At 41.2% G+C, this 52,278-nt stretch carries 46 protein-coding genes and 8 tRNA genes; 36 read left to right on the top strand and 18 right to left on the bottom strand.

Going from position 1 to position 52,278, the window contains the following annotated elements:
- Nucleotides 1-124: 124 nt before the first annotated feature.
- Nucleotides 125-2,071: a S9 family peptidase gene (locus tag H5183_RS16795; RefSeq protein ID WP_182732243.1), complete on the bottom strand. Its 1,947-nt coding sequence runs from the start codon at nt 2,069-2,071 to the stop codon at nt 125-127.
- Between the two features lie 191 nt (nt 2,072-2,262).
- Between H5183_RS16795 and H5183_RS16790 the strand changes: the two genes are divergently transcribed.
- Entirely contained in the window at nt 2,263-2,853 is a 591-nt protein-coding gene (locus tag H5183_RS16790; protein WP_182732242.1) for an ATP-binding cassette domain-containing protein, read from the top strand.
- Nucleotides 2,850-3,965, top strand: coding sequence for a DUF6136 family protein (locus H5183_RS16785; protein WP_182732241.1), 1,116 nt, complete (start codon nt 2,850-2,852; stop codon nt 3,963-3,965). Before H5183_RS16790 ends, H5183_RS16785 begins: the two co-directional genes overlap by 4 nt.
- A 4-nt stretch (nt 3,966-3,969) precedes the next feature.
- Here the strand turns inward: H5183_RS16785 and fadE are convergent, their stop codons facing one another.
- Complete coding sequence (gene fadE / locus H5183_RS16780) at nt 3,970-6,426, bottom strand: acyl-CoA dehydrogenase FadE (RefSeq protein WP_149982939.1); 2,457 nt, start codon at nt 6,424-6,426, stop codon at nt 3,970-3,972.
- Between the two features lie 299 nt (nt 6,427-6,725).
- On the opposite strand from fadE, the gene H5183_RS16775 reads away from it, so the two are divergent.
- A complete protein-coding gene (locus tag H5183_RS16775) occupies nt 6,726-7,490 on the top strand; it encodes a class II glutamine amidotransferase (RefSeq protein ID WP_149982940.1) in 765 nt (254 codons plus the stop codon).
- Between the two features lie 103 nt (nt 7,491-7,593).
- Here the strand turns inward: H5183_RS16775 and H5183_RS16770 are convergent, their stop codons facing one another.
- The 5 genes from H5183_RS16770 to cmoA all read right to left on the bottom strand — a co-directional run bounded on the left by H5183_RS16770 (nt 7,594) and on the right by cmoA (nt 11,959).
- Nucleotides 7,594-8,391, bottom strand: coding sequence for a DUF3108 domain-containing protein (locus tag H5183_RS16770; protein WP_404936108.1), 798 nt, complete (start codon nt 8,389-8,391; stop codon nt 7,594-7,596).
- Nucleotides 8,345-8,992, bottom strand: a complete 648-nt coding sequence (purN, locus tag H5183_RS16765; protein WP_145242362.1) for a phosphoribosylglycinamide formyltransferase — start codon at nt 8,990-8,992, stop codon at nt 8,345-8,347. The genes H5183_RS16770 and purN overlap by 47 nt, the downstream gene beginning before the upstream one ends.
- Complete coding sequence (gene purM / locus H5183_RS16760; RefSeq protein ID WP_145242360.1) at nt 8,992-10,044, bottom strand: phosphoribosylformylglycinamidine cyclo-ligase; 1,053 nt, start codon at nt 10,042-10,044, stop codon at nt 8,992-8,994. The genes purN and purM overlap by 1 nt, the downstream gene beginning before the upstream one ends.
- Nucleotides 10,045-10,244: 200 nt before the next feature.
- Nucleotides 10,245-11,213 carry a tRNA 5-methoxyuridine(34)/uridine 5-oxyacetic acid(34) synthase CmoB gene (cmoB, locus tag H5183_RS16755; protein WP_182717957.1) on the bottom strand — a complete coding sequence of 323 codons (969 nt, stop codon included), beginning with the start codon at nt 11,211-11,213 and terminating at the stop codon, nt 10,245-10,247.
- Nucleotides 11,214-11,233: 20 nt separating this feature from the next.
- Nucleotides 11,234-11,959, bottom strand: coding sequence for a carboxy-S-adenosyl-L-methionine synthase CmoA (gene cmoA / locus H5183_RS16750; RefSeq protein WP_182732240.1), 726 nt, complete (start codon nt 11,957-11,959; stop codon nt 11,234-11,236).
- Between the two features lie 115 nt (nt 11,960-12,074).
- On the opposite strand from cmoA, the gene H5183_RS16745 reads away from it, so the two are divergent.
- Nucleotides 12,075-12,764, top strand: coding sequence for a DUF3334 family protein (locus H5183_RS16745; protein WP_145242354.1), 690 nt, complete (start codon nt 12,075-12,077; stop codon nt 12,762-12,764).
- Nucleotides 12,765-12,897: 133 nt separating this feature from the next.
- Here H5183_RS16745 and H5183_RS16740 read toward each other — a convergent pair whose 3' ends face one another.
- Nucleotides 12,898-14,154 (bottom strand): adenylosuccinate synthase, encoded by a 1,257-nt coding sequence (locus tag H5183_RS16740; RefSeq protein WP_145242352.1) that lies wholly within the window; start codon nt 14,152-14,154, stop codon nt 12,898-12,900.
- Nucleotides 14,155-14,276: 122 nt separating this feature from the next.
- Here H5183_RS16740 and H5183_RS16735 point away from each other — a divergent pair, with 122 nt between their 5' ends.
- Entirely contained in the window at nt 14,277-15,170 is an 894-nt protein-coding gene (locus tag H5183_RS16735) for a LysR family transcriptional regulator (RefSeq protein ID WP_145242350.1), read from the top strand.
- 48 nt (nt 15,171-15,218) lie between these two features.
- Here H5183_RS16735 and H5183_RS16730 read toward each other — a convergent pair whose 3' ends face one another.
- On the bottom strand, nt 15,219-15,716 hold the full coding sequence (locus tag H5183_RS16730; protein WP_149982946.1) for a M48 family metallopeptidase: 498 nt from the start codon (nt 15,714-15,716) through the stop codon (nt 15,219-15,221).
- 38 nt (nt 15,717-15,754) lie between these two features.
- Nucleotides 15,755-16,603, bottom strand: a complete 849-nt coding sequence (locus H5183_RS16725; RefSeq protein WP_182732239.1) for a DUF72 domain-containing protein — start codon at nt 16,601-16,603, stop codon at nt 15,755-15,757.
- Nucleotides 16,604-16,806: 203 nt separating this feature from the next.
- Here H5183_RS16725 and aspS point away from each other — a divergent pair, with 203 nt between their 5' ends.
- Together aspS and H5183_RS16715 are read left to right on the top strand one after the other, a co-directional pair.
- The gene (aspS, locus tag H5183_RS16720) at nt 16,807-18,585 is read left to right on the top strand and encodes an aspartate--tRNA ligase (protein WP_145242380.1); all 1,779 of its coding nucleotides are present in this window, start codon (nt 16,807-16,809) and stop codon (nt 18,583-18,585) included.
- A gap of 151 nt (nt 18,586-18,736) precedes the next feature.
- Nucleotides 18,737-19,282, top strand: coding sequence for a pentapeptide repeat-containing protein (locus tag H5183_RS16715; protein ID WP_257326367.1), 546 nt, complete (start codon nt 18,737-18,739; stop codon nt 19,280-19,282).
- 30 nt (nt 19,283-19,312) lie between these two features.
- On the opposite strand, the gene H5183_RS16710 is transcribed toward H5183_RS16715, so the two are convergent.
- Nucleotides 19,313-19,636, bottom strand: a complete 324-nt coding sequence (locus H5183_RS16710; RefSeq protein ID WP_182732238.1) for a hypothetical protein — start codon at nt 19,634-19,636, stop codon at nt 19,313-19,315.
- 176 nt (nt 19,637-19,812) lie between these two features.
- On the opposite strand from H5183_RS16710, the gene H5183_RS16705 reads away from it, so the two are divergent.
- Nucleotides 19,813-20,550: an alpha/beta hydrolase gene (locus H5183_RS16705; RefSeq protein WP_182732237.1), complete on the top strand. Its 738-nt coding sequence runs from the start codon at nt 19,813-19,815 to the stop codon at nt 20,548-20,550.
- Nucleotides 20,551-20,606: 56 nt separating this feature from the next.
- Here H5183_RS16705 and H5183_RS16700 read toward each other — a convergent pair whose 3' ends face one another.
- Nucleotides 20,607-21,809, bottom strand: a complete 1,203-nt coding sequence (locus H5183_RS16700) for a bifunctional alpha/beta hydrolase/OsmC family protein (RefSeq protein ID WP_182732236.1) — start codon at nt 21,807-21,809, stop codon at nt 20,607-20,609.
- Nucleotides 21,810-22,063: 254 nt separating this feature from the next.
- Here H5183_RS16700 and H5183_RS16695 point away from each other — a divergent pair, with 254 nt between their 5' ends.
- Together H5183_RS16695 and H5183_RS16690 are read left to right on the top strand one after the other, a co-directional pair.
- Entirely contained in the window at nt 22,064-22,903 is an 840-nt protein-coding gene (locus H5183_RS16695; RefSeq protein ID WP_145242335.1) for an isopenicillin N synthase family oxygenase, read from the top strand.
- 209 nt (nt 22,904-23,112) lie between these two features.
- Nucleotides 23,113-24,516, top strand: a complete 1,404-nt coding sequence (locus H5183_RS16690) for a DEAD/DEAH box helicase (RefSeq protein WP_182732235.1) — start codon at nt 23,113-23,115, stop codon at nt 24,514-24,516.
- A 56-nt stretch (nt 24,517-24,572) separates the two neighbouring features.
- Here H5183_RS16690 and H5183_RS16685 read toward each other — a convergent pair whose 3' ends face one another.
- Together H5183_RS16685 and H5183_RS16680 are read right to left on the bottom strand one after the other, a co-directional pair.
- Nucleotides 24,573-25,319 (bottom strand): DUF3307 domain-containing protein, encoded by a 747-nt coding sequence (locus H5183_RS16685; RefSeq protein WP_182732234.1) that lies wholly within the window; start codon nt 25,317-25,319, stop codon nt 24,573-24,575.
- On the bottom strand, nt 25,316-25,945 hold the full coding sequence (locus H5183_RS16680; RefSeq protein ID WP_145242329.1) for a hypothetical protein: 630 nt from the start codon (nt 25,943-25,945) through the stop codon (nt 25,316-25,318). The genes H5183_RS16685 and H5183_RS16680 overlap by 4 nt, the downstream gene beginning before the upstream one ends.
- A 154-nt stretch (nt 25,946-26,099) precedes the next feature.
- On the opposite strand from H5183_RS16680, the gene H5183_RS16675 reads away from it, so the two are divergent.
- The 13 genes from H5183_RS16675 to H5183_RS16615 all read left to right on the top strand — a co-directional run bounded on the left by H5183_RS16675 (nt 26,100) and on the right by H5183_RS16615 (nt 37,514).
- Nucleotides 26,100-26,606: an NYN domain-containing protein gene (locus tag H5183_RS16675; RefSeq protein ID WP_179959226.1), complete on the top strand. Its 507-nt coding sequence runs from the start codon at nt 26,100-26,102 to the stop codon at nt 26,604-26,606.
- A 119-nt stretch (nt 26,607-26,725) separates the two neighbouring features.
- Nucleotides 26,726-27,154, top strand: a complete 429-nt coding sequence (locus H5183_RS16670; RefSeq protein WP_182732233.1) for a hypothetical protein — start codon at nt 26,726-26,728, stop codon at nt 27,152-27,154.
- 1 nt (nt 27,155) lies between these two features.
- Nucleotides 27,156-27,368, top strand: coding sequence for a helix-turn-helix transcriptional regulator (locus H5183_RS16665; protein ID WP_149982957.1), 213 nt, complete (start codon nt 27,156-27,158; stop codon nt 27,366-27,368).
- A gap of 377 nt (nt 27,369-27,745) precedes the next feature.
- Nucleotides 27,746-28,660, top strand: coding sequence for an N-acetylglucosamine kinase (gene nagK, locus H5183_RS16660; RefSeq protein ID WP_182732232.1), 915 nt, complete (start codon nt 27,746-27,748; stop codon nt 28,658-28,660).
- The gene (nagA, locus tag H5183_RS16655) at nt 28,660-29,778 is read left to right on the top strand and encodes an N-acetylglucosamine-6-phosphate deacetylase (protein ID WP_182732231.1); all 1,119 of its coding nucleotides are present in this window, start codon (nt 28,660-28,662) and stop codon (nt 29,776-29,778) included. The genes nagK and nagA overlap by 1 nt, the downstream gene beginning before the upstream one ends.
- A 60-nt stretch (nt 29,779-29,838) precedes the next feature.
- Nucleotides 29,839-30,981: a transmembrane glucosamine N-acetyltransferase NagX gene (gene nagX, locus H5183_RS16650; RefSeq protein WP_182732230.1), complete on the top strand. Its 1,143-nt coding sequence runs from the start codon at nt 29,839-29,841 to the stop codon at nt 30,979-30,981.
- Between the two features lie 216 nt (nt 30,982-31,197).
- On the top strand, nt 31,198-31,992 hold the full coding sequence (gene nagB / locus H5183_RS16645) for a glucosamine-6-phosphate deaminase (RefSeq protein WP_145242317.1): 795 nt from the start codon (nt 31,198-31,200) through the stop codon (nt 31,990-31,992).
- Nucleotides 31,993-32,125: 133 nt separating this feature from the next.
- Nucleotides 32,126-33,049: an NAD(+) diphosphatase gene (gene nudC, locus H5183_RS16640; protein ID WP_145242315.1), complete on the top strand. Its 924-nt coding sequence runs from the start codon at nt 32,126-32,128 to the stop codon at nt 33,047-33,049.
- 45 nt (nt 33,050-33,094) lie between these two features.
- On the top strand, nt 33,095-34,276 hold the full coding sequence (locus H5183_RS16635; RefSeq protein ID WP_145242376.1) for a cystathionine beta-lyase: 1,182 nt from the start codon (nt 33,095-33,097) through the stop codon (nt 34,274-34,276).
- Between the two features lie 123 nt (nt 34,277-34,399).
- Nucleotides 34,400-35,218: an ABC transporter permease subunit gene (locus H5183_RS16630; RefSeq protein ID WP_145242314.1), complete on the top strand. Its 819-nt coding sequence runs from the start codon at nt 34,400-34,402 to the stop codon at nt 35,216-35,218.
- Nucleotides 35,215-36,129, top strand: a complete 915-nt coding sequence (locus H5183_RS16625) for an ABC transporter ATP-binding protein (protein ID WP_145242312.1) — start codon at nt 35,215-35,217, stop codon at nt 36,127-36,129. The genes H5183_RS16630 and H5183_RS16625 overlap by 4 nt, the downstream gene beginning before the upstream one ends.
- A complete protein-coding gene (locus tag H5183_RS16620) occupies nt 36,129-36,503 on the top strand; it encodes a PH domain-containing protein (RefSeq protein ID WP_145242310.1) in 375 nt (124 codons plus the stop codon). Before H5183_RS16625 ends, H5183_RS16620 begins: the two co-directional genes overlap by 1 nt.
- A 216-nt stretch (nt 36,504-36,719) precedes the next feature.
- A complete protein-coding gene (locus H5183_RS16615) occupies nt 36,720-37,514 on the top strand; it encodes a putative porin (protein ID WP_145242308.1) in 795 nt (264 codons plus the stop codon).
- 86 nt (nt 37,515-37,600) lie between these two features.
- Here H5183_RS16615 and H5183_RS16610 read toward each other — a convergent pair whose 3' ends face one another.
- Nucleotides 37,601-39,445: a M2 family metallopeptidase gene (locus tag H5183_RS16610; RefSeq protein ID WP_182732229.1), complete on the bottom strand. Its 1,845-nt coding sequence runs from the start codon at nt 39,443-39,445 to the stop codon at nt 37,601-37,603.
- 180 nt (nt 39,446-39,625) lie between these two features.
- Here H5183_RS16610 and H5183_RS16605 point away from each other — a divergent pair, with 180 nt between their 5' ends.
- The gene (locus H5183_RS16605) at nt 39,626-41,902 is read left to right on the top strand and encodes an acyl-CoA dehydrogenase (RefSeq protein ID WP_182732228.1); all 2,277 of its coding nucleotides are present in this window, start codon (nt 39,626-39,628) and stop codon (nt 41,900-41,902) included.
- A gap of 68 nt (nt 41,903-41,970) precedes the next feature.
- On the opposite strand, the gene H5183_RS16600 is transcribed toward H5183_RS16605, so the two are convergent.
- Together H5183_RS16600 and cysK are read right to left on the bottom strand one after the other, a co-directional pair.
- Nucleotides 41,971-42,366 carry a hypothetical protein gene (locus H5183_RS16600; protein WP_404936107.1) on the bottom strand — a complete coding sequence of 132 codons (396 nt, stop codon included), beginning with the start codon at nt 42,364-42,366 and terminating at the stop codon, nt 41,971-41,973.
- A gap of 187 nt (nt 42,367-42,553) precedes the next feature.
- Nucleotides 42,554-43,522 carry a cysteine synthase A gene (gene cysK, locus H5183_RS16595; protein WP_145242300.1) on the bottom strand — a complete coding sequence of 323 codons (969 nt, stop codon included), beginning with the start codon at nt 43,520-43,522 and terminating at the stop codon, nt 42,554-42,556.
- Nucleotides 43,523-43,945: 423 nt separating this feature from the next.
- Between cysK and H5183_RS16590 the strand changes: the two genes are divergently transcribed.
- The 12 genes from H5183_RS16590 (at nt 43,946) to H5183_RS16535 (ending at nt 49,502) form a co-directional block, all read left to right on the top strand.
- Nucleotides 43,946-45,097: a dicarboxylate/amino acid:cation symporter gene (locus H5183_RS16590; RefSeq protein ID WP_182732226.1), complete on the top strand. Its 1,152-nt coding sequence runs from the start codon at nt 43,946-43,948 to the stop codon at nt 45,095-45,097.
- Nucleotides 45,098-45,205: 108 nt separating this feature from the next.
- Nucleotides 45,206-45,856: a UvrY/SirA/GacA family response regulator transcription factor gene (gene uvrY, locus H5183_RS16585; protein WP_016707677.1), complete on the top strand. Its 651-nt coding sequence runs from the start codon at nt 45,206-45,208 to the stop codon at nt 45,854-45,856.
- A gap of 9 nt (nt 45,857-45,865) precedes the next feature.
- The gene (uvrC, locus tag H5183_RS16580; protein WP_182732225.1) at nt 45,866-47,689 is read left to right on the top strand and encodes an excinuclease ABC subunit UvrC; all 1,824 of its coding nucleotides are present in this window, start codon (nt 45,866-45,868) and stop codon (nt 47,687-47,689) included.
- 42 nt (nt 47,690-47,731) lie between these two features.
- Nucleotides 47,732-48,277: a CDP-diacylglycerol--glycerol-3-phosphate 3-phosphatidyltransferase gene (pgsA, locus tag H5183_RS16575; protein WP_145242294.1), complete on the top strand. Its 546-nt coding sequence runs from the start codon at nt 47,732-47,734 to the stop codon at nt 48,275-48,277.
- Nucleotides 48,278-48,493: 216 nt separating this feature from the next.
- Nucleotides 48,494-48,569 (top strand) — tRNA-Gly (locus tag H5183_RS16570).
- 26 nt (nt 48,570-48,595) lie between these two features.
- Nucleotides 48,596-48,669, top strand: a tRNA-Cys gene (locus H5183_RS16565).
- A 36-nt stretch (nt 48,670-48,705) separates the two neighbouring features.
- A tRNA-Leu gene (locus tag H5183_RS16560) sits at nt 48,706-48,792 on the top strand.
- Nucleotides 48,793-48,858: 66 nt separating this feature from the next.
- Nucleotides 48,859-48,934: transfer RNA gene (locus tag H5183_RS16555), tRNA-Gly, on the top strand.
- A gap of 39 nt (nt 48,935-48,973) precedes the next feature.
- A tRNA-Leu gene (locus tag H5183_RS16550) sits at nt 48,974-49,060 on the top strand.
- Nucleotides 49,061-49,210: 150 nt separating this feature from the next.
- Nucleotides 49,211-49,286 (top strand) — tRNA-Gly (locus H5183_RS16545).
- An 18-nt stretch (nt 49,287-49,304) separates the two neighbouring features.
- A tRNA-Cys gene (locus H5183_RS16540) sits at nt 49,305-49,378 on the top strand.
- A 37-nt stretch (nt 49,379-49,415) separates the two neighbouring features.
- Nucleotides 49,416-49,502 (top strand) — tRNA-Leu (locus tag H5183_RS16535).
- Nucleotides 49,503-50,433: 931 nt separating this feature from the next.
- Here H5183_RS16535 and H5183_RS16530 read toward each other — a convergent pair.
- On the bottom strand, nt 50,434-51,855 hold the full coding sequence (locus H5183_RS16530; protein WP_149983426.1) for a sodium:alanine symporter family protein: 1,422 nt from the start codon (nt 51,853-51,855) through the stop codon (nt 50,434-50,436).
- Nucleotides 51,856-52,278 lie beyond the last annotated feature (423 nt).

The raw sequence follows: 52,278 nt of genomic DNA, 5'->3' as shown, positions 1-52,278 counted from the left end.
GCTATCAGCTATCAGCTATCAGCTATCAGCTATCTTATCTGAACTTGACAAAGAACATAATAAAACCTGCAATCTTGATCAGAATTACAGGCTTATAATTAAACTTCTAGTCAGCTTTAATATATTAGCCTTGTGGGCCAAAGCGTTCTTTTAAGTAGGTATCTAAAAAGTTTAGATACGCGTTGGAGGCACTGATACGGTTTTCTTTTTTGCTAAAACCATGACCTTCATCGTCAAATAATACATATTCGACCGGTACGCCATTGGCTTTCACTGCGGCAACTAACTCATCACTTTCTATCTGTAATACGCGCGGATCGTTGGCGCCTTGAATAACCATTAATGGTTTGGTGATATTCTTAGCATGGAATAGCGGTGAGATTGCACGATGACGCTCGCCGTCCGTTGCAGGGTCGCCCATTTCATCGTACAACGCTTTTTTAAAGCTTTCCCACCACGGTGGAATTGAGTTGAGCGTTCTTACCCAGTTGGTGACACCAAAAATATTAATGCCCACTTTGAATTCTTCAGGCTCAAAAGCAAGCGCTGCTGCGGTCATGAAGCCACCGTAGCTGCCACCTATGATACCGATTTTTTCTGCATCGACCCAATCTAAACTTTGTAAGTGTTTTTTACCGTAAACAATGTCTTGTAAGTCGTCGGTGCCGTGTTTTTTATCATCTAAATGAAAAAAGGTTTTACCATAGCCTGAACTGCCACGGTTATTAACCGCAAAAATAGCATAGCCATGATTGACTAAATGTTGTTGCATTGCACTGTAACCAGTGCGGCTTTGGCCACCTGGGCCACCGTGCACCCAAATTAGCGCTGGCACTTTATTATTGCTACTGGCTTGCTTGGGTTTATAAAGTACGCCGGGTATCTCTAAACCGTCAAAGCTTTTAAAGCGCACTATGGTACTTTCAACTAAATCATTTTGATCTATCTCTTTGCTTAAAGTATTACTTAATTGCTGTGCCTTATCACTACCCACTTGCCAGACAAACAGGTTACTTGGCGAGGTATCTGAATTTAAGTAAAACGCCATGCTTTTTTCATCTGCAGAAAAGTTAACACCACGTAAGTTACCTGCGGGTAACTGAGGCATCGCAATCTCTTTGTCTGACTGGGTATCAATCACCGTGACTTTAGTGCTGGCATCGGCATTGACACCGCTGACTTGATAACGCCCTGATTTAGAAAAATAAATGAAGCTGACATCCCAATTATCTTTTAATACAGGGCTATGCTCCTCTGAGGCCAACTCATAACGCCACACTTGTGAAAACTCGCCTTTAGCATCCGTTGAGTAGTATAAGTATTTACTATCAACAGAGAAGGTTTCAGGCGTGTATTGAGCTGGTGTATTGTGTTTTGAAATTAGCTGTGGTTTGAGGGTCTTTTTATAGGTATCGAGAATAAATGTGTCGCTGTCTTTATTGGTGTTATTTTTAGATAGTGCGATATAGCGGCCATCGGGGCTGATTGCTCCGACATCTAAACCAAGCGTATTTTGATAAACAGGGGTGATTTTATAGGTTTTACTATCAACGCGGTATAAGTCCATAAATTTAGCATCGCGCTGGTTACTAGTAATAAAAAACTCGCTGCTATCTTCTGTAAATCCTGCAAAGCTTGCGCGGGTTTCATCGCCGGGGGTTAAATCTGTTATTGACCCGTCAAGTTCACGGACGTAGACGTGAAAGCGCTCATTGCCGCCAGAATCTTTGCTAAAGAGGACCCTTTCATCATTTGGGAAGTAACGGACAGGGTAGGTGCTATCCTGAAAATTGGTTAAGCGGGTTTTGTTGCCTGTTTTTGCATCTACTTCATACAAGCTGTAAATACCACTTTCATCAGAGCTTACCAGTACTTTATCGCCATTGGGTGAAAAGCTACTTCCCATAATTGCGGTCGTATCAAAGAAGGTTTTAGCATTATAGGTGCTAACTTGCTGAGTTTGCTGCGACTGTACTGTGGTGACGGCTGTTGTTGAGGTTGATTGGCTACAACCGCTCAAGGCAATACTGATTGCACAGGCGAGTGCGGCAAATTGCAATTTTTTGTTCATAGTACATTCCTTGGTTTATTGTTATCTAATCATATTTTTACCGGTTTTAGTGTTGCCCTAACCCTATTTTAACGCAAGTTTTTAGCTGATTTTAACTGCAACAAAGTGTTACAAAGCCTGTATCGTTAAAAATACAGCCTACGTTATAATACTCACTCATATAAAAGGCTCTCTCATATAAAAGGAAAGTGATGATTGAAGTTAGTGGTTTACACAAGCAATTTGCCCAAAACATCCTATATAAAGATTATCGCATCAGCTTTACAGCACCGAGAGTATGTATTGAAGCACCGAACGGTCAAGGTAAAACCACGCTGCTAATGATGCTTGCTGGACTTGAGCAACCACAAAGTGGACAGATATTATTTGCAGGCAAGGTGTTGTCTGAGCCTTATAAACAGGTAGCAATTGCCAGTGATCGCATCGCGCTGCCTGAGTTTTTAACCGCGAAACAAATTATCAATTTAACGGTTAGCAGTTTAGGCTGCGATTGGCCGACAGCGCTTATCAGCGGCTTTAATTTTTCAGATTTTTTAGCGACTCGTTTTGATGCGTTGTCATCGGGTAATCAAAAAAAGTGCCAATTAATTTTAGCGTTAATGCGCGGTGCGCCGTATTTGTTACTAGATGAGCCCAGTGCGGCACTTGATCAAGCCAGCATTATATATTTACTTGGTTTACTAGATAATTATTTAGCAGATAAAGCGCATGGGCAAATCATTATCACTTGCCATGAGCCGGCGCCGTTTATCGAGCATGGCTTTGAGTGTGTCCCCTTATGAGCAAGCTAGGTATTAAGCTTGAGATTGCACAATATCGCTCATTTATGCAGTATCGTTATCAGGCCTATAAAATTGAGCTGGCACAACTACTACAGCAACTTAAAAACTTCGGCTTATTATTTTTAGTGGTACTTGGCTCAGCCATGCTTGGAATGATTTTGCTGTTATTTTTAGGTCTGGGCAAAATCATCGACAGCATAGATGCGCCGCAATATGGCGCTCAAATGGCGTGGCTGTATCTATTACTGCAAAGCGTGATGCTCAGTGCAATGAAATCAGCCATTCAAAATAGTCAGCAGCGGCTCTTTCAACGCACTATTGTAAGGTCAAACTGGCTTAAGTTAATGGATATAAAACTATTGCTTTTAAGCAATGGCTGGTTGCTAGCAAGTGCTGTAATTGCGCTGGATTTAAACTATTCACAGTGGCTACGAGCACCCCATTTTGTGCTGTTTATGTTACTGCAGTTTAGCCTCGGTGTACTGTGTTTGTACAAGCCAAGAGCATTAATATATGGCTTAGTATTTACTGCTATTTTAGTCTTGCTACCGATTAATATAGCGCCGTTAGCCTATCACTGTGGCTTTATTATATTATTTGCGCTGAGCATGTTGTTGCCAGCATTTTCGCTGAGCGACCAGTTACCGATCAATGCATTATCTACTTTTTGGCTGAGCTTTTTTATGCAACATAGCAGGGTACTAGTATGGCGAGTGGCTTTATTGTTGTGTGTATTTATGGCAATCACTACTTTGCTCAATGAGCGTGCTGATTTAGAGGCTATATTTAACGTGATAGCGGCCGCTTTTATGGTGTTGTTTACCAGCTCACTGCAATTTGATTGTGGTAAGTTACATGATAAGTATCAGTTGTTTTTTCAAGCAAATTATCAACAGCGGGTGTTTTTTATCAGCCAATTTATGCCAAGTTGCTTGTTCTTTTTGATAACACTGAGCAGCTATCTGCTGTTTGTTGAACAAATAGAATGGTTATTACTGAGCCTGAGTGTTGGCTGGTGTATATTACAATTATATATAGCACAAAAAAAACCAGCGCATTTTGCGCTGGTTTGGATGATTACAACAGGCGGGCTGTTGGCTGTGTTAACTTAATATGTTAAGCAGCATTCGCCTTTTTTGCCGTGTTATTACGTGCGGCTTTGCCTGCTAATAAATCTGCAGGGTCAAAGTCGTCAACGTTAATAACATCTAAACGTGCTTTTTCAACGCTTGCCAGCTGATCAGCCTCTGCTTGCGTTAAAATACCCGCTTCAAGTCCCATCTGAGCAACTTTATCAAGCTGGAAGAAAGGCAGTTTAACGCCTTTTTCACGACATACCTTATCAAATAAAGGTTCAACAGCTAGCACGTCTTTAAGCGTTTGCTCTTGACGACCAACTAAGTTAAGTGGTTCATTTGTTAAGTATACGTAGCTTGCTAAACGGTTACGTGTTTCGCTAGGTACTTGTAAAATTTGTGCTAATTTATGCTCAAGTTTATCAGTCGGTTTACGAACTGGACGACCGAACGGGAACAACATCAACTTAAGTGCTGCACGAAGCGGAGCTGATGGCATATTGTTAATTAAATCAGCAAGTGCACGTTGACAGTGGTAAAGGTGATCTTGACAGCTCCATTGTACAAGCGGTAAATCTTCTTTTTTACGGCCTTCATCGTTATAACGTTTCAGCGTTGCAGACACTAAATAAAGGTAACTAAGCAAATCACCTAAACGAGCGGAAATACGCTCTTTACGTTTTAGTGAGCCACCAAATACAGCCATGCTAATGTCAGACATCAATGCAAGTGACGCGCTAAAGCGTGACGCAGTACGGTAAAACTCAGCTGTTTCGTCTTTAAATGGTGTAGTTGCAAAACGGGCTCCGGTAAAGCTCATCCACTTAGTACGTACAAGGTTAGACATAGTAAAGCCGATGTGGCCCATTAACGCTTTATCAAATACCGCTAGCGCTTCTTCACGATCTTCGATTGCGCAGGCACCCAATTCAGTCAGTACAAATGGATGGCAGCGAATGGCACCTTGACCGTAAATAATCATATTACGGGTCAAGATATTTGCACCTTCAACAGTGATGGCAATTGGTGCACCTTGATAGCCACGACCTAAATAGTTATTTGGCCCAAGCATAATACCTTTACCGCCGTGAACATCCATTGCATGGTTGGTTGAATCACGCATTTGCTCGGTTAAATGGTATTTAATGATTGCCGAAACAACCGATGGCTTTTCGCCTAAATCAACCGCACCAGTTGACATGCTAACAGCCGCATCTGAGCTGTAAGCATAACCTGCTAGTTTTGCTAGTGACTCTTCAACACCTTCCATTTGGCCAATAGGTAAACGGAATTGACGACGAATACGGCTGTATGCACCACTTGCAAGTGCAATTGTTTTAATACCACCCGTTGAGTTTGACGGCAATGTAATAGCACGACCAACCGATAAACATTCAACCAGCATGCGCCAGCCTTGGCCGGCCATTTCTGGTCCACCAATAATGTAATCAAGCGGTACGAAAATGTCTTTACCACGAGTAGGACCATTCTGAAATGGTACATTTAGCGGGAAATGACGACGACCAATTTCAACACCTGGCATGTCTGTAGGAATAAGTGCACAAGTAATACCTGGCTCTTTAACATCGCTTAGTAGACCATCTGGGTCTTGTAGTTTAAATGCCAGACCTAATACTGTTGCAACAGGCGCTAGCGTAATATAACGTTTGTTCCATGTTAGGCTAAGACCAATGACTTCTTCGCCTTCCCACATACCTTTACATACCACACCATAATCTGGAATGGCGCTGGCATCAGAGCCTGCTTCTGGTGAAGTTAAGGCAAAGCATGGGATCTCTTGACCACTAGCAAGGCGAGGTAAGTAATGATCTTTTTGTTCTTTAGTACCATAGTGCTGTAACAATTCGCCCGGACCTAATGAATTAGGAACGCCTACAATTGATGAAAGCAGGGTAGATTTACTGGTTAACTTTTGCAGTACACACGATTGTGCAAAGGCAGAAAATTGCAGGCCGCCATATTCTTTTTTAATGATCATGGCAAAGAATTTATTATCTTTTAGGTATTGCCAAACATCTTGTGGTAAATCGGTTAACTCATGAGTTGCTTCCCAGTCGTCCAACATACTACATACCACCTCAACTGGACCATCGATAAAGGCTTGCTCTTCGATTGTCAATTTAGGCATTGGGTATTGGTGTAATTTGTTCCAATCAGGACGGCCGCAAAAAAGATCGGCTTCCCACCATGTTGTACCCGCATCAATGGCTGATTTTTCAGTTTCAGACATAGTTGGAGTAACTTTTTTAAACATGGCAAAAATAGGTTTAATAATATATTGCTGACGAATGCCAGTAACAGACAATGGCACTGCAATGATCAAGAAGATCAACCAGCTAATTGCGCCAAATGCACCTGCAAAGGTACCAATGACAAGTGTTGCGATGGAAACGCCAAGGGCAGTATTCCAGCTCGCTCTGTGGTAACTCGCGATGCTGAGCAGCACGATTAAACCAAGTGTAAATATGAGTGTCATGTATTCAATCCTTAATAGAGGTCAGACCACCTTTAGTTAGAGTAGCGCTAGAGTGAATAATTATCAAGTAGCTTAGTAAAAATATCAGTGACTGTTATTTTGTAATCTGTGCACATCAGCATACGGATAAATGTGTGATTCGTCAGTATGATTTATTTGAGAAAAAATTAAGCTGTTTTCTTGCTTGCCTTGCCCTTGCTTATGTTTAACAATGCCGCTAAGGCCTAAGTTACGGGTTTACGCTTTTTAAAAAGCAGTATTTTAAAAGTATAAAAATTTTTGAAAGGTTAATTTATTTTATGTGTGAGTTGCTTGGCATGTCGGCGAATGTGCCTACAGATATTTGTTTTAGTTTTTCAGGGCTGTTAGAGCGCGGTGGTAACACAGGTCCGCATAAAGATGGCTGGGGCATTACTTTTTATGAAGGGAAGGGGTGTCGTACTTTTAAAGATCCTGAGCCTAGCTGTCAGTCTGAAATTGCCAAGTTAGTAAAGGCCTATCCCATTAAAAGTGTCTCGGTGATTAGCCATATTCGCCAAGGTAATCGTGGCCGTGTCTGTCTTGAAAATACGCATCCTTTTACCCGTGAGTTGTGGGGCAGGGAGCTGACCTACGCGCATAATGGTCAGCTTTCGAATTATCATGATTTAAAACCTGAATATTATCGGCCAGTGGGTAATACCGACAGTGAACTGGCGTTTTGTTGGTTACTCGATCAAATTCGTGAAAAATACCCTAAACGTCCAGCTAATATGGCGTCAGTGTTTCGTTATGCGGCAAAGCTTGCACACACTTTACGTGAAAAAGGTGTGTTTAATATGTTGCTGACTGATGGTGTGTATGTGTTAGCGTATTGTACTAATAATTTGCATTGGATCACCCGCCGTGCGCCGTTCGGTAAGGCTACGTTAATTGATGCAGATATGGTGGTAGATTTTCAACAAGAAACTACGCCAAATGATGTCGTAACGGTGATCGCTACTCGGCCACTGACCAACGATGAGCGTTGGCAAAAAATGGAACCTGGTGAATTTGCGTTATTTAAAATGGGTGAGTTAATTTAGCCGTCAGTTTTAACGTTTGAACTTAATTAATGTGGTTATAAGCTGAAAAGCCCAAGTTATGATCGTCACACTTGAGCCTTTCGTCTTGCATCTTGAAAGCAATTTATTCTGGTGTTATTTCGTTTTTAACTTCTTCAGGTAATGCAACTGGGCTGGTTACCGTGAACGAGTTAAGTTGCACTTCAAATTGTTCTACGCCTTTTTCGCCTTTCCACATCCTGACTAGCATGTAATCCATTTCTGGGGCGAACCATGCAAGCGCTTGGCGTTTATCATTATCATATAAGCGTTTTACTTTGATCGCTTCGATATTACCGATTGGTAGGGAAATAGTCTCTTTACCAACGACCTCAAAGTTATACTCACGGCAGTTGCCTTTTTTATCAACTAACGGATACGAAAAGCTGGTTTTACCCATTTTTAATTCTTCGCGCACTTGTACTTGGTATGAAATTGAGTCTTGAAATTGCTCAGACCACTCACACTCAATAGGGTATTTACTTTCACTGCTGTTTACGAGTTTTTTAGTGTGGTCAAATTGCAGTGTATATTCTTTATCCGGGCCTGTGCCTGTGCGGATCATGCTATAACTTTCAGGCGTGATTTTTTTGTCGCTGAAAGTAAAATTTGATGTTTCTTTGCGTGAATCTGAGAATATCATCCACTCAATGTCACTGTGGTAGCTAACTTGGTAACTGTTATCTGCTAGTTTTTTTAATGTGCGGACGCCTTGACCATGGTTTTCGCCTTTGCGCAAAATATCATAGTTAGCTTCAAATTGAGTAAGTTCACCAGCAATTAAACTAGTAGGAAGTAATAAAGTGCCCGCACACAATAGCAAGGCACTTAGTTTTTTATTCTGGGTAGTGCGCGCCGTGTGCAGGAAGTTGTTTTTTGTCAAGAACTGCATAATCTGCTTCCATAGTAAGTCGTTGTTCACTGAACCACTTGACCACCAAAGGGTAAATTATATGCTCTTGTGCATGCACGCGTTTTGCTAATGTGTCAGCAGTATCATCTGCCAGCACGGGTACTTTGGCTTGAAGAATGACAGGACCACCGTCTAACTCTTCAGTAACAAAGTGCACACTTACGCCATGAATGTCATCTTTTGCATCAATTGCTCTTTGGTGGGTATTCAGCCCCTGGTACTTAGGCAACAAAGAAGGATGAATGTTCAACATTTTTCCTTTAAATTTTTGCACTAAGTTAGGAGTAAGAATACGCATAAACCCAGCTAATACAACTAGATTTGGTGCAAAAGAATCAATAACGTTCATTAATTGCGCATCGTAGGCTTCGCGCGAGTCAAAATCTTTATGGCTGAGCACTGCTGTTGCAATGCCCGCTTGCTTTGCTCGCTCAAGGCCATAAGCGTCTGCTTTATTACTAATAACAGCCGCTATGTTTGCATTTATCTCGCCGTTATTACAGGCGTCAATGATGGCTTGTAAATTAGAGCCACTACCTGAAATTAAGACTACTAGACGAGCAGGGGCCATTAATCACGGCCGCCTAGGATTTCTACTTGCTCTTCGCCAGCTTTAGCATCATGGATCTCACCAAGGTGCCAAGCATTTTCGCCAAGCTCTTTTAAGATGCTTAAGCTTTGCTCAAGTTTGTCAGCAGGCACAACCAATACCATACCTACACCACAGTTAAATGTGCGGTACATTTCGTGGGTGGTGATGTTACCGTTTTCTTGTAACCAATTGAAAATACCAGGCCACTGCCAGCTATCACCTTTAACAACTGCTTTTGCAGACTCTGGTAATACGCGTGGGATATTTTCCCAAAAGCCGCCGCCAGTAATATGCGAAAGAGCATGAACATCTACCTGCTTGAACAGCTCAAGTAATGGTTTAACGTAAATACGTGTAGGTTCAAGCAGAGTTTCGCCTAATGTTTTACCTTCAAATTCAGCACTTGTATCAGCATTTGATACTTCAAGTACTTTACGAATTAATGAGAAGCCATTTGAATGCGGGCCGCTTGATGCAAGCGCGATCAGTTGATCACCAGCAGCTACTTTTGTGCCATCGATGATATTTGCTTTTTCAACTACGCCAGTACAAAAACCAGCCATGTCGTAATCTTCGCCTTCGTACATACCTGGCATTTCAGCAGTTTCGCCACCAATTAATGCACAGCCAGAGATCTCACAGCCTTTACCAATGCCTGTTACTACGTCTGCGGCAGTATCAACATCAAGTTTGCCTGTTGCATAATAATCTAGGAAAAATAATGGCTCAGCACCTTGAACGATAAGGTCATTTACACACATAGCAACTAAATCGATACCTACAGTATCGTGTTTTTTAAGGTCGATAGCTAAGCGTAACTTAGTACCAACACCATCAGTGCCTGCAACAAGTACTGGTTGCTTATAACCAGCTGGGATTTCGCAAAGTGCGCCAAAGCCACCAATTCCGCCCATAACTTCAGGACGACGGGTTTTTTTAACTACGCCTTTAATACGCTCAACAAGTGCGTTACCGGCATCGATATCTACGCCCGCGTCTTTATAACTTAGAGACTGTTTTTGTTCGCTCACAGGATTTCCTCAAAAAAGTTGCATGGTTTTGCATGTGTATGCTTAGAAACGCGCGTATTTTACAACAATTGCAAGGGCGCGGCTAGTTCAAATATGAGTTTACTATTATTGACAAGGACACTTGTCCGTATAATGACACAATAGATTTAGGTAGCAGGTGCTAGGTAGTTCCTAGCACCTAAAACCTAGTTCCTTTAGTATTAAGCCTTTGCAGTCAAAATTGCACGCAACGGCGCTGGGTAACCTTCAATGGTTTTACTAGTATCGTTTGGATCTAAAAAGTCGATCAGGGACTCGTTTTCCATCCAATCTGATTTACGTTGTTCTTCAAGCGTTGTTATAGCGCAGTCTTTCACTTGCACATCTTTAAAACCAACACGTTCCATCCAGAGTTTTAGCGCTGCCGTGCTCGGAATAAACCACACGTTACGCATCTTCGCATAGCGGTCAGTGGGCACGAGTACTGTGTTTTCATCGCCTTCAATGACTAAGGTTTCAAGCACTAATTCACCACCTGGGCGAAGCTGCGCTTTTAATTGTGCTAAAAAGTCGATAGGGGAACGACGATGATAAAGCACACCCATCGAAAACACCGTATCAAAGGCTTTTAACTCAGGCAGGGCTTCAACACCTAGCGGTAATAAATGCACGTTTTCATCTGGGTTAAAGTGTTTGATGGCTTGAAACTGACATAAAAATAAATCAGACGGATCAATGCCAACCACAAACTCAGCGCCTTCACCGCGCATCCGCCATAAGTGATAGCCAGAGCCACAGCCGATGTCTAAAACCGTGCGGCCTTTTAGCGGCTCAATGTGCGGTAATAAACGGTCCCACTTCCAATCGCTGCGCCATTCAGTATCAATTTCAATACCGTGTAGGCTGAAAGGGCCTTTACGCCATGGCATCATTCGTTTTAATAAGTGTGTAACTTGTTTTTGTTCGCCGTCGGTCATTTCGCCTGGGGCACCAATTTCAACTTTGTCGATAATATTGACGTGTTTGGTCGCCACTTCAGGCAAGTTTTTTAACACTTTCTGCCATTTTGGTAAATCACCGTGACTTGCCTCTAATTGCCAGTGTTTTAATTGGCTAGGTAGCGTTTCCAGCCAGTGACTTAGCGGGCTTTGTGCGATTGCGGCGTAAAATTGGTTAAACCATTGAGACATTGAATTACTCTTTATATTTGTTACTTGATTGCTACCAGTGAGCAAAAATTAAAACATTGATACCACACTTGGGTTTGGCTAAAGCCAATATCGGTAAGTCGAGAAAGGTGAGCATTTAAAGTATCTGGGCGCATTACATTCTCAATGGCGGTACGTTTTTGGCTAATTTCTAATTCAGAATAACCATTGTGGCGTTTAAAATCGTGGTGCAAGTCAATCAGCAAGTTATCGCATTGCTCGTTCTCGCCTTTGATTTTTTCGCTTAACAGCAATACACCACCGGGTTTTAAATTCGCGTATATTTTTTCAAGCACGGCTTGGCGCTGTGCGGGTGGAATAAACTGTAAAGTAAAGTTCATGGCGACCACTGACGCGTTTTCAATATTTAGCTCATTAATATCACCAAGCGCCACTGTAACAGGCACTTCTGAGCGAAAGCCGTGCAAATGTAATTTACAGCGCTCAACCATGGCTTGTGAATTATCAACGGCAATAATATGGCAATTATCAGTGCGGATATTACGGCGCATGCTTAATGTTACTGACCCAAGGGAACAGCCCAAATCATAAAGGTTTGAATTGCTTTGCGCATATTCACCGGCCAATTTACCCATCGTACTAACAATGGTTGCATAACCCGGAACTGAGCGCTGGATCATATCTGGGAAAACTTCTACTACATGTTGGTCAAAGCTAAAGTCTTTAACCGCTTGCTCAGTGGCATAAATGCTGTCTTTTATGTTCACACAAACAGTCTCTTGAAAAATAATAGGGCTATTTTAGCATTTTATGCTGGATAGTCAGTGATAATTTCAGTAGCTTGGCTAGAATAATGAATAACAAGTAGAAAAAGAGAAGTTTATGAGCAAAAGTAAAGTGATCAGCACAGATGATATATTGGCAACCCTTTGCCATTCTGTAACGAGTGTATTGTCGTCGGCAAGTGGTAATAGCATTAGCTACTCAGCAATGGTACAAAAAATAACCCGCACCTGTATGCGTCCTGATATCGGTTGTTTTGTATTATTTGATGGCGGATTTACAGGACTGGTAATTACTAATTTCACCTCGCAAGCGGCGATGGAGATTTATCATGATTACATGCGTAATATGGGGATGCCTGAAGAAGAACTAGCTCATAGCCACTTATCGGACGACGTATCAAATGTACTCGGTGAATTGATGAACCAAATCGTTGGTGATTTTACTTCAAAGGTACGTGAGCAGTTACATACTTCAATTACCCAAAATCAACCGAAGATGATGGCCATCAATAAGCAAGTACAGATTTCGGTCGATACTACGATGGATAGACCGCAAGCACGGCGCGTGACATTTACCACCAGTAAACAAAATATCTTTTATTTAGAATTAGCAATGGATAAAACTGAGTTTATCAAATTACACGATTTTGATATTGCTGAAGCTATTGACCCAGATGACATCATTGAAAACGAAGCAAAGCATAAAGCAGAAAAACAAAAAGCTGCTGATGATGCTGCTAAAGCAAGTGATTTAGATGACGACTTTATGGCAGAACTTGGACTTTAAATAACACCTTGCAAGGACATTAAATCGCAGGTCAAAGCATTTAGTTATTAATACAGTGCATAATATTGGGTTTCGTAATGAAACCCAATATTATTGTGCTCAATTGAATGATAAAAAACGCTATGCTATAAATCTAGCGGATAATCATTTGCTCACGTTCAGGGCCCACAGACACCATACTTACAGGTACTCCCATCAGTACTTCGATGCGTTCTACGTAATGCTGCGCTGCAGCAGGCAGACTGTCGAAGGTACGACAATCGGTAATATCTTCATCCCACGCTGGCATGCTTTCATAGATTGGCGTTAAAGCCGCTGTTTGTGGCCAAATAGGGTTTTCGCTGTGATCGCCTGCATAACCAACGCAGATTTTTAAATCTTTCATGCCAGATAGGCAATCAATTTTGGTTAAAGCGATTTCAGTAGCTGCTTGTAATTCAACACCGTTACGGGTGGCAACTGCATCAAAATAACCCATATCACGTGGGCGGCCAGTCACTGCGCCATATTCGTTCGCGCTTTCACGAAAATTGTCTTGCTCTGCCATGGCGGTAACGAGTGTACCTGTACCAACAGATGAGCTAAATGATTTAGCCACAGCGATAACACGCTCAGGGCGCAAAGCTGGCAGTCCGCTGCCAATTCCTGCATAGGCAGCAGTAACGTTTGATGATGTAGTATACGGGTATTCGCCGTAAACTAAATCGCGGCCTGCGCCTAGCTGCGCTTCAAACAACAAGTTAGCATCTTGCTTTTGCAGTGCTTTTAAAGGCTCTGTTACATTACAAATAAATTCGCGCCAAGGAGCGCTGACAGCTAATAACCACTCAGTCATTTGTTCAGCTGTTTGTGAAAAATCACAGCTTGGGTAAAGGGCTTTTAGCTGTGGCATTTTCCAATCCAGCATAAATTGAATACGCTCTAATAAAACGTCTGGCTGATTTAACCAGCCAACTAAAATGCCTTTTTTCATTACTCGGTCGCCGTATGCAGGTGCAATTCCTTGACGAGTAGAGCCGTAAGCGGCATCGCCTAAGCGCACTTCTTCGAGGGTATCTTCAAGGGCGTGTAATGGTAAGCATAACGTTGCACGATCAGAAATAAATAATTTTACATCAACACCGGCGGCGTTAACTTCGGCTATTTCTTCGCTTAATGCCGCAGGGCTTATCACCATGCCTGGGCCTAGTACTGCAATACAATCAGGATTAAAAATACCGCTTGGTAATTGGTGTAGTTTAAACGTACCAAAGTCATTCACAACGGTATGTCCGGCGTTGTTACCACCTTGAAAGCGAATGCTCGCAGATGCGTTCTCAGCTAGAAAATCGACGATACGGCCTTTGCCTTCATCACCCCAGTTTGCACCTACAACAACAATTGACGGCATAATTTAATCTCCAAATTGATTGAACGAATATGGTATGCGCTCTATTAAAATAAGAGAAATTAATTATAATTATTATCTTGATAAGAATTTCATATCGATTTCACACCATTAAGGTCATAAAGATGCTAGATATTCACTGGTTAAAAACTTTTGTCACATTGGCTGAGTTAAAGCACTTTGGTAAAACAGCCAATGCGCTGCATATGACACAGCCAAATGTTAGCTTGCATATTAAGCAGTTAGAAAAAACGACACGGGTTAAACTGATAGAACGTAATCCCTTTAGTTTGACCCAAGCAGGTTTACGGCTATTAGAGTCTGGACAAAAAACCTTATGGGAATTACAGGTTTGCCAATCTGACTTAAATGCGATTAATGATCTCAGCCAAGGCACACTGACAATTGCCGCCAGTGATATAATTTCTCGTTTATTGTTGATTGAGCCTTTTCAGCTTTTTAAGCGCCAGTTTCCTGGCATTGACTTTACTTTGCTCAATACAACGTCTTCTCAAGCGTCAGCATTGGTTAAAAGTGCTGAAGCTGATTTAGGGTTTGTGATTGCCCAAAAAGAAAGTGAGCCGCTGCATTTTACGCAATTACAGCAGATAAAATGGTGTGCATTAGGTAATCATTTAAAGTTATGGCAGCAAGCCAAAAACGATAACAATGTTACACTGACTGAGCCGCCAACATTAATCTTACTCGGCCATGATACGCGAACCCGAGACTTGCTCGATAGTGCCTTGCCATCTTTAAACTTACCAAATTACCGGGTGATGGAAGTGGGCAGTGTCGATGCGCAAATTGATTGGGCTGAAGCGGGGTTTGGCGTTGCCATCGTGCCAGAGTTTTCCCTGCGCAGTAAAGCAAATCTAACCACCACAGTGACCGCATTACCGCAATTTCCAACTACCAGTTTAGGTTATATAGTGAGGCAAAATCAGGTACTTTCAAAAGCGATAAAGCAATTACTACATTGGGTCAATGAAGAAATCTCCCGTACTCATCTTGCATAGTATTTATATGTTAACTGTACGGCTATGTACTTTGTGATTCAGTTATTTTTATGTGTATGGGTTTTTACCTTCAGCTACTAGCACACAAAAAATCCGTAAATCTAATTCGAGTTGATGGTAGCTTGGCTCCATGTGGCAGCACAGGGCGTAAAAGCTTTTGTTATGGTCTTTTTCCTTAAAGTGGGCGAGCTCGTGTACTACTAAAGCTTTGAGTAATTCCTCTGGTGCACGCAGTAAATCACTGTTGATGGCTAAATCGTGCTTGCGGGTTTTACCTTGCATACGATACGTATGAGTACCTAGCGCATTAGTAACCATATCGCCTTGTTTTTTAAACGCGGCGCGGCCAAACGGTGGCGCATTTTTTAAATAGCGCTTTTTAAGCTCAGTGGCGTATGCGTATAACGACTTGTCACTGGTAATATTATGGGAGCTGGGGTATTTTTTAGTTAAATACGCGCCGTGTTTATCATTTTCAATAAGCTGCATTACTTGCGTTACAATTTGCTCTGGATAGCCGCTAAAATAGCGTTTAAAATCACTCATTCAATACTTCTTTGTAGTTAATTAATTTTCAAAGCGAGTCAAAAAAGGCTGGCTTGACTGGCTTCTTTTTCACCAGTGAAAGGGTTTAGCACGGGGTGCTGGTAACCTAAATCTTGGCAAAACTCGCGTGCTAATAATGGTGCTTGGCGGTTATCTGCAGTATGAAAAAATACATACGGGTGCTTACCCTCATCAAGCCATTGTTTTACTTTTTTAAGCCACGGTTGGTAATAGCTTTTATAGTCATGATCTAAATCGGCAATCACAAAGCGGGCCATAGGTTGATTGCCTGTTGCAATGGCATGCACGGGTAAATGGGGCTTTTTTTGTTGGGCATCGATGAGTGCTTCAGTGTTCGGCTTAACTGCAAATAATGCGCGGGTGTCCATTGAGATACGGTTGACATTGTTTGCTATTAATAGCTGATTAAAGGCAATTTCGGCTGCGCCTTTCTTAAAAAATTCGGGGTGGCGAACTTCAACGCCGTAGTTTAAACCTGTCGGGAGCTTGGCAATAAACTGTGCTAATAACGGCAGTTGTTTGGGGCTAAAACTACTTGGTAGCTGCAACATGATCTGCCCAACATGAGACAATATTGGCTCGAATAAATTAAACCATGCAGTGAGTTCGTCATCGATATGAGTAAGCCGTAATTCATGACTAAAGCGTCGATGGAATTTAAAAGTAAATTTAAAGTCATTGCCGACAGCATCACGCCAGCGATTTAATGATTCAACACTAGGATCGGCATAAAAGCTGGTATTGCCTTCGACTGAATTAAACACCTGTGCGTATTCGTGCAACATATCGGCATTTTTGCAGTGACTTGATAATAAATTGCCTTTCCACGCGGTACTTGACCACTGCGGACACCCTAAATACAACATAAAACGGTTAACTGATTGTGTGTTTTGGTTAGTATACCAAATCTATAAATTGAAAGCATAGTAGCTGCTGCCGAGCTCGCATTTTCAAGTAACTTGGGTATAATGCTCCCCCTAAAATGATTTATAAATAGTGGCTTATTCTCCCTCAAAAACAGCAATTCTTAGGGGAAGCGGCTATTCGTCTTTACACTGACAGGAAAACTATGCGCTCTATATACTGCGGACAGCTAAATAAAACTCACGTAGATCAAGAAGTTGAACTATGTGGTTGGATCAACAAACGACGTGACCTTGGTGGACTTATCTTTGTCGATTTACGCGATAGAGAAGGTTTAGTACAAGTTGTATTCGATCCTGAAGTTGAAGGCTTAATGGATACCGCGAATACATTACGTCAAGAATTTTGCGTACAATTAAAAGGTGTAGTTCGCGCACGTCCTGACAGCCAAATCAACAAAGATATGGCAACTGGTGAAGTTGAAATTTTAGGCACAGGCCTTACTATCATCAACCGTTCAGAGCCATTACCACTTGATTTTAATCAGGTAAACTCTGAAGAGCGTCGCTTAAAATACCGTTACTTAGACCTTCGCCGTTTAGAAATGAGTGACCGTATTAAACTACGCGCTAAAGCTAGCAGCTTTGTGCGTCGTTTCTTAGATGAAAATAATTTCTTAGATATCGAAACGCCAGTACTTACAAAAGCTACCCCAGAAGGAGCGCGCGATTATTTAGTACCGAGCCGTGTTCACAAAGGCAGTTTTTACGCATTACCGCAGTCTCCGCAGTTGTTCAAGCAATTGTTGATGATGTCGGGTTTTGACCGTTACTACCAAATTGTTAAATGTTTCCGTGATGAAGATTTACGTGCTGACCGTCAGCCTGAGTTTACTCAAATCGATATAGAGACCTCGTTCATGAGCTCTGCTCAGGTACGTGGTATCACAGAAAAAATGATCCGCGAAATGTGGCAGCAATTGCTAGACGTGGATTTAGGCGAGTTCCCAATCATGCCTTACGCTGAGGCAATGAGCTTGTATGGTTCTGATAAGCCTGATTTACGTAACCCAATGACATTAATTGACGTTGCCGATTTAGTAAAAGACGTCGAGTTTAAAGTTTTTTCTGGTCCTGCCAATGATGAAAAAGGCCGTGTTGCGGTATTAACAGTACCAGGCGGTGCATCACTTTCGCGTAAGCAACTAGATGACTACACTAAATTCATCGGCATTTACGGCGCGAAAGGGCTTGCGTGGATGAAAGTAAACGACCGCGGTGCAGGCGCTGAAGGCGTGCAATCGCCAATCGCTAAGTTCTTAAATGAAGAGGTGATCAACGAACTTCTTGCACGCACTAACGCACAAACTGGCGACATCATTTTATTCGGTGCTGATAAACGCAACACAGTAAACGAAGCTATGGGCGCGCTACGTATTAAGATTGGCCTTGATTTAGAGATCACTAATCTAAATAGCTGGGCTCCGCTTTGGGTTGTTGACTTCCCAATGTTTGAAGAAGACGACGAAGGTACATTGCATGCTGTTCATCACCCATTTACAGCACCAAAAGATGTAAATGCAAGCGAACTTGAAGCAAACCCAGCAGCGGCTATTTCAGATGCATACGATATGGTACTAAATGGCTACGAAGTAGGTGGTGGTTCGGTACGTATTCATAATACAGATATGCAAGAAGCAGCGTTTAGAATCCTAGGTATTGATGCACAAGAGCAGCAAGACAAGTTTGGTTTCTTACTTGAAGCGCTAAAATACGGTACGCCACCACATGCTGGTTTAGCGTTCGGTTTAGACCGTTTAGCAATGCTACTGTGTGGTACTGATAACATTCGTGACGTGATTGCTTTCCCTAAAACAACCCAAGCGTCGTGTTTGTTAACTAACGCACCAAGTAAAGCAAATGCAGATTCGCTTACAGAGCTTGCTATTAGTGTTGTTGAAAAAGCTGAAAAATCAGCAGAATAAGCAATCCGATAAGTGATTTGTTGAAAACCCTTAGGCTCATACCTAGGGGTTTTTTCATTTAGATGTGTAGATAATTTTATTAGAGGATTTTATGGCTGTGAGTTATCAATTTTCACAAACAGACTACTACGACCAGCATTTTTCAAACTGCATGGCTAATACGCAGCGCTTTAGTGACATTGAGTTTGAACAGTGCCAGTTTATTGAATGTGATTTTAGTCATAGTCAATTTAGTAATTGTCGTTTTATTGAGTGCGAATTTATTAACTGTAATTTAAGCGATTTAAATTGGGGCTATAGTTCGTTAGAAGAGGTCTGCTTTGTTGATTGTAAGCTCAACAGTATTCAATGGGCGCAGGTAAATTGGCCACAATTGGCACTTACGTCATCGGTGAGTTTTAAAAATTGCCAACTTAGTCATAGCTCATTTTATGAGTTACAGTTAAAAGGCTTGATCATGATTGACTGTTTTGCCAAAGATGTTGATTTTAGACAGGCTAATTTAGCTACCAGTGATTTTAGTAACACTGACTTTAGAGATAGTCTATTTCTGCAAACAAACTTGAGTAAAGTAAACTTTGTCGGGGCGATGCATTTTAATATTGATATTAAAAATAATAATGTTAGCCGGGCTAAGTTTGAGCGCTTTGCAGCGTTAAACTTACTCAGCGGACTAGATATCGAGCTGGTGGATTAGCCGTTATGACACGGCTAATCTAATGCTTAATTAGCAGGCAGGACCATTTTTATTTCGTGCGCTGGCAAGTGCGCGGGCAATTTCAAGTAATGCAGGGGAAATATCACTGGCGCCATCTTTGATGAGTTTTGATACATCACCTGATGAATACAAACTATCGCGTGGTGATTTAATGCCTAATTCACGCACAAAATCTTTAGTCTTGCCAGTGCTGCCTGTTTCGATGAATTTAAAAATAATACGCTCGTTATTATTTTTTGGCTCTGTTTCTAGCGTTTCGATTTCATCTTGATACGCTTCAATTCTGCTTTGTAAAATATCGATACGTTCTTCGATGCTGTTGTATGATTTCATGGATAGGTTCTTTTCTAAATAGACGTTAGGACAATACGACTATTATCGCATAAATTTATAATAATTATTTTTTTCTTTAAAACTCTTCTGCTGTTTTAGGTACCTCGTTTTATTGCAATTAATATTCAAAAGCTTAAAGTACTTTATAATTTAAATAAAATAAGTCGAGCAAATTAATGCCACTACCTTTTAAGTACCTTGTGAGCTTCTTCTTTCTCATAGTCAGTGCCGTCGCCAGTTCCGCAACAAACAGCGAAATGATTGTTGATAAAGCGCGTGACCGCGCGATCCCGATCAGTATTTCATTACCAGCATATAACGAGCATTGTAGCCAACAAACAAAATGCCCTGTGGTATTTATTAATGCCGGATATGGTATTGCGCATACTGACTATCAGTTTGCGGCTGATATATTTACAGCTAAGGGCTATTTAACTATTGCTGTAGCCCATGAATTAGACCGCGATCCTGCGCTCAACCGCACGCCACCTTATATGGCCACTCGTATGGAAAACTGGCATCGTGGTGTGGTCACTCTAAAATTTTTAGTGACTGAGTTGAGCTCTCGCTACCCAGAGTATGATTTTACGCGGTTAACGTTATTTGGCCATTCTAATGGCGGTGATATAGCCGCGCTTTACGCGGCGATTTATCCTAAGCAAGTGAGTCAAATTATTACGCTTGATCATCGGCGTATGTTGTTACCTCGCAATAATAACATTCGGGTTTTAACGCTTCGTGGCAGTGATTACCCTGCGGATAATCAGGTATTACTCAATGAAGATGAATTAGCACAGTATCCGGTTACGCAGATTGCGATAAAGAACTCACGCCATAATGATATGTATGATGGCGGACCTAAGTGGTTAGTAGAGCGGATGAGTAAAGAAATCAAAGCGTTTGTTGCAAACTAAAATAATAAAACTTAGCGCGTAAACATATTAAGTTGCCACTCTTACGCGCTTGATAGTTATTTTACCAGCTCACTTACAATCAGTGGGTTGTTATGCAGGGTTTTATGCACAGGGCATTTGTCGGCAATTTCTAATAGGCGCTGGCGCTGAGCGTCACTCAAATCACCCACTAAGGTGATTTTACGGGTGATGGCTTCGAGTTTGTCGGTTTGCTCGCAGTTATCGCAATCGGCGTGATAATCACGGCTGTGGTTCAGTTCTACCTTTACGTGTTCAAGTGGCAAGTTTTTACGACTTGCATACATACGTAAAGTCATCGCTGTGCATGCACCAAGTCCAGCAAGTAAATGGTGATAAGGGTCTGGGCCTAAATTATTACCGCCAACACTTAGTGGTTCATCGGCAAGCCAAGTATGATCCTTGGTACTTACATGCTGAGTAAAGACATGATCTTTCTCTTCAACTAATACATTGCCGCTGCTAAGTTTGGCACTGTACTTGTTTTTATCAAAATCCACATAACGTTTTGCCCATGATGCTATAACGTCTGCTGCGTAGTCTGCATCGTCTTTGTTAGTGAGTAAGTGGTCGGCGTTATCCAGGCTAATAAAGCTTTTTGGATGTTTAGCAGCGGCGTAAATTTTTTCAGCTTCGTTAATACTTACCGTGGCATCAATAGGGGAGTGCATTACTAACAATGCTCGCTTTAATTTACTGATATGGCTGCGGTCGTAATTGGCAATGTCGTCCACAAACTGTTTTTTAATGGTAAATTCTCGCCCTGCTAAATTTACCTTGGCTTCGCCCTTGCTATTAATTTCATCTAGATGAGCGGCAAAGTTATGCGCTACATGTTGCGCATCTGATGGTGCGCCTATGGTGGTAATGGCTTGTACTTCAGCAATGTGTTCAGCAGCTGCAAGTACCGCTGCGCCCCCTAAACTATGACCAATTAATAATTGTGGCGCTTTAAAGTGTTCACGTAAGTGATCTGCTGCGGCAATTAAATCTTGGATATTTGATGAGAAATTACTGTTGGCAAAATCACCGTCGCTATTACCAAGGCCAGTAAAATCAAAGCGTAATACCGCAATGCCTTGTTGAGTGAGTGCTCGGCTAATTCGACTTGCTGCGGCTATATCTTTACCACAGGTAAAACAATGGGCAAACAAGGCATAAAATTTAATATCACTGGCGGGTGTTTCAAGCTGACCGGCGAGTGTTAAATCACCACTTTTGAACGAAATTTTTTGGCGCATAGGTTACCTTTGCTTAATGAAAGAGGTTAGTGAAGAATAGACCATTAAAGTGCGTTTATAATTACAGTTGTTTTGGCGTTTTATCCACAATAGCAACATTTTGATTTGCATCAAGTAATAAACGCTTACCCAGCTAAAGAGGACATAAGTCCTTATGTTTTTTTGCCCGTTTTATTATGCTCGCGAAGCGCTACAATGGAGCAACTGCTATGATTAGCAAAGGCTTTTAACAACTTAATTCATTGGATACGAACATGCAATTACCTACCGTTGATTATAAAGCGAGCGATGCGGCCGCTCAATTTGTTGAGTCTCTTAGAAATACGGGCTTTGGTGTATTAAAAAACCACCCAATTCCACAGTCTCTTGTTGAATCAATTTATAAAAATTGGCAGGATTTTTTTAATTCTGAACAAAAACATGAATTCTTATTCTCTAAAGACACTCAAGATGGCTACTTTCCGCCTTCGGTATCAGAAGTTGCAAAAGGCTTTACAGTTAAAGATATTAAAGAATATTTTCATGTTTATCCAAAAGGCCGTGTACCAGCGCAGTTAGAAGCAGATATTCGCGAATATTATCGTTTAGCCAATGAATTTGCTGCGACATTGTTAAGCTGGGTGCAAGCTGAAGCACCAGCGGATGTGCGTGCTAAGTTTTCAATCGATTTAAAAGATATGATTGCTGATTCAGAGCAAACATTATTACGTATATTACATTACCCGCCGATGACAGGTGATGAAGAACCTGGCGCTATTCGTGCTGCTGCACATGGTGATATTAATTTATTAACGGTATTACCTGCTTCAAATGAGCCAGGCTTGCAAGTACAAAAAACAGATGGCGGTTGGTTAGATGTGCCATGCGATTTTGGCAGTTTAATTATTAACATTGGCGACATGTTGCAAGAAGCGTCAGGTGGTTATTTCCCGTCGACTATTCACCGTGTTATTAACCCTACTGGCAAAGCGTCATCTAAGTCACGTATTTCTTTGCCGTTATTTTTGCACCCGCGTCCAGATGTGGTGTTATCAGCGCGTTATACTGCTGACAGTTACTTACAAGAGCGTCTGCGTGAGTTAGGTGTTAAATAGCATCACTCAAGTGATGATAGCTTTTCAACAGCGGCCACAGTGCCGCTTTTTTGTTTTTTAAGGTTGTGTTTTTTTAGTGAGTTATAGTGTGATGTGGCTAGTTAAATTTGGCTGACGCTATTTCAAACGTGAATATACCATGCATTATTGCGTACGATCGGTATAATGCGCCATTGGCCGATTGGGCCTTAAAATTATTGAGAGAAAATATGAGTTTTGATGGGTTAGGTTTATCACAGTCTTTAGTTAATGCGGTTTTAGAAAAGGGCTATGAAACGCCAACACCAATTCAGGCTCAAGCCATTCCAGCGATCATTGAAGGTCGTGATGTTATGGCTGCAGCGCAAACTGGTACAGGTAAAACAGCGGGTTTCACTTTACCGTTAATTGAGCGCTTATCAACAGGCCAAAAAGCCAAGGTTAACCAAGTTCGTGCTTTAATTTTAACTCCAACCCGTGAGCTGGCATTACAAGTAAGCGAGAACGTTGAAGAGTATGCTAAGCATTCTAATATCAGTTCTTTTGTTGTGTACGGTGGTGTTAAAATCAATCCGCAAATGATGCGTTTACGCAAAGGCGTAGATATTTTAGTTGCTACTCCGGGTCGTTTAATGGATTTGCATAACCAAAATGCCTTGAAGTTCGATAACCTCGAAGTGTTGGTGCTTGATGAAGCTGACCGTATGCTTGATATGGGCTTTATTCATGACATTAAACGTATCATCAGCAAGTTACCGGCTAAACGTCAAAACTTGATGTTCTCAGCGACGTTCTCAGACGATATTAGAGCGCTTGCGAAAGGGCTTATTAATGATCCGGTTGAAATTTCAGTCGCTGCAAAAAATACCACGGCAAAAAGTGTTACCCAATGCGTTTATGCGGTAGATAAAGCACGTAAAACCGCCTTGTTAAGTCATTTAATTCGTACTAATGATTGGCAACAAGTGTTGGTATTTAGCCGCACTAAACATGGTGCAAACCGTTTAGTAAAGCAGTTAGAGCGCGATGATATTGTTGGCGCTGCAATTCATGGTAATAAATCTCAAGGCGCGCGCGTTAAAGCGCTGGAAGGCTTTAAAAGTGGCGAAGTACGCGTACTTGTGGCAACGGATATTGTTGCCCGTGGTTTAGACATTGTTGAACTGCCACATGTAGTTAACTATGATTTGCCTAATGTGTATGAAGATTATGTGCATCGTATTGGTCGTACCGGCCGTGCGGGTGCATCTGGCGACGCAATTTCATTTGTAACACCGGAAGATGCTGATGACTTATACGGTATTGAACGTTTTATCGGTGAATTGATCCCACGTGCAAAAGAAGCTGGTTTTGAGCCAACAAAAGGAGTGCCTGAAAGAGAGCTTGATGCACGACCTATCAAACCTAAAAAGCCTAAAAAAGCGGGTCAGCCTTTTTCTAAACCTAAGTCTGATAGCAAAAAGCCAAATAATAACGGCGGTAATGGCACCGGCCCACGCCGTGGTGGCTCAGGTAAAAAACCTGCTGCTAAAGCCGCTGGTGAGCAAACACAAAACCCATGGGCTAAGCGTCAATCTGTTGGTGGCAGTGGTCAACGTCGTCGCTCTGGTAATGATGGCGTGAGTAACACGTAATAATATTTTGATAAAAAACGCGCCTAAGCTGGCGCGTTTTTTTATGCTTTTTATTTCTATAATGCTTTAAGATAATTAACTGCTAAGCCAATAAATAAGGTGACGGTGACACTTAAAAGTGTACCGAGCATAACATATTCGGTGAGTTTTTTATCTTTACTGGCACGTAAGTCGCCAAAGCGAAATACCGATTTTGCTGCTAATAAAAAGCCAACGCCAGCCAACTGATCTAGCAAAATAAATGTAAGCATTAATACTCGCTCAAGCATGCCAATACTTTGCCCCGCTGCTGGTAAACTTCCTGTGGAGCTAAACCCGGTAGTGAGACGCTTTAACATCATACGAATGAACACAGCACTGGGACTCAATACCAGTAAATAGCCACATAGCACCCATAATGTAGTGGGGGTTATCAGCCATTGCCAAATGCTGGTAATAAATTCACTGTTGTCGCTCAACCACACAGTCAGTAGTAGTATCACGACAAGATGAGCAAGTTGATCAATGATAAATGGCACAACTCCTTTGTTTGAATATGATTTTGCTAAATCAATTAAGTAGTGGGTCACGATAACAATAGCTGTGGCAATACCGATACGCGAGAGCTCTTGCCAGCCAAAACTAAACTCCCACCAGCTGACAATTGCTGCCGTAGTTAGACCGTGCACTAGCACATGCAAGTACAGTTTTTTAGCACGAAAGTGACGTGTATTACGGTTATTAACCCAACTCATTGGCTGCCAATAAAAATCAGCTAAAATATGACCGATAAATAATGCAACTAATAACAACATAAAACTCATTTTTTTACTCCTATCACGGCATTAGCAATGGCCTGCTCTGCATAGTCTAAAAAACGCTCGATCAACTGATAATGTGCAAGATTAAGTAACTTGGTCACATTCTCACGACTGGTTTTTAATTGTTTAGCAAGTTCACTATGTTGATTGTTTTCTGCGGTTAAATAGACATATAAGGCATTCGCTTGTTTGTGTGTCATTTTGCTCAGGAGCACGTCAATAAAAGCTAGATTAAGGGTTAAGCCATCATTTTTGAGTTCATCAATACTGCTAAGAGTAAAGCGTTGGTTATGGATTTCGTCAAGACCGCGCCCCGATAATGTAAATGCAGAGCCTGTTGCTGTTTTAATATCGGCTCTAGCATTATCTATTTCACCAATGGCAAGGCTTTGGCGAATTTCATAGCCGGTGGCTTTAAGATGTAAGTAAAGCAGCACTGCGACACGGCATACTTGGGGTGGTTGATTTATTTGCACCTGAAAAGCATCGCCTCGATAAATAATACTTTGTCCTAGATGGCGTTGAGTAATTGCTCGCAAACTTTGGTCGAGCTGGTAGAGCATCGCATCGTAGTCGTGCTTTGGAATATGTTGTGATTTGATCACATCACCGCTGATCACCGCAATCATAAATGTCCTTGATTTAAGTTACATAAAGAAAAGTAACCAATTTTGGTTACATGCTTCAATGTAACTAATTTAGGTTACTTGAAAGCTAAATGCAAGGGCTTGAAATTAATCAGGGTATGCTACAGTAGCGTGATTAATTTAAAAGGGATAACGCATGAGTCAAGAAATACATAGTACAACGGCGAAAAAGCCGAGAGTGGGGATTTTTGTCGATGTCCAAAATATTTATTACACCTGTCGAGAGAGCTACCGAAAAAACTTTGATTACAATGCCTTTTGGGCAAAAATCAGTGATGACTATGATATAGACTGCGCGATTGCATATGCAATTTATCGCGGGGACGAAAAGCAATCTCAATTTCAAAATATTCTTCGTGCGATTGGTTTTGAGGTAAAGCTAAAACCATTTATTCAGCGTAAAGATGGCAGCGCAAAAGGCGATTGGGACGTCGGCATCACCATCGACATGCTAGAACAAGGTAAAAACCTCGACAAAGTTATTTTACTCTCCGGCGACGGGGATTTTGCCTTATTACTGGGTCATTTACAGCATCATTATAATGTACCGTGTGACGTCTATGGCGCTGATAGACTGACAGCTGATGCATTAAAACAAAGTGCGGCACAGTTTTTTTGCATTGATGATTCCCTGTTACTTTGAAACTAATGTATTAAAAACATAACATCATGTTAAAAATATTTGACATGATGTGAGCCCACTCTTATAGTCATTAATGTTAAGTATACTTAACATCAAATTTATTATTATAAGGGGGTGATATGAGTTATACACAAAAATCGCGGTTACTTGAGATGTGCATAACGATGGTTGTGTTGTTTAATTACTTGCAGTCAGTATTATCAATGACGCCAGAAGCTCAGATGGATCCGTTATTAGCAAGTGGCTTGTTGATATCACTTACGATACAAACCGTTGTAATGCTTATTGTGATGCACATTATCTTAGCTATATTTAATACTAAATATGCGAATCAAGCGAAAGATGAACGCGAACAGGCTATTGCCTTAAAAGCAAAAAGTGTTGCACTACTTATTTTACAATTAGGCGTTGTGAACGCGGTGTTTGCAATGCTGATTGACCCACATTTTGGGTTTGCAATTAGTCCGGTTCACCAGTTAGTAATCGCAGCGTTGGTGAGCGAGATAATCGGCGCTGGGGCCGAAGCTTGGCTATTATATAGAGGTTAGAATGGCAAAGTTAGCGATTACTAACACGATCCGTGCATTACGGTTTCAGCATAATGAAATGACGCAGCAGCAATTAGCTGAAGTCGTTGGGGTGACGCGTCAAACAATTGCCGCAATTGAAGCGGCAAGGTATTCACCGTCGCTGGAGGTCGCTTTTAAGATCGCGATTGTTTTTAATCTACCACTAGAAAAAATATTCCAATATCGGCAGTGAATCTTTACTAAATTATTATTTTTGGTAAACTGAATGCATATTCTGCATTTTTATTTATGTTTTTTGGCCATTTAAGTTATGAAAATAGTGTTATAAATCACCATTTTTGTTGTTTTTTTAGGTAATAATGTCATTTTTAAACCTTATTATTACGTTAAAAGATAGTCGACACTAATTTAATTGATATTAATTATTTATTTAATTCAGTTAATTAGAGATCAATGTGGGATATGTGAGATTTTTTATAAAAAACTTAATGACAACGCTGTCATTTGTTGTGTAACATTAATTCAACATGGGTTGAGGGTGAATCGCATTAAGATAATAAAAAAACATGCGATTAATACAAATATAAAACGAAGGTTAGAGGTCGTTAAATGATGGCTAAGAGTGCGAATGAGGACCAATTGTATATTGGTATCGACGGTGGCGGAACTAAGTGCCGTGCAACTATATACTCTGTGCAAAACGGGGTATTAGGAACAGGTTTAGGTGGCCCTGCGAATCCATTACATGGGTTGGAGCGCACATTAGAGTCAATAATGGTATCTACACAATTGGCGATGCGCGATGCAGGTTTGCCATTAGAGTCTATTCATCAAGTGTATGCCGGTTTAGGATTGGCGGGTGTTAATTTACCGAACTTATATGAAAAAATAATAGAGTGGGAGCACCCATTTAAACAAATGTTTTTAACTACTGACTTACATACGGCGTGTATCGGGGCTCATGAAGGCGGTGATGGTGCCGTGATAATCACGGGTACTGGTTCATGTGGTTTTTCATATGTAAAAGGGCAGTCGGTGAATTACGGCGGTCATGGTTTTGCACTTGGCGATAAAGGCAGTGGCGCATGGATGGGCTTAGAGGCAATTAAAGCGGTGTTAATGGAGCTAGATGGTTTAGGTCCTCACACGATAATGACGCCAGTGGTTAAAGAGCATTTTAATGTCACCACAGCAATGGGCATTGCAGAGCAAATGGCCGGACAACCGTCAAGTAGCTATGCAAAACTTGCTCGCTATGTATTTGATGCAGCAAACCAAGGCGATCAAATCGCTTTAGCCATTGTAAAAGACGGAGCGCAATACGTGAGTCAGTTAGCGCATCGTTTATTAGAGAACAATCCTCCGCGTTTATCTATGATCGGTGGTCTTGCAGAGCCTTTAAATCAATGGCTTGACCCAGCAATTGCAAAACTCGTTGAAGTACCAAAGCAACCGCCTGAAATGGGCGCAATTTATTTTGCACAGCAATCAGTATTAGAGCAAGACCAAAAGGTAGCACTGTAATGAAAACCTTCTATCGCGCGACACGTTTATTCACGGCTGAAAAATTTCTAGATAATGCATTATTCAGCGTTGAAAATGGCGTTTTTCATCTTGAAACTTCCGCCACAGGCAGTGTTATTGAGCTAGATGGTTTAGTTGCGCCAGGCTTTATCGATGTACAAGTTAATGGCGGTGGCGGGGCATTTTTTAATGCTGAGCAAAGCACACAATGCTTAGATCGTATCGCAAAAGCGCATGGTCAATTTGGTACAACGGCACTGATGCCAACACTTATCACCGATAAAGTTGAAACCATGCAAGCAGCTGCTGATGCAACAGCAAAAGCAATATGCGAAGGGGTCGCGGGTGTATTAGGTATTCACTTTGAAGGTCCGCATTTGTCTTTTCCAAAAAAAGGCACACACAGTGAGCAGTTTATTCGCCCAATTAGCGAACAAGAATTTGCCATTTATGCGCGTCAAGATTTAGGTATCAAAATGGTTACCTTAGCGCCAGAAAATGTCAGCATTGCTGATATTGAGCGCTTAGTGGCGTGTGGTGTAAAAGTATCACTAGGTCACACTAATGCTGACTATACAACGACAATGGCGGCACTCAATGCTGGCGCCGATGGGTTTACACATTTATATAACGCGATGTCGCCGTTTACATCGCGTGAACCAGGCGTGGTTGGCGCTGCGCTTTGGCATGATAACAGCTGGTGTGGCTTAATTGTTGATGGGCATCATGTACATCCATTGTCTGCACAATTAGCTATTCGCACCAAACAGCGCGGCAAAATTATGTTAGTCACTGACGCAATGCCACCAGTGGGTACCGATGATATGGAATTTGATTTTTTTGACGGGCGCAAAGTAATTCGTACTGGGGATAGATTAAACTCAAGTACGGGCGAATTAGCAGGCAGTGTATTAGACATGGCCAGTGCAGTGCGTAATACCATTAATACATTGGATGTAAGCCTCAGTGAAAGTTTACGCATGGCTGCACTGTATCCAGCAGAATATTTAAACCTCAAGAAAAAGGGACGTTTACTTGATGGCTTTGATGCAGACTTTGTGGTGCTCGATGAACATCAGTTTGTAAAAGCCACTTATATTGCAGGTAATGCAGTGTAACGTTTCCCTGTAAAAACCCCGCAGTTGTATCGCGGGGCTTTTTATTTAAGAGTAAAAATAATGACAACAGCACATACAGACACAAAGCCGAGTAAAAAGCGCTTAGCATCTCTTGATGCTTTACGTGGCATGGATATGTTTTGGATTTTAGGTGGGCAATCTATTTTTGCCGCTTTATTTGTTTTAACCGGTTGGACTGGTTGGCAGGTATTTGAAGCGCATACGCTACACAGTGCATGGCATGGATTTACATTTTACGATTTGATTTTTCCGTTATTTATCTTTTTATCAGGTGTGGCGATGGGCTTAGCACCAAAACGCATCGATCACCTGCCATGGCAAGAGCGAAAAGTTTTTTATGCTAAAGCATTAAAGCGGTTATTGCTATTGTGCGGGTTAGGGGTGATGTATAACCATGGTTGGGGCACAGGTATTCCGCTTGCCTTCGATGAAATACGCTATGCGAGTGTACTTGGTCGAATAGCGATTGCATGGTTTTTCTGTGCAATGCTAGTGTGGCATACCAGTATTCGCACACAGCTCTTTACAGCAATCGCTCTCCTGCTAGGGTATTGGATCTTGATGTGTTTTATTCCTGTACCAGGTGGTAACGCTGGTGATTTAAGTGCACAGGGGAGTTGGAATGCATGGTTTGATTCGCATTTTTTACCCGGTATTAGATATCAAAATAGAGCCGTCGACCCCGAGGGCGTGTTATCGAGTCTACCAGCTATTGTGAATGCCATGTTTGGGGTATTTGCAGGACAACTAATCGCCAGAGCAAGTAAGGTTGGCGAGTGGCAAACAGCAGGCATATTATTTGTTGCAGGTGTTGTGAGTGTTTGCTTAGGTTGGCTTTGGGATTTACAGTTTCCAGTTAATAAAGAATTATGGACCAGTTCATTTGTTTTAGTCACAGTCGGGTGGAGCGCAATATTACTGGCTGTGTTTTATGCAGTGGTTGATATTCTCAATGGCCAAAAATTAGCTTATCCGTTTGTGATTATTGGTGCTAACTCAATCATTATTTATTTGGCATCAAGCTTAGTGAATTGGGAGTTTATAAGCCATAGCGTGTTTGGTGGCTTTATTGCAGCAGCAGCTACCGATTGGCAGCCACTGATTGGCGTGGTTGCGCTTTTGCTGGTGCAAATGCTTTTATTACATTGGATGTATAAGCGCAAAATATTTGTCAGTGTTTAGCTGGCTAATGTACAGCACAGTAAAAAAGGTAAATTTTTATTCACTTTTACTTTACAAACTAAAATTGAATGGTAATAATGACAGCGTTGTCATAATGGTATTGACCAAATAGTGTATCCCTGTTTGGTTTGATCTAAGGCCCAATCCGATTGCACATGGGGTTGGGACTTAGATCCCATTTTTTCATCAACTAATTTAATAACTGAGCAAATTAATATGCAAATAGTAATTTTAAATGATGCAGCAGCCGTAGCAGCATATGGCGCAAATATTTTCGCAACACAATTACAAAAAAAACCAACGTCAGTGCTCGGTTTAGCAACGGGCTCTACGCCAGTTGCGTTATATCAAGAATTAATTGCTAAAAATAAAGCGGGTGAGATTTCATTTTCACAAGCAACAACGTTTAATTTAGATGAATACTTAGGTTTAACGGGCGATCATCCACAAAGTTACCGCCACTTTATGAATGAGCAATTGTTTAGCCATATTGATATAAACAAAGATAATACCTTTGTACCGCCAGGGGATGCCCTAAACCCAATTACAGCATGCAAAGAATACGAAGACAAAATAGTTGCAGCAGGCGGTGTTGATGTACAGTTATTAGGCATCGGACGTAATGGTCACATCGGCTTTAATGAGCCTTCATCAGGTCTGCGTTCACGTACTCGCGTAAAAACACTCACAAAAGCAACGGTAGATGATAATGCCCGTTTTTTTGCTGCTGATGAATATCAGCCACAGTTATCAATTACGATGGGAATTGGTACGATTTTAGAGGCGAAAAAAGTCGTATTACTTGCAACAGGTGAAAATAAAGCGGATGCGGTACGCGCTATGATTGAAGGGCCACTGATGGCTGCATGTCCAGCGTCGGCACTACAGCTTCATCAAGATGCAGTGATTGTAATTGATAAAGCGGCGGCAAGTAAATTAGCCGATTTAGAATTTTATCAGCATATTGAAGCTGAAAATCAAAAATTACAGGCTCATTTAGCTACATTGTAATTACGACAGAATTTATTGTGTGTTTAAAAAAGTCCGTAAGGGCTTTTTTTTTGCCTATTTGTCAGTGAGTAATAATTGGGTTTAAGTAAGTGTTATGGTAGTTTTAGCCATCTAAATAGTAAAAAGGATAAGCATGCTTAATTACAGCCAGATGCCTTTAAACCGTGCATCAAACCTACGTAAAGAGCAACAATGGGTGGCAGCACAAATAAATGAGCAAAGCCGTTGGTTATTGGTGAATAACAATCACACTTTATTTGATATAAATAATATTGCTGTGACTTTTTTAAGCTTTAGTGATGTGAGTCACTTAGCATTAAACGAAGCGATTTTTTTAGGTTTAGATGAGCAGCAAACCAGTCATTTCGCACTTGATGTAAGCAAGCTAGACGAAGCCGTCTTAAGTCAGCTGATAGGTGACGCTGAGTTTGTTGATATTCGCCGCTTTGGGGTGCAAGTGGAAATCGCGCAAGGCTCAATGGCTGCACTGGCACGAGGTTTGTGTTACTGGCATGCAACTCATCGTTTTTGTGGACGTTGTGGCAGCGAAAACGAGCTTGTTGAAGCTGGTCATTCACGTTTATGTAGTAATGATGGGTGTAAACACCAAACGTTTCCGCGAACTGATCCGGCCGTGATCATGGTGGTTACTCGTACATTTGCTGATGGTGTTGAACGCTGTTTACTTGGTCGCCAAGCAATATGGGCACCAGGTATGTATTCGTCTTTAGCTGGTTTTGTTGATCCGGGCGAAAGCTTAGAGCAAGCGGTGGCGCGTGAAGTGATGGAAGAAGCGGGCATTGTGGTTGAAAATGTTAAGTATATTGCCTCGCAGCCGTGGCCATTTCCATCATCGATTATGCTGGGCTTTACCGCTGAAGCTGTTACAGAAAATATCCAGGTTGATAAGGACGAACTAGACGATGCGCAGTGGTTTAGCCGTGAAGAGCTCGCTCAATTTGGCAATTGGCACGAAAAGGGGGAGCATTTAAAGCTACCAAGAGCTGATTCTATTTCGCGCTATTTAATCGACTATTGGTGTAATTTGCAAGATTAAGCATAGTGCAGAGTATGTTCTAACGAAATATTTTAAGGATTAATGATGACGACAAAAAGCAATAAAAATACGCTGTTAGTAAGTACCGGACGTAAAAAAGCATATACTCATGGGGTGGTTAACCCCGTAGTGCAACGTGCATCGACAGTTGTTTTTGATTCAGTGGCAGAGCTTAAAGAAGCGGCAAAAAAACGTGGCGATAAAACACTTTTTTATGGTCGTCGTGGTACTACTACACATTTTGCATTACAAGAAGCGATCACTGAGCTTGAAGGTGGTGAGGGATGTGCGCTTTATCCATGTGGTGCAGCGGCCATTAGCAGCACACTATTGGCTTTTTTGAAAGCGGGCGATCATATCTTAATGGTAGATAATGCCTATGAACCAACGCGTGATTTTTGCGATAAAATTTTAGCTGGCTTTGGCGTTGAGACGACTTATTATCCACCAACAATTGGGGCAGATATTAAAGCGCTGATCAAAGACAACACCAAAGTGCTGTTTTTAGAGTCGCCAGGTTCTATCACCATGGAAATTCAAGATGTACCAGCCATGGTTGCAGTTGCCAATGAGCATGGGGTAATGACCATGCTTGATAACACCTATGGTAATGGCTTGCATTATCGCCCACTTGAACACGGGGTGGATATTAGTATTCAAGCGGCAACTAAATACATTGTGGGTCATTCGGACGTGATGATGGGGGTGGCAGTGGCCAATAAAAAATACTGGCCGACACTTCGAGAAAATTCATATTTACTTGGTCAATGTACGTCGGCTGATGACGCTTATTTAGCGTTAAGAGGCCTGCGCACTATGGCGGTACGTTTAAATCAGCATGAAAAAGCCGCGATCGAAGTCGCTACTTGGTTAGAGCAGCATCCGTTGGTTGACCATATTCGTCACCCGGCATTTGCAACGTGTCCGGGTCATGAGTTTTTTAAGCGTGATTTTGATGGTAGTAATGGCTTGTTTTCTTTTGTTATGAAACAAGGTAACCAAAGCGCGATTGATGCTTTTTTAGATAGTTTAGAGCATTTTAAAATGGGCTTCTCGTGGGGCGGCTTCGAGAGTTTAGTGACTGCCAACTTAACTATGAAAGGTTTACGCTCAGCAACTGGTTGGACGCAAGGACCAGTGATCCGCTTACATATAGGCCTTGAAGATGTGGACGATTTGATTGCTGATTTAAGCCAAGCACTCGACATATACCAACAGAATTTGTAGCCTGCGGATCAATAAGACTACATTATTTGTTACAAAGCTCGTATTAATACGGGTTTTTTTTTGCTAGTAATTCAACACGTTTGCCCTTAGTGTAAGCTGTATATAGATTAATAAGGAATATCTGTGACGCAACTCCACCCTCAGCGATTATTAAAGATTGCCCAGTTTGAACTAGTGAGATTATTTTTGACCAAGCGCGGCTTACTTGCTGTTGCCGCATTTTCGATTTGTTGGTTATTGATTTTACGTTATCCGATAGGTCAAGCTGTCAGCTTAATTAGTTCGCCCCAAATAGCCGATTTAGCACAACAAGTGTTTGGCGCTATTGGGCTGAGTAAATTACTCGATTGGCCTGAAGCTGAATTAGCTATGTATTGGTTAATTGCATTGTATAGCTTTCCCAGCTTTTGCTTGTTTTTATGTAGCGACCAACTTGTTGGTGATAAACAACGAGGAACACTACGCTTTTTATCTCTTAGAGCTACCCGTAATGAAATGTTATTTGGCCGCTTTTTAGGACAGGTATTTATTTTAGCAGCATTACTACTTGTTACCTTGGTAGCTTCAGTTGCGGTTATGGTATTTAGAGATCCAGCATTATTAGTCAGTGGCATAAGTCGCAGCTTTATTTTGTTCTGTTATTTATTAATTGCTGTTTTGCCCTTTATAGCACTAATGACGTTGTTAAATACTTTTGCACGCTCAGCGCGTTTAACTGTAGTGCTTGCAGTATTATTTTTTGCTGGCGGAAATATTGTGGTCAGTATTTTAAGCTGGCAAATACCCGTTTTGGCAATGCTTGATTATGTTTTCCCTGGCGTACAACTTGATCAAATGGCAGGACAAAACGCAGGAATATTTAATAGCATTGGCATTCCGTTAATACAAACTACCGTGATGCTAGCGATTGCTCAGCGTATTTTTGCAAGGAGTTCTCTATGAGCACACTAATACACGCAACAGGTTTAACTAAGCAGTATGGTAATAAATTGGCCCTTGATCAGGTAAGTTTTGAGATACAACAAGGTGCGCCAGTAGCACTGGTTGGGCCAAATGGTGCAGGCAAAACCACCTTGTTTAGTTTGTTATGCGGTTATATTTTACCAACAAAAGGCACGCTCAATATTATTGGACATAATCCAGGCAGTAGTGAATTGTTTGGCAAGCTCAGTGCGTTACCGCAAGATGCTCAACTTGATCCGCGCTTTAGTATCGCTCACCAACTGGCGTTTTATGGCCAGCTACAAGGGCTGTCAAATAAGCAAAGCCAAGCAGAAGCGATCCGCGTACTTGAGTTAGTCGGACTAGCTGACGTTGCTAAACAGCGTTCTGATGATTTATCACATGGAATGCGTAAACGTGTCACCATAGGTCAAGCGCTGATCGGGAAACCACAAATAGTCATGCTGGATGAAGCAACCGCTGGGCTTGATCCTATTCATGCTCGCGAAGTACGCGAAGTGGTTGCGAATCTTAGCAGTGAGGCTACCTTTATTTTAAGTTCGCATGATTTAACTGAACTAGAACGCTTATGTTCACATGTACTGCACCTTGATAAAGGTAAGCTCACAGAGCATCCAACGCACAGTGATAATAGCGAACTAGAGTCTGGATTTATTACATTGTTATTGAGCGAGCATTACCCGGATGTTGAAGAGAAAATACAAGCTTTAGCAGAAGTGTCTAAAGTGTATATGAGCCAAGCTAAAGAATATGTTATCGAGTACCAAAAAACGGCGACACCATTTGATATCACCATACTGCAACATTGTTATCAGCAAGGTTGGCGGTATCGCCAATTGGTAAACGGCCATACATTAGAAAATCAAATATTTAAACAGGAGCAAATATAATGGGTTTATTAAGTGGTTTAATGGGTAATGCCAGTGAAATTGATGACAATGATTTAGAAAAAGTATTGGCAAATACACTGATTGAAGGTGAACAAGTTGAAAAGGCCTATAAAGTGGTACGTGACATGTTTATTTTTACTAACAAACGTTTAATTTTGTTGGATAAGCAGGGGGTCACTGGCTCAAAAATAGAGATGATCAGTATTGCTTATTCAAAAATTACTAAGTTTAGTAAAGAAAGTGCAGGTCATTTTGATTTAGATGCTGAATTAAAAATTTGGGTTGGCTCTGATCCAACACCGATCAGCAAAGACTTTAAATCGGGTGATAATATCAATGATGTGTACCGGATAATCAGCCAGTACGCGCTTTGATCATAATTGAGCTTTTAAAACGGTAGCGATTAACATTCCTATTCGCTACCTTTTTTTTACATTTCCTTACATCCACTTACATTTTTATAATAAAATACAAGCACTTAGTTAAGTTTCAATTCAGTTTGCTCGCGTTAGGATGTGCCCCGTCTTAACCAATCGGTTAAACGTTAAACCTTGTAGCAATAAAACAATGTAAAATAGGGAAATCTTTTTATGAAAAAATTAGCAGTTATTATTTCGAGTATTCTTCTTTCTAGTGCCGCGACTGCTGCGGATAACTATCAGTCAATCAGCCATTTAGGATATATGGATACCGATGGCAACGACACAGTTAGTGTTGATTCAAAATATTACTTCTCACCAAAAGCAACATTAGGTCCTTACGATCAATTTGAGTATATTAACAAGCAAACCAACGTATATGGTTCATACATTGATAATGACTTTAGCGATGTAACAACTATCGGTGGTGAGTACTTTGTTGAAAATTTTGTGGTAGGTGCTCAATATAGCAACCTTGATGTTGATTCTGTTTCAAGCAAAGACGTATTTAATGTATCAGCAGGTTACTTTTTTAATCCAAATTTATTATTAAAAGCGACATTCATTGACGTTGAAGATGGCGAAAATTCAGTAATATTTGATCTTGCTTATGATCATAAACTTAATAGCACAGATTACATCGGTTTCACTGTAACATCTGATGACGAGTTTGATTACCGCGCTGTGAACGCTAAATACTTCATGGATCTTAAGCAAGGTAACTACCTAACTGTTGAAGGTACTATTTCAGATACTGACGACAGTGGTAGTTCATGGGAATTAGGTTCTAATTACTACTTCACTAAAGCGACATCAGCGTTTGTTACATTTAATAAAAACGATGATTACACTTTTGGTGCTCAACATTTCTTCAACAAAAATGTTGGCTTAAAAGCTGGTTACGGCAATAACTGGGATGATTCTGGTTATGACGCTTACTTTGCAAATGTAAGCTTACAGTTCTAATCAAACTGTAATACTAGTACTGCAATACTAAAAAAGCCCGCTCAATTGAGCGGGCTTTTGCATTTTTGTTATTTAACTAAGTTTACTTACCAACCACATTGTCGGCCTTTATTTTGCTCATCAAGGTATTTTTGCAGTGGCGCAAAGTAATCAAGTAGGGCTGTTGCATCCATTTCAGGTTTACCTGTTACGGTGGCTAATGCTTCTTGCCAAGGGCGGCTTGAACCCATTTCTAGCATAGCATTGAGTTTTTCACCTGCTTCTTTAGAGTTGTATACTGAGCAGCGATGAATGGCTTCTTTGTTACCTGCTATTTCACATAAACTACGGTGGAAATCAAACTGTAAAATATGCGCTAAGAAGTAACGTGTATATGGTGTATTACCTGGCACATGATATTTTGCACCTGGATCAAAGTCAGCTTCGCTTCGTGTGATAGGTGCTTTTACACCTTGGTATTTTTCACGTAATTCCCACCATGCCTTATTGTAGTTTTCAGGGGTTACTGCACCTGAAAATACTTGCCAACGCCATTGGTCCACAAGTAAACCAAATGGAATAAACGCTACTTTATCTAGCGCCATTTTCATCAGTAAGCCAATGTCTTTCGATTCATCAGGCACTTGCTCTAATAAACCAATTTCTTTTAAGTAACCAGGTGTTACCGAAAGCGCAATAGTATCGCCAATGGCTTCGTGGAAACCGTCGTTAGCACTTTCTTGATAATAAAGCGGTTGGGTATTGTAAGCGCGTTGATAAAAGTTGTGACCTAACTCATGGTGAATAACTGAGAATTCTTCACCAGTACGCTGAATACACATTTTAATGCGTAAATCGTCTTTACTATCTATATTCCACGCTGAAGCATGGCACTGTACATCACGATCGGCAGGTTTAGTGAATAACGAACGTTGGTAAAAGGTGTCAGGTAAAGGTGCAAATCCCATTGAGGTGAAAAATTTTTCAGCGCCGCGTACCATTTTAAGTTCATCGTAGTTATGCTCGGCTAATAATGCGGTTACATCATAACCAGGATCGGCATTTTCAGGTGCGACTACATCATAAATGTTGCCCCACGATTGCGCCCACATATTACCTAATAAATGCGCTGGGATAGGTTGGTCTTGGGGTACTTTGTCTTCACCGTATTTTTCACCTAACTTAGCACGAACATGACAATGCAGCGAATCATATAATGGTTTTACTTGCCCCCAAATACGATCAAGTTCTTTGGCAAAATCATCTGCTGGCATATCATACTTACTACGCCACATTGCACCAGTGTCTGCATAACCAAGCTCTTTAGCGCCTTCATTGGTTAATACAACTTGTTGTTCATACAGTGGACGCATTGGTTTTGATACCTGGCGCCAACCTTGCCATAAATCAAGCAGTTCGTTGTAATCACGGCTGGTGGCCATTGTTGCAGTCATATCACCTAGGCTTAAACAGCTGCCATCGTCTTTACAATATTTACCTTTACCATATATACCGCCAAGTTCAGCCACAAGCTGTGATAGTTTTGCTGTTTTTTCTGCATCTTGTGGGGCAGGTAAAGTCAGTGCCAGTTTTAATTTGTCGAGTTTACGACGTGCGTCATAATCAAGTTCGAGAGAGTCAAACTGTGCAGCTTCGTTAGCAAGGCGAACCACCGCTTCGGTCATTTTACGATTTACTTCAGCTGATAGTGCTGATGTATCATGCGTTATAAAGTTAGCGTAAATCCATTCCGCGCGACTTGATTCTAGATATAAAGCACTGAGCTCTTGCTCTGTTGTATCTAAAAAGGCTTGCGCGTCTTTTGCAGTTACCGGCGCAGGGCTTGCAACTTGAGTTACTGTGTTAGTGGCTTCTTGGTTACAGCCGCTCAATGCTAATGTGCTGGCAACCATTATTGCGCTCAAACTGAGCTTAAAATGTGGAGTAGTCATGTTGGTCCTTATATTTGTTATTTATCGTGTAGGATGATAGCAGCGTCTATGTGTTAGGCAAAGTTTATCAATAACCGACTCTTAAGCTCAGGCCATGCGAGTTTATAGTGGCATTGTATTTATTAAAGGATCGGTCATAATTAAGTCAATCTGTTTTATTAATTAATAAGGATAGTTTCCATGTCAGTGTTTATTTTGTTACTGGTGTTGGTGATAGTTATTTTTGCGGTTAAAGATATCCGCTTAAATCTCGTCAGCCGCCCGACATTTAAAATGTTTAAAAAGGTATTACCGCCGCTTTCGCAAACTGAGCGTGAAGCGATGGAAGCGGGCGACGTGTGGTGGGATGGAGAACTATTTAGTGGCAATCCTGATTGGCAATTACTTCACAGCTACCCAAAGCCAGAGTTGAGCGAAAAAGAGCGAATATTTTTAGACAATGAAGTGGAAACACTGTTGGCGATGCTTGATGACTATCACATTGTGCAAAAAGATAAAGACTTGCCAAAAGAAGTATGGGATTACCTAAAGACCCAAGGTTTCTTTGCGCTGATCATTCCCGAGAAATTTGGCGGACGCCAGTTTTCAGCAATCGCAAACTCAACCATTGTAGCTAAAATCGCCACTAAAAGCTTAACAGCAGCAGTGACAGTGATGGTGCCCAATAGCTTAGGCCCTGGGGAATTACTATTACATTATGGTACAAAAGAGCAGCAAGAGCGCTGGTTACCTTCACTTGCGAAGGGGGATGATGTGCCGTGTTTTGCTCTAACAGGCCCTGAAGCCGGCTCTGATGCTGGCAGTATTCCTGACTCTGGCGTAGTTTGTAAGGGTGAGTTTGAAGGCCAAGAAGTTGTAGGCTTACGATTAAATTGGTCAAAACGCTATATTACGCTTGCACCCGTAGCAACGGTTCTTGGACTTGCTTTTAAAATGTATGATCCCGATGGATTACTTGGTAAACATAAAGAGCTAGGTATAACCTGTGCGCTGATCCCAACAGATCACCCTGGTGTGGAAACGGGGGAGCGCCATTATCCATTGAATATGGCGTTTATGAATGGCACAACCTACGGTAAAGATGTATTTATTCCTCTTGATTGGATCATTGGCGGTCAAAAAGGGGCAGGACGAGGTTGGCGGATGTTGGTTGAGTGCTTAAGTGCCGGGCGCGGTATTTCATTACCAGCATTGAGCAGTGCAACAGGGCATTTATGTGCCCGTATGACATCGGCCTATGCAATGGTACGTCAACAATTTGGTGTTTCTATCGGGCAGTTTGAAGGCGTGCAAGAGGCGCTGGCTCGCATTGGTGGACTAACCTATAGTCTTGAATCATGCCGCTTAATGACTGCCGGAGCCATTGATTTAAAATTAAGCCCATCAGTGGTGACTGCGATTGCCAAATATCATATGACAGAGATGGGCCGTACGGTAATGAATGATGCTATGGACATTCATTCAGGTAAGGGGATCCAAGTGGGGCCAAATAACTATTTAGCGCACGGTTATATGGGCATTCCAGTATCAATTACCGTTGAAGGGGCGAATATATTAACCCGTAATCTGATGATCTTCGGTCAAGGTGCAACTCGTTGCCACCCATTTGTACTCAAAGAAATGGAAGCCGCAGCAATGGAAGATGACGATCTCGCGTTAAAAGAATTTGATTCATTATTACTGCAGCATATTTTATTTACCGCTACTAATGCGAGTATGGCTTTTATACATGGATTAACGCGAAGCTATTTTGCAAAATCGCCCGTTTGTGGTGAGACTGCTTCATATTATAAGCAATTAGGGCGTATGAGCCGAGGACTTGCCTTTAGCACTGATGTGGCAATGTTAGTACTTGGTGGTGAGCTTAAACGTAAAGAGATGATTTCAGCGCGTTTAGGGGATGTCTTAAGCCACTTATACTTAGCATCTTGTGTATTAAAACGTTTTGAAGACGAGGGGCGTCAACAAGCTGATCTTCCGTTCGTAAAATATGCGGTTGAATTGTCACTGTTTGAAATTGGCCAAGCATTTGACGGTTTTTTCAAAAACTTTTCAAACCCGGTTATTAACTTCATCCTAAAACGTATTGTATTTCCGCTTGGTAATCATTACCAGCGCCCAAGTGATGAACTTGCACAAACAATTTGTGAGCATATGACGCAACCAGGGGTATTTAGAAACCGCTTAACTCATTTATGTTATGTGGATGATAAAGCGGGTACTGGTGTGATGGAGAATGCATTTATAGCGATGCATGATACCAGCGCCGCCTTCAAACGATTGAAGAAATGGCAACGTGACGGCACACTTAACCGTAATGCTAATATAGCAACTGCAATCGACAGTGCGCTTGAAAAACAGTTAATAACTGATGAGCAAGGCGAAAAGCTACATGCTGCAAATAACCTACGCAAACAGGCTATTGCGGTAGATAATTATCAGCCAGGTGAACTGTAATAGCGAAAACTAACAAGCCTTGCTGCGAGCAAGGCTTGTTAAGCGGTCTAAATATTTAATATAAAGCGTTAGCGTGCAAATGGATCGGCATTTATTTTATCAACGTACCAATTGCCTTTTTTACGCACCATTTTTACGCTGCGCATATCATCAACTTTATTCCCATTGAAGTGGCCTGTGAAAATAAGGTTGATATTGGCTGTATCGCCATATTGTTCTCTTAAACTCATATTAGTCATATCAACTTCAATTACTACATCATCGTATTGCATGTTGACTAAATTGCGGGCAAATTGTTTTGAGGTGCCGTAAGAGTTCATGATCCGCGCCATTTTAGGTGTGGCCATAGTACTGGCTTTGTTTAGGTCGTTTTCGTTATAAAGCGTATCAAAAAATAGTGCTGCGCTATTTCCTGGAGTATTTTTTTCACCTTTTGGTGAATCTTCATTTCCACAGCCGCTCATTAGCAGTAAAAATGTAGCAGTGCAAAGAGTTATAAATGATTTCATTAGATAAATAGATTTATTAGTGATGATTTAGTGTGTGACGAAATGCGGCAGATGTAAAGTTTACGGTAAGAATTAGTGATGTGAATGCAATAAATAATAAAAAAGGATGCAGTTTGCATCCTTTTTCAAAAGCTATTTAAACTTATTGAACCAGCTCTTGCTCTGAAAACTCTTCAGCAAAAAGTGGGCTTGATAAATAACGCTCAGTTGCACTAGGTAAAATTACTACGACATTTTTACCTGCATTTTCAGGTAACTCCGCAATACGCTTTGCTGCAACAACCGCAGCGCCAGATGAAATACCAACTAATATACCTTCTTTTTTCATCAGCTCATGAGCCATTGCTATACATTCTTCATTAGACACTTGCTCTACACCATCGATCATTGATAGGTCTAAATTACCAGGAATAAAGCCTGCGCCAATACCTTGAATTTTATGTGGCCCAGGTTTAATTTCTTCACCCGCGAGTGTTTGGCTGATCACTGGCGAATTAGTTGGTTCAACAGCGATTGACTTTACATTAAGGCCTTTTTCAAGTTTCAAATAACGGCTGACACCAGTAATTGTACCTCCAGTACCCACACCAGCCACAAAGAAATCAACTTTTCCATCTAATGCATTAAAGATTTCTGGGCCTGTTGTTTCAAAGTGAATTTTAGGGTTTGCAGGGTTTTCGAATTGTTGTAATAAAATAAACTTTTCAGGGGCTGATGCTTGAATTTCCTTTGCCTTAGCGATCGCACCGTTCATACCTTTAGCACCATCTGTTAAGACTAAATTAGCACCTAATGCTTTTAGTAACTTACGACGTTCAAGACTCATGGTGTTTGGCATTGTAAGCGTAAGTTTGTATCCACGCGAGGCCGCAACAAACGCCAAAGCGATACCTGTGTTACCTGAAGTTGGTTCAATCAGCTCTTTATCTTTAGTCAGCTCACCTGATTTTTCAGCTTCCCAGATCATTGATGCACCAATACGGCATTTAATGCTAAAGCTAGGATTACGAGATTCTATTTTAGCAAAAACATTACCTGTCGTTACACGGTTTAGTTTTACTAACGGTGTGTTACCAATACTGAGTGAGTTATCTTCAAAAATAGTAGACATAATGTTCCCTTAGGTGCAATTTATTCAATCGTGACCGATTTTTATTGTAAATCGATCTGTAATAGTGACACTTTACTGCTGAATTAAAAAAACTAAAGTAAAGTTTGGCTATAAGATATATCTATTCGGCTTATAACTGAATGAAATAAAAACAGCGACAGCTTGTATGTATAGTTATTAAAACAAAAATACTATCAGGTATGCTGACATAGGATTATTAGGGATACAAATACTGACCAAAATTTATATGCGCTAGATCATAATGAATTGCCTAGTAGATATTATAATGAACAAATTAGACGGGCGTTTAACGCTAAAAGTGATTGTATTTTGTGCAAACAGGCTGTTGTTGAGCGGTTTTATGATACATATAATTAAAAACATGCTAAAACCTCACCCATCAAAATTTATGAAGTGATGACAATGACGTTAATCTTAAAATTAATTGCCGGTATATTGGCCGGTATTTTAGTGGGTTTATATGTTCCACTAACGGGAGTTGAACTCCTTTACACGGTAAAAGAAATAATTGGCCAACTGATCACTTTTACTATTCCACTAATTATTTTATTTTTTATAGCATCAGGTATTGCTGGTTTACCAAAAGGCTCAGGCCATCTGTTAGGTAAAACCGTTGGTTTCGCCTACGGTTCGACCATTATTGCAGGCACATTAGCAGTGATGGTTGTTAGTGCAATTATTCCGTTATTTGATGGCGGTTTAACCTTCGAAGCTGAAATAGCCACCGAAGTGGCAAGTTTTATTGATTTAGAGATCCCACCATTGATGGGTGTTATGACTGCGCTTGCGACAGCGTTTGTGTTTGGTATCGGTATGAGCCAATTAGAGCTAGAGACCTTGAAAAAAGTATCGGATCAGGGCCGCGATGTGATTGATGGTTTGCTAGCAAAAGTTATTATCCCAGCATTACCGTTTTATATTGCAGGTGTGTTTGCTGAGATGACAGTTGCAGGCACTGTTGTTGATACCTTACAAACGTTTGGTGTGGTGTTGATTGCTGCATTAATCATGCATTGGGTATGGTTGACTATTCTTTATATCGGTACGGGTATCTTATTAAAACGCAACCCAGTTGAATTAATTAAAAATATGCTCCCAGCTTACTTTACAGCCTTAGGCACTATGTCTAGTGCTGCGACTATTCCAGTGTCTTTACGCTCAAGCAAAGCAAATAATGTAAAAGAAGATGTTGCTAACTTTACTGTACCTTTGTGTGCGACTATTCATCTATCTGGCTCAACGATCACTATCGTAACTTGCGCGATGGCGGTGATGTTTTTATCACCAAACATGGATGTACCATCATTATTTGGGATGTTGCCGTTTATTATGATGCTAGGTGTGGTAATGATTGCCGCACCGGGTGCTCCGGGCGGAGCTGTCATGTCTGCGCTGGGTTTGTTAACCAGTATGCTCGGTTTCAATGAAGGTGCTGTGGCGTTAATGATAGCGCTTTATTTGGCTCAGGATAGTTTTGGTACAGCCTGTAATGTTACCGGTGATGGTGTAATTGCTTTGTGGGTTGACCGCTTCAGTGAAAAAACGCCATCTTAAATTAGTTATCTGAAACGATAATTGAGTTATCGTTTCAGATTTTCTGTGTTAGTGTGACCAATTAAATTGTCATATTGACGTGCTGTTAGGTTATATGAGGGTGTCCCATTGATTAATGTACTTTTAGTTGATGACCATGAGCTCGTACGAACGGGTATCAAACGTATTTTAGATGATGTTCGTGGGTTTAAAGTAATTGGTGAAGCTAAAACAGGTGAAGAAGCGGTACAATTTTGCCGTCAGCATTCTCCTGATATTGTGCTAATGGACATGAATATGCCAGGTATTGGCGGATTAGAAGCGACCAAGAAAATTTGTCGCTATTGCCCTGATGTGAAAATTATTGTACTAACAGTACATTGTGAAGACCCATTCCCAAGTAAAGTGATGCAAATTGGCGCTCATGGTTACTTAACCAAAGGGGCGGGCTCTGATGAAATGGTTAATGCAATTCGCGCAGTAAATGCAGGGCAACGCTATATTGCACCAGAAATAGCTCAACAAATTGCCCTTGCGCAAGTGACGGGTCGTACTGATGAAAGTCCATTTCAGAGTTTATCTGAACGTGAATTACAGATCATGTTAATGATCACTAAAGGTGAAAAAGTACAAGACATTGCCGAACGCCTTAATTTAAGTTCTAAAACAGTGAACAGCTATCGCTATAGAATGTTTGAAAAGCTGAATGTGGGTGGTGATGTTGAATTAACTCATTTGGCTATTCGTCATAAGATGATCGACATCGACAGCGCCCACTAGTGTTGCCCCATGGCAGAATTTGATCACGCCCATTTCTTAAAAACACTATCAAGCGAACCCGGCGTTTATCGGATGCTTGATAGTGATGATAAAGTTATTTATGTTGGTAAAGCTAAAAACCTTAAAAAACGTGTTAGTAGCTATTTTCGTAGCAATGTCACGGATGGCAAGACTCGCGCTTTAGTCAGTAACATTAGTGATATTGACATCACTTTAACCAATACTGAAACCGAAGCTTTACTGCTTGAAAATAACTTAATAAAAAAATATCAGCCACGTTACAATATTTTACTGCGTGATGATAAATCCTATCCGTATATTTTATTAACTGCTCACAAACATCCAAGACTTGCATTTCATCGCGGTAGCCGCAAAGTAAAAGGCGAGTATTTTGGGCCATTTCCAAGCGCTGGGGCTGTCTCTGAAAGTTTGCAGTTAATGCAGAAAATATTTCCTGTTCGTCAATGTGAAGATGCGTATTATCGCGTTCGCAGCCGACCTTGTTTGCAATTTCAGCTAAAACGTTGTTCTGCACCCTGCGTGAATGAAGTGAGTGACGATGAATACAATCAGCAAGTTGATTTTGTACGTAAATTTTTGACTGGCAAATCTCATGAAGTCATCGCAGCGTTGATCTCTAAAATGGAAGCTGCGAGCCACGCTTTACAATTTGAACTAGCGGCTAAAGTACGCGATCAAATAATGCTACTGCGTAAAATGCAAGAGCAACAATCGATATCAGGTAATTATGCCGAAATGGATGTTGTGGGTTTTGCTCATTTAAATGGCCTCAATGGCATTCATTTGTTGATGATCCGCGATCATAAAGTACTCGGTAGCAAAACGTACTTTCCAAAAGTACCGAAAGATTCACAGCCACAAGAAATACTGGCTTCATTTCTTGGGCAATATTATTTAGCGCCAGGTGCAACAGGGCGAATTGCTAAAGAAGTTATTTTGCCATTTGCACTTGATGAAATTGATGTACTCAGTGAAGCATTAAGCCAAGTGAGTGAACGCAAAGTAACTTTAAAAACAGTTACACGCGGTGAGCGTGCGCAATACTTACAGCTCGCTAATAAGAATGCGCTTAATAGTATTACCGTGAAGCAAAGCACTCAGGATTCGATTAATAAGCGTTACGCACAACTTAAAGCGACGTTAGGGCTTGATGATATTAATCGTATGGAATGTTTTGATATCAGCCATACAATGGGAGAAAACACAGTTGCCAGTTGTGTGGTGTTTGATTCGCAAGGACCGAATAATAAAGAATATCGACGCTTTAATGTCACAGGGATCACCGGAGGTGATGATTATGCTGCAATGGAGTTTGCGTTAAACAAGCGTTACAACAAGTTGGTTGACGAAGATAAAATTCCTGATGTGATTTTTATCGACGGTGGTAAAGGACAACTTTCTCGTGCCGAGCAGTATTTTTCTAATTGGCCACATGCAAAAATGCCGCTGTTAGTCGGTGTGGCAAAAGGCACCAGTCGTAGGCCAGGCCTTGAAACACTATTAATTGATGGTGGTCGGAAAACAATTCCAATGGATTCAGACGCACCAGCGCTACATTTGATCCAACATATTCGCGATGAATCACATCGCTTTGCTATTGCAGGGCACCGTAATAAGCGGCAAAAACAACGCACTCAATCACTATTAGAAGAGATAGGTGGTATCGGCTCGGTACGACGCCAAACATTATTAAAATTTTTAGGGGGCATGCAGGGAGTAAAAGCTGCTAATATAGATCAATTAAAGCAAGTACCCGGGATCAGCTCTGACATGGCTGAGAAGATATTTAACCATTTGCATGACAAGGGCTAGCCCTTCGTGCGAATATAGAAAAAAAGACATCCCCAAGTAGTTATGTGGAATATTCCAAACACACTCACAACATTTAGACTTTTTCTTATCCCCATTTTTTTGGTGGTATTTTATCTGCCTTATTCATGGGCTTTCTTTGCTGCAGCTTTTATTTTCTGGCTTGCATCGATCACTGATATTCTTGATGGCTATCTAGCGCGCAAGCTTGAGCAGTCTACGCCATTTGGTGCATTCTTAGATCCTGTTGCTGATAAAGTGATGGTGTGTACAGCATTGGTTGCTTTAGCTAGTTATTATCAATCAATGTATATGACTATTCCTGCTTTAATCATAATAAGCAGAGAAATTGTTATCTCAGCACTTCGAGAATGGATGGCAGAGCAAGGCAAGCGTGGTAATGTAGCTGTATCAAATATGGGTAAGTTTAAAACTGCTGCGCAAATGTTAGCTATTATTGGACTCATTTGGCAATACGATAGTTGGATGATGTACTTAAGTTATGGCTTACTTTACATTGCGACCTTCTTAACGGTTACTTCTATGCTGCAATATTTGATAGCAGCGTGGTCTGAATTGACTAAAAATTGACTCTAAACGTATAATAACGCACCGTTTTAGATAAAAAATAATCAAACAGTTCAAAACTAGCATTTTTTGTATTGACGCGTTTAATAATCTCTGTAGAATGCGTCCGTGTTGAGAGGGCATAGCCCCCTAGATAAACAAAGTGACACTGGTTAAGTTGCTAGAATGTTTTACCGCGACAAGGTTGCGATGAAACATATTAATACTTACATGCGTTATGCGGCACTAGCTCAGTTGGTAGAGCGCGACCTTGCCAAGGTCGAGGTCACGAGTTCGAGCCTCGTGTGCCGCTCCAGTTTATCAAAGGTTACCCAGTATTGAGGCGGAATGGCAGAGTGGCCATGCACCGGATTGCAAATCCGTTTACCCCGGTTCGACTCCGGGTTCCGCCTCCAATCAACACTCCACACGCTTTAATTAGCAAACTCGATGCCCGAGTGGTGGAATTGGTAGACACAAGGGATTTAAAATCCCTCGACTAACAAGTCGTGCCGGTTCAAGTCCGGCCTCGGGCACCACTTTGTGGTTTAGTTGCATATACCAAATGTAACTTTTAAAAATGTAGTAATTAGAATTAATATGATGCGGCACTAGCTCAGTTGGTAGAGCGCGACCTTGCCAAGGTCGAGGTCACGAGTTCGAGCCTCGTGTGCCGCTCCATATTAGTTTTATCCACTTGCTTTAAATAGCAAACTCGATGCCCGAGTGGTGGAATTGGTAGACACAAGGGATTTAAAATCCCTCGACTAACAAGTCGTGCCGGTTCAAGTCCGGCCTCGGGCACCACTTTAAATTACTCAACCAAGGTAATTTAAAGACGATAAAAAATATTTCTTACAAAGAATTATATCTAATTATGCGGCACTAGCTCAGTTGCCAGAACGTTTACCGCGACATAGTCGCGCACCAACGTACAAATTACTGACAAAGTTTTATGCGGCACTAGCTCAGTTGGTAGAGCGCGACCTTGCCAAGGTCGAGGTCACGAGTTCGAGCCTCGTGTGCCGCTCCAAATTATTTGTTACATTTAGGCGGAATGGCAGAGTGGCCATGCACCGGATTGCAAATCCGTTTACCCCGGTTCGACTCCGGGTTCCGCCTCCAAATAATTACTCCACACGCTTTAATTAGCAAACTCGATGCCCGAGTGGTGGAATTGGTAGACACAAGGGATTTAAAATCCCTCGACTAACAAGTCGTGCCGGTTCAAGTCCGGCCTCGGGCACCACTTTATATTCACTATTACTTCATTTATACCTACAGCGTAAAAAAACACACCCAAAATTGCTTATCTATCTATTAAATTAAACTTTCACCTTATAGCTTTTGTATGCGTTTAACTTTTATCCATAGCGCGTACGGACAATCTTAATACCAAAATATACGCAAATCACTTTGTTGATTGATGCCAGAGAAATTAGCTTAACTAACACTAATACCAATCTGCATAAAGATTAAGTAAATTTGATCCAATCTCTAGAGCATATAATTTTAACCGTATCAGGGACGAAGATGAATTTATTCCACGCTTGCGAAACCTGTTCGACTATTTCTTCATAACCACTAAATACACGATTAGATAGACAGTGTTGTCGTATCCAACTCAATTGTTAAGGTAGTTTGAAATCCATTTTTGACACTGCCGCGTGCTGTATTTGGCCGCTTAGCAATATTCGTTCTGTTTCCACCCTCAAAGAATAATGAAACAGCAAGCAGGCGTATGCGTTTTCTTGCATTAGGCTCTTTACGTGATAAAACTAAAAGTTGTTTGGATTCTTTTAAGTTCAATTCAGTAAAAGTAGATAAGTATCTGTGCGCTAATTAGATCACATAATTTGGCAGATTGGTATAAAAAGCAGCAGGCTTTACTTTTGTGGTGACGCTTGATAAATGGCCAATGCTGAGAACAGTAAAGCGTCACTATGCCAATTGCAGCCGCATGCATACCCAATAGATTCAGAGCAACACTCCTGTGTGGCGCTTCGCTGAAGCATTGTTGAAGCTGTAGCCAGATTTATAAAGCACTCAATAAGGGCCGCGCTTTAGCGATGAATATATTAGACGCTTGTGATAGCAAATCTGAATAACTACTAAGGCATTATTATTTTGATCAAAAAAGGGAGCACATAGGCTCCCTCTTTGATTGTAAATAAGCTTATTTACTTTTTATGCCAAATCCCTTTCGGGATGGTTTGATCAAGCTGAGTATTTTTGGTTGGATCAAATGTTGGTAATTTGCCAGCTTTGCGCTGTGTGGTGTAGTCGTTCGCAAGCCAGATCACCACGCCTGATAACATAAACAGTGCGATAACATTCACGATTGCCATGAGGCCCATCGAAATATCAGCTAAGGTCCAGATCAACCCCAGTTCACTCACAGAGCCAAACATCACCATACCTAATACTATAAGTCTAAAGATCAACATACCATGCTCATGATTATGCTCTAAGAATAATAGATTAGTTTCTGCGTATGAATAGTTAGCAACAATTGAGGTAAAAGCAAAGAATAATATAGCAATCGCAACAAAGATTGTGCCCCAGCTTCCAACATGTTCTTCAAGAGCAGCCTGAGTTAATGCAATACCAGTTACACCTGAGTCAGCTACTAATTGATCAGAGAGCAAAATCAGCGCGGCTGTTGCACTACATATAACAACCGTATCAATAAATACACCAAGCATTTGCACATAACCTTGTGAGGCAGGGTGGGGCGGATTTGGCGTCGCAGTCGCTGCCGCATTTGCTGCGCTACCCATACCTGCTTCATTTGAGAATAAGCCGCGCTTTATTCCTTGGATCATTGCTTGCATAACGCCATAACCAATCGCACCGGCACCCGCTTGCTCAATTCCAAAGGCACTATTAATAATACGCATAAATACAGTCGGTAATTGCTCTGCATTAATAGCGCACACATATAAAGCTACAAGTAAGTAAGCTAATGCCATAAATGGTACAACCAACTCTGCAAAGCGAGAAATAGTTTTCAGGCCACCAAATATAATAATGCCAGAGCCAACGACTAGTACTAAACCAACAACATAGTTTGGAATGTCAAAAGCGACTTTAAATGCAGCGGCTATAGAGTTAGATTGCACTGCATTGAATACTAGGCCAAATGCCAATATCAAACAGAGTGAGAAAACCACCCCCATCCAACGTTTACCCAAACCATATTCCATATAATAAGCAGGGCCTCCTCTGAAATTACCATGTTCATCACGAATCTTATAAGCTTGAGCCAAAGTACTTTCTGCAAAACTCGTTGCCATACCTATTAAGGCAATTAGCCACATCCAGAAAATAGCCCCAGCACCACCTAAATACAGTGCAACAGCAACACCAGCCATATTTCCGGTACCAACACGTGCGGCTAAGGAAGTACAAAAAGCTTGAAAAGATGAAATACCGTTTTTATCACACTGACGAGAATTGAACATGACTTTAATCATGTGGGGGAATTGAACAAATTGAATAAACTTGAGTTTAATAGTAAAAAAGAGTCCTGCCGCTATTAATAGGTAGACGAGAATATGACCCCAAAGCAGCCCACTAATACTATTTATTATATCTATCATGTTATATGCCTAATGAACGAGTTTAAAAAACAGCGGGCAACTTACCATAAGCAAAGCAGATAGTTTAGTGAAACGATGAAAAAAACGAGGTTATCCACAGGCTTCTGTGGGTAAGGTGTCAGTTTCTTTTGGGTATCTTGAGGGTATGAAATAAATGCGAATTTAATGATAAAAACGCTTGCGTAAAATTCGCCGCGCCCTATAATGCGACCCCACTGAGACGGCAGGCAGCAACGCATAGCGAGGCAAGAGTTAATCAGTTAGTCGAGTAAAACTTGAGTTTGGATTTTTAAGAAAGTTTAAAATTAAGTGTTGACAAAAAAATAGGAAAGCGTACTATTCGCAGCCCTAGCGAGATAAAGTTTAACTTTAACCGCAACGTTCTTTAACAATATAAAGCAATCATCTGTGTGGGCACTCGTA

The sequence above is a fragment of the Pseudoalteromonas sp. SR44-8 genome (genome assembly GCF_014163635.1).
Classification (GTDB): Bacteria; Pseudomonadota; Gammaproteobacteria; order Enterobacterales; family Alteromonadaceae; genus Pseudoalteromonas; species Pseudoalteromonas rhizosphaerae.
The sequence above is the reverse complement of the archived record's forward strand: the minus strand, read 5'-3'. Positions and strand labels throughout refer to the sequence as shown.

Bases quoted from the DNA above. Each gene is read 5' to 3' on its own strand.
- H5183_RS16615 (WP_145242308.1), top strand. From the start codon at position 36,720: ATGAAAAAATTAGCAGTTATTATTTCGAGTATTCTTCTTTCTAGTGCC.
- H5183_RS16670 (WP_182732233.1), top strand. From the start codon at position 26,726: ATGAGTTATACACAAAAATCGCGGTTACTTGAGATGTGCATAACGATG.
- H5183_RS16735 (WP_145242350.1), top strand. From the start codon at position 14,277: ATGCTAGATATTCACTGGTTAAAAACTTTTGTCACATTGGCTGAGTTA.
- H5183_RS16725 (WP_182732239.1), bottom strand. From the start codon at position 16,603: ATGTTGTATTTAGGGTGTCCGCAGTGGTCAAGTACCGCGTGGAAAGGC.
- H5183_RS16730 (WP_149982946.1), bottom strand. From the start codon at position 15,716: ATGAGTGATTTTAAACGCTATTTTAGCGGCTATCCAGAGCAAATTGTA.
- aspS (WP_145242380.1), top strand. From the start codon at position 16,807: ATGCGCTCTATATACTGCGGACAGCTAAATAAAACTCACGTAGATCAA.
- fadE (WP_149982939.1), bottom strand. From the start codon at position 6,426: ATGACACTCATATTTACACTTGGTTTAATCGTGCTGCTCAGCATCGCG.
- H5183_RS16775 (WP_149982940.1), top strand. From the start codon at position 6,726: ATGTGTGAGTTGCTTGGCATGTCGGCGAATGTGCCTACAGATATTTGT.
- H5183_RS16790 (WP_182732242.1), top strand. From the start codon at position 2,263: ATGATTGAAGTTAGTGGTTTACACAAGCAATTTGCCCAAAACATCCTA.
- H5183_RS16665 (WP_149982957.1), top strand. From the start codon at position 27,156: ATGGCAAAGTTAGCGATTACTAACACGATCCGTGCATTACGGTTTCAG.
- H5183_RS16690 (WP_182732235.1), top strand. From the start codon at position 23,113: ATGAGTTTTGATGGGTTAGGTTTATCACAGTCTTTAGTTAATGCGGTT.
- H5183_RS16605 (WP_182732228.1), top strand. From the start codon at position 39,626: ATGTCAGTGTTTATTTTGTTACTGGTGTTGGTGATAGTTATTTTTGCG.
- nagA (WP_182732231.1), top strand. From the start codon at position 28,660: ATGAAAACCTTCTATCGCGCGACACGTTTATTCACGGCTGAAAAATTT.
- nudC (WP_145242315.1), top strand. From the start codon at position 32,126: ATGCTTAATTACAGCCAGATGCCTTTAAACCGTGCATCAAACCTACGT.
- H5183_RS16695 (WP_145242335.1), top strand. From the start codon at position 22,064: ATGCAATTACCTACCGTTGATTATAAAGCGAGCGATGCGGCCGCTCAA.
- cysK (WP_145242300.1), bottom strand. From the start codon at position 43,522: ATGTCTACTATTTTTGAAGATAACTCACTCAGTATTGGTAACACACCG.
- H5183_RS16620 (WP_145242310.1), top strand. From the start codon at position 36,129: ATGGGTTTATTAAGTGGTTTAATGGGTAATGCCAGTGAAATTGATGAC.
- H5183_RS16710 (WP_182732238.1), bottom strand. From the start codon at position 19,636: ATGAAATCATACAACAGCATCGAAGAACGTATCGATATTTTACAAAGC.
- H5183_RS16705 (WP_182732237.1), top strand. From the start codon at position 19,813: ATGCCACTACCTTTTAAGTACCTTGTGAGCTTCTTCTTTCTCATAGTC.
- H5183_RS16740 (WP_145242352.1), bottom strand. From the start codon at position 14,154: ATGCCGTCAATTGTTGTTGTAGGTGCAAACTGGGGTGATGAAGGCAAA.
- H5183_RS16610 (WP_182732229.1), bottom strand. From the start codon at position 39,445: ATGACTACTCCACATTTTAAGCTCAGTTTGAGCGCAATAATGGTTGCC.
- H5183_RS16700 (WP_182732236.1), bottom strand. From the start codon at position 21,809: ATGCGCCAAAAAATTTCGTTCAAAAGTGGTGATTTAACACTCGCCGGT.
- pgsA (WP_145242294.1), top strand. From the start codon at position 47,732: ATGTGGAATATTCCAAACACACTCACAACATTTAGACTTTTTCTTATC.
- H5183_RS16715 (WP_257326367.1), top strand. From the start codon at position 18,737: ATGGCTAATACGCAGCGCTTTAGTGACATTGAGTTTGAACAGTGCCAG.
- H5183_RS16795 (WP_182732243.1), bottom strand. From the start codon at position 2,071: ATGAACAAAAAATTGCAATTTGCCGCACTCGCCTGTGCAATCAGTATT.
- H5183_RS16675 (WP_179959226.1), top strand. From the start codon at position 26,100: ATGAGTCAAGAAATACATAGTACAACGGCGAAAAAGCCGAGAGTGGGG.
- H5183_RS16785 (WP_182732241.1), top strand. From the start codon at position 2,850: ATGAGCAAGCTAGGTATTAAGCTTGAGATTGCACAATATCGCTCATTT.
- H5183_RS16600 (WP_404936107.1), bottom strand. From the start codon at position 42,366: ATGAGCGGCTGTGGAAATGAAGATTCACCAAAAGGTGAAAAAAATACT.
- H5183_RS16625 (WP_145242312.1), top strand. From the start codon at position 35,215: ATGAGCACACTAATACACGCAACAGGTTTAACTAAGCAGTATGGTAAT.
- H5183_RS16745 (WP_145242354.1), top strand. From the start codon at position 12,075: ATGAGCAAAAGTAAAGTGATCAGCACAGATGATATATTGGCAACCCTT.
- H5183_RS16530 (WP_149983426.1), bottom strand. From the start codon at position 51,855: ATGATAGATATAATAAATAGTATTAGTGGGCTGCTTTGGGGTCATATT.
- cmoB (WP_182717957.1), bottom strand. From the start codon at position 11,213: ATGTCTCAATGGTTTAACCAATTTTACGCCGCAATCGCACAAAGCCCG.
- H5183_RS16680 (WP_145242329.1), bottom strand. From the start codon at position 25,945: ATGATTGCGGTGATCAGCGGTGATGTGATCAAATCACAACATATTCCA.
- purN (WP_145242362.1), bottom strand. From the start codon at position 8,992: ATGGCCCCTGCTCGTCTAGTAGTCTTAATTTCAGGTAGTGGCTCTAAT.
- uvrC (WP_182732225.1), top strand. From the start codon at position 45,866: ATGGCAGAATTTGATCACGCCCATTTCTTAAAAACACTATCAAGCGAA.
- H5183_RS16685 (WP_182732234.1), bottom strand. From the start codon at position 25,319: ATGAGTTTTATGTTGTTATTAGTTGCATTATTTATCGGTCATATTTTA.
- H5183_RS16590 (WP_182732226.1), top strand. From the start codon at position 43,946: ATGACGTTAATCTTAAAATTAATTGCCGGTATATTGGCCGGTATTTTA.
- nagK (WP_182732232.1), top strand. From the start codon at position 27,746: ATGATGGCTAAGAGTGCGAATGAGGACCAATTGTATATTGGTATCGAC.
- nagB (WP_145242317.1), top strand. From the start codon at position 31,198: ATGCAAATAGTAATTTTAAATGATGCAGCAGCCGTAGCAGCATATGGC.
- H5183_RS16635 (WP_145242376.1), top strand. From the start codon at position 33,095: ATGACGACAAAAAGCAATAAAAATACGCTGTTAGTAAGTACCGGACGT.
- nagX (WP_182732230.1), top strand. From the start codon at position 29,839: ATGACAACAGCACATACAGACACAAAGCCGAGTAAAAAGCGCTTAGCA.